Source organism: Chondromyces crocatus (assembly GCF_001189295.1).
GTDB lineage: Bacteria > Myxococcota_A > Polyangia > Polyangiales > Polyangiaceae > Chondromyces > Chondromyces crocatus.
On the sequence record NZ_CP012159.1, the window covers coordinates 9388117 to 9445787 of the forward strand.

General features: G+C 69.4%; 43 protein-coding genes (2 of these 43 only partly in view). 19 read left to right on the plus strand and 24 right to left on the minus strand.

Translation table 11 applies throughout. From position 1 onward, the window contains the following. The 3 genes from CMC5_RS33920 to CMC5_RS33930 all read left to right on the plus strand — a co-directional run. On the plus strand, positions 1 to 746 hold the 3' portion of the coding sequence (locus tag CMC5_RS33920; RefSeq protein WP_050434281.1) for a sigma-54-dependent Fis family transcriptional regulator. The gene continues 586 nt to the left of window position 1, outside the view; 746 of the gene's 1332 nt are visible here — the last part of the coding sequence; its start codon lies off the left edge, out of view; it ends in the stop codon at positions 744 to 746. Between the two features lie 43 nt (positions 747 to 789). Next, positions 790 to 3831, plus strand: a complete 3042-nt coding sequence (locus CMC5_RS33925; RefSeq protein WP_050434282.1) for a carboxypeptidase regulatory-like domain-containing protein — start codon at positions 790 to 792, stop codon at positions 3829 to 3831. 72 nt (positions 3832 to 3903) lie between these two features. Then, positions 3904 to 6900, plus strand: coding sequence for a carboxypeptidase regulatory-like domain-containing protein (locus tag CMC5_RS33930; protein WP_050434283.1), 2997 nt, complete (start codon positions 3904 to 3906; stop codon positions 6898 to 6900). A gap of 36 nt (positions 6901 to 6936) precedes the next feature. Here CMC5_RS33930 and CMC5_RS33935 read toward each other — a convergent pair whose 3' ends face one another. The 4 genes from CMC5_RS33935 to CMC5_RS33950 form a co-directional block, all read right to left on the minus strand. Then, a complete protein-coding gene (locus tag CMC5_RS33935) occupies positions 6937 to 7695 on the minus strand; it encodes an alpha/beta fold hydrolase (RefSeq protein ID WP_050434284.1) in 759 nt (252 codons plus the stop codon). Positions 7696 to 7722: 27 nt separating this feature from the next. Continuing rightward, entirely contained in the window at positions 7723 to 9102 is a 1380-nt protein-coding gene (locus tag CMC5_RS33940) for an MFS transporter (RefSeq protein ID WP_082363036.1), read from the minus strand. Between the two features lie 114 nt (positions 9103 to 9216). Beyond that, a complete protein-coding gene (locus CMC5_RS33945; protein ID WP_156339063.1) occupies positions 9217 to 10581 on the minus strand; it encodes a sensor histidine kinase in 1365 nt (454 codons plus the stop codon). After that, positions 10556 to 11212 carry a response regulator transcription factor gene (locus tag CMC5_RS33950; RefSeq protein WP_050434286.1) on the minus strand — a complete coding sequence of 219 codons (657 nt, stop codon included), beginning with the start codon at positions 11210 to 11212 and terminating at the stop codon, positions 10556 to 10558. Before CMC5_RS33950 ends, CMC5_RS33945 begins: the two co-directional genes overlap by 26 nt. A 90-nt stretch (positions 11213 to 11302) precedes the next feature. On the opposite strand from CMC5_RS33950, the gene CMC5_RS33960 reads away from it, so the two are divergent. The 3 genes from CMC5_RS33960 to CMC5_RS33970 are packed head-to-tail and all read left to right on the plus strand — an operon-like array spanning position 11303 to position 17035. Then, positions 11303 to 12784 carry a TolC family protein gene (locus CMC5_RS33960; protein WP_156339064.1) on the plus strand — a complete coding sequence of 494 codons (1482 nt, stop codon included), beginning with the start codon at positions 11303 to 11305 and terminating at the stop codon, positions 12782 to 12784. Then, the gene (locus CMC5_RS33965) at positions 12774 to 13958 is read left to right on the plus strand and encodes an efflux RND transporter periplasmic adaptor subunit (protein ID WP_050434289.1); all 1185 of its coding nucleotides are present in this window, start codon (positions 12774 to 12776) and stop codon (positions 13956 to 13958) included. Before CMC5_RS33960 ends, CMC5_RS33965 begins: the two co-directional genes overlap by 11 nt. Next, positions 13955 to 17035, plus strand: a complete 3081-nt coding sequence (locus tag CMC5_RS33970) for an efflux RND transporter permease subunit (RefSeq protein WP_218920123.1) — start codon at positions 13955 to 13957, stop codon at positions 17033 to 17035. The genes CMC5_RS33965 and CMC5_RS33970 overlap by 4 nt, the downstream gene beginning before the upstream one ends. A gap of 31 nt (positions 17036 to 17066) precedes the next feature. Here CMC5_RS33970 and CMC5_RS33975 read toward each other — a convergent pair whose 3' ends face one another. Beyond that, positions 17067 to 17816 carry a ferritin-like domain-containing protein gene (locus CMC5_RS33975; RefSeq protein WP_169796739.1) on the minus strand — a complete coding sequence of 250 codons (750 nt, stop codon included), beginning with the start codon at positions 17814 to 17816 and terminating at the stop codon, positions 17067 to 17069. Between the two features lie 349 nt (positions 17817 to 18165). Between CMC5_RS33975 and CMC5_RS46700 the strand changes: the two genes are divergently transcribed. The 7 genes from CMC5_RS46700 to CMC5_RS34010 all read left to right on the plus strand — a co-directional run bounded on the left by CMC5_RS46700 (position 18166) and on the right by CMC5_RS34010 (position 26344). Beyond that, positions 18166 to 18978: a hypothetical protein gene (locus CMC5_RS46700; RefSeq protein ID WP_218920125.1), complete on the plus strand. Its 813-nt coding sequence runs from the start codon at positions 18166 to 18168 to the stop codon at positions 18976 to 18978. A 180-nt stretch (positions 18979 to 19158) separates the two neighbouring features. Next, positions 19159 to 20037 carry a hypothetical protein gene (locus tag CMC5_RS33985; RefSeq protein ID WP_156339065.1) on the plus strand — a complete coding sequence of 293 codons (879 nt, stop codon included), beginning with the start codon at positions 19159 to 19161 and terminating at the stop codon, positions 20035 to 20037. 290 nt (positions 20038 to 20327) lie between these two features. After that, on the plus strand, positions 20328 to 22667 hold the full coding sequence (locus CMC5_RS33990; RefSeq protein ID WP_050434294.1) for a type VI secretion system Vgr family protein: 2340 nt from the start codon (positions 20328 to 20330) through the stop codon (positions 22665 to 22667). 88 nt (positions 22668 to 22755) lie between these two features. Next, entirely contained in the window at positions 22756 to 23247 is a 492-nt protein-coding gene (locus CMC5_RS33995) for a hypothetical protein (protein ID WP_050434295.1), read from the plus strand. Between the two features lie 7 nt (positions 23248 to 23254). Continuing rightward, positions 23255 to 24214: a DUF2169 family type VI secretion system accessory protein gene (locus CMC5_RS34000; protein WP_050434296.1), complete on the plus strand. Its 960-nt coding sequence runs from the start codon at positions 23255 to 23257 to the stop codon at positions 24212 to 24214. Between the two features lie 22 nt (positions 24215 to 24236). Next, positions 24237 to 25133, plus strand: coding sequence for a hypothetical protein (locus CMC5_RS34005; protein WP_050434297.1), 897 nt, complete (start codon positions 24237 to 24239; stop codon positions 25131 to 25133). A 56-nt stretch (positions 25134 to 25189) separates the two neighbouring features. After that, positions 25190 to 26344, plus strand: a complete 1155-nt coding sequence (locus CMC5_RS34010; protein ID WP_050434298.1) for a DUF2169 family type VI secretion system accessory protein — start codon at positions 25190 to 25192, stop codon at positions 26342 to 26344. 159 nt (positions 26345 to 26503) lie between these two features. On the opposite strand, the gene CMC5_RS34015 is transcribed toward CMC5_RS34010, so the two are convergent. After that, on the minus strand, positions 26504 to 28114 hold the full coding sequence (locus CMC5_RS34015; protein ID WP_156339066.1) for a hypothetical protein: 1611 nt from the start codon (positions 28112 to 28114) through the stop codon (positions 26504 to 26506). Further along, on the minus strand, positions 28114 to 29826 hold the full coding sequence (locus tag CMC5_RS34020; RefSeq protein ID WP_063796704.1) for a potassium channel family protein: 1713 nt from the start codon (positions 29824 to 29826) through the stop codon (positions 28114 to 28116). Before CMC5_RS34020 ends, CMC5_RS34015 begins: the two co-directional genes overlap by 1 nt. Positions 29827 to 30032: 206 nt before the next feature. Between CMC5_RS34020 and CMC5_RS34025 the strand changes: the two genes are divergently transcribed. After that, a complete protein-coding gene (locus CMC5_RS34025; protein ID WP_050434301.1) occupies positions 30033 to 30992 on the plus strand; it encodes an AraC family transcriptional regulator in 960 nt (319 codons plus the stop codon). Next, a complete protein-coding gene (locus CMC5_RS34030; protein ID WP_050434302.1) occupies positions 30989 to 32410 on the plus strand; it encodes an aldehyde dehydrogenase family protein in 1422 nt (473 codons plus the stop codon). Before CMC5_RS34025 ends, CMC5_RS34030 begins: the two co-directional genes overlap by 4 nt. Before the next feature lie 63 nt (positions 32411 to 32473). On the opposite strand, the gene CMC5_RS34035 is transcribed toward CMC5_RS34030, so the two are convergent. The 9 genes from CMC5_RS34035 to CMC5_RS34075 form a co-directional block, all read right to left on the minus strand. Further along, positions 32474 to 33079, minus strand: coding sequence for a hypothetical protein (locus tag CMC5_RS34035; RefSeq protein WP_156339067.1), 606 nt, complete (start codon positions 33077 to 33079; stop codon positions 32474 to 32476). 181 nt (positions 33080 to 33260) lie between these two features. Further along, positions 33261 to 33899: a hypothetical protein gene (locus CMC5_RS34040; protein ID WP_050434304.1), complete on the minus strand. Its 639-nt coding sequence runs from the start codon at positions 33897 to 33899 to the stop codon at positions 33261 to 33263. 79 nt (positions 33900 to 33978) lie between these two features. Further along, the gene (locus CMC5_RS34045) at positions 33979 to 34620 is read right to left on the minus strand and encodes a hypothetical protein (RefSeq protein ID WP_050434305.1); all 642 of its coding nucleotides are present in this window, start codon (positions 34618 to 34620) and stop codon (positions 33979 to 33981) included. Positions 34621 to 34797: 177 nt separating this feature from the next. Beyond that, the gene (locus CMC5_RS34050; protein WP_245677982.1) at positions 34798 to 35625 is read right to left on the minus strand and encodes a methyltransferase domain-containing protein; all 828 of its coding nucleotides are present in this window, start codon (positions 35623 to 35625) and stop codon (positions 34798 to 34800) included. Positions 35626 to 35818: 193 nt separating this feature from the next. Beyond that, the gene (locus CMC5_RS34055; protein ID WP_050434306.1) at positions 35819 to 36169 is read right to left on the minus strand and encodes a hypothetical protein; all 351 of its coding nucleotides are present in this window, start codon (positions 36167 to 36169) and stop codon (positions 35819 to 35821) included. Between the two features lie 63 nt (positions 36170 to 36232). Beyond that, the gene (locus CMC5_RS34060; protein ID WP_169796740.1) at positions 36233 to 36496 is read right to left on the minus strand and encodes a hypothetical protein; all 264 of its coding nucleotides are present in this window, start codon (positions 36494 to 36496) and stop codon (positions 36233 to 36235) included. A gap of 11 nt (positions 36497 to 36507) precedes the next feature. After that, the gene (locus CMC5_RS34065; RefSeq protein WP_169796741.1) at positions 36508 to 37293 is read right to left on the minus strand and encodes an RHS repeat domain-containing protein; all 786 of its coding nucleotides are present in this window, start codon (positions 37291 to 37293) and stop codon (positions 36508 to 36510) included. Between the two features lie 74 nt (positions 37294 to 37367). Beyond that, a complete protein-coding gene (locus tag CMC5_RS34070) occupies positions 37368 to 37886 on the minus strand; it encodes a hypothetical protein (protein ID WP_156339069.1) in 519 nt (172 codons plus the stop codon). A 6-nt stretch (positions 37887 to 37892) separates the two neighbouring features. Beyond that, positions 37893 to 44561 (minus strand): FG-GAP-like repeat-containing protein, encoded by a 6669-nt coding sequence (locus CMC5_RS34075; protein ID WP_082363044.1) that lies wholly within the window; start codon positions 44559 to 44561, stop codon positions 37893 to 37895. Between the two features lie 946 nt (positions 44562 to 45507). Here CMC5_RS34075 and CMC5_RS34080 point away from each other — a divergent pair. Together CMC5_RS34080 and CMC5_RS34085 are read left to right on the plus strand one after the other, a co-directional pair. Further along, entirely contained in the window at positions 45508 to 46218 is a 711-nt protein-coding gene (locus CMC5_RS34080; protein WP_050434311.1) for a hypothetical protein, read from the plus strand. A 328-nt stretch (positions 46219 to 46546) separates the two neighbouring features. Then, positions 46547 to 47746, plus strand: a complete 1200-nt coding sequence (locus CMC5_RS34085; RefSeq protein WP_050434312.1) for an alpha/beta hydrolase — start codon at positions 46547 to 46549, stop codon at positions 47744 to 47746. Between the two features lie 188 nt (positions 47747 to 47934). Here CMC5_RS34085 and CMC5_RS34090 read toward each other — a convergent pair whose 3' ends face one another. The 5 genes from CMC5_RS34090 to CMC5_RS34110 form a co-directional block, all read right to left on the minus strand. Next, entirely contained in the window at positions 47935 to 48564 is a 630-nt protein-coding gene (locus CMC5_RS34090) for a class I SAM-dependent DNA methyltransferase (RefSeq protein ID WP_082363046.1), read from the minus strand. Positions 48565 to 48642: 78 nt separating this feature from the next. Then, the gene (locus tag CMC5_RS34095) at positions 48643 to 49296 is read right to left on the minus strand and encodes a hypothetical protein (protein ID WP_156339070.1); all 654 of its coding nucleotides are present in this window, start codon (positions 49294 to 49296) and stop codon (positions 48643 to 48645) included. 103 nt (positions 49297 to 49399) lie between these two features. Continuing rightward, the gene (locus CMC5_RS45310) at positions 49400 to 50095 is read right to left on the minus strand and encodes a hypothetical protein (RefSeq protein WP_050434314.1); all 696 of its coding nucleotides are present in this window, start codon (positions 50093 to 50095) and stop codon (positions 49400 to 49402) included. Between the two features lie 160 nt (positions 50096 to 50255). Continuing rightward, complete coding sequence (locus CMC5_RS45315) at positions 50256 to 50729, minus strand: STAS/SEC14 domain-containing protein (RefSeq protein ID WP_050434315.1); 474 nt, start codon at positions 50727 to 50729, stop codon at positions 50256 to 50258. Between the two features lie 320 nt (positions 50730 to 51049). Continuing rightward, positions 51050 to 53362 carry an alpha-amylase family glycosyl hydrolase gene (locus tag CMC5_RS34110; protein ID WP_050434316.1) on the minus strand — a complete coding sequence of 771 codons (2313 nt, stop codon included), beginning with the start codon at positions 53360 to 53362 and terminating at the stop codon, positions 51050 to 51052. Positions 53363 to 53464: 102 nt separating this feature from the next. Between CMC5_RS34110 and CMC5_RS34115 the strand changes: the two genes are divergently transcribed. After that, complete coding sequence (locus tag CMC5_RS34115; RefSeq protein ID WP_156339071.1) at positions 53465 to 54304, plus strand: hypothetical protein; 840 nt, start codon at positions 53465 to 53467, stop codon at positions 54302 to 54304. Positions 54305 to 54490: 186 nt separating this feature from the next. On the opposite strand, the gene CMC5_RS34120 is transcribed toward CMC5_RS34115, so the two are convergent. From CMC5_RS34120 to CMC5_RS46215, 3 genes are all read right to left on the minus strand, one after another. Beyond that, positions 54491 to 56071 carry a hypothetical protein gene (locus CMC5_RS34120; protein ID WP_050434318.1) on the minus strand — a complete coding sequence of 527 codons (1581 nt, stop codon included), beginning with the start codon at positions 56069 to 56071 and terminating at the stop codon, positions 54491 to 54493. Between the two features lie 184 nt (positions 56072 to 56255). Then, entirely contained in the window at positions 56256 to 56723 is a 468-nt protein-coding gene (locus CMC5_RS45320) for a hypothetical protein (RefSeq protein ID WP_050434319.1), read from the minus strand. A gap of 216 nt (positions 56724 to 56939) precedes the next feature. Beyond that, entirely contained in the window at positions 56940 to 57176 is a 237-nt protein-coding gene (locus CMC5_RS46215) for a hypothetical protein (RefSeq protein ID WP_169796407.1), read from the minus strand. Here CMC5_RS46215 and CMC5_RS34130 point away from each other — a divergent pair. Beyond that, positions 57166 to 57671: the 5' end (the start) of a glycosyltransferase gene (locus CMC5_RS34130; RefSeq protein ID WP_050436295.1), read on the plus strand. Its footprint extends 1678 nt past the window's final position; 506 of the gene's 2184 nt are visible here — the first part of the coding sequence; it begins with the start codon at positions 57166 to 57168; its stop codon lies off the right edge, out of view. The genes CMC5_RS46215 and CMC5_RS34130 overlap by 11 nt on opposite strands.

Consider the following 57671-nt stretch of genomic DNA (forward strand, 5'->3'; position numbering starts at 1 on the left):
CAGGTCTGGTCGAGGCGGAGCTGTTCGGGCACGCCAAGGGCGCGTTCACCGGCGCCCACGCCACGCGGGCGGGCCTGCTGGAGCAAGCAGAGGGGGGGACGCTGCTCCTCGACGAGATCGGGGAGCTGCCGCTGGATCTCCAGCCCAAGCTCCTGCGCGCGCTGGAGTCACGGCAGTTCCGGCGGCTCGGCAGCGGCGGCTACAAGTCGTTCGACGCGCGGGTGATCGCGGCGACCCACCGCGATCTCGCGCGACGGGTGGCCGACGGCTCGTTCCGCGAGGACCTCTATTACCGGCTCGCCGTCGTCCAGGTGAACGTGCCGCCGCTCCGCGAGCGGAGGGAGGACATCCCCTTGCTCGTGGAGCGCTTCCTCGCTGGGCAGTCCCCCAGGAGGACGCTCGGGGAGCTCCCGCCCGGCGCGCTGGAGATGCTCCGCTCGCACCACTGGCCCGGCAACGTGCGCGAGCTACGGAACACGGTGGCGCGCCTGGTGCTCTTCCCCGATCTCGGCGAGCAGGCCATCCTGAGGGCGCCCGCTCGGGAAGGCGAGGCGCCGCACTCCCTCACCCGGCTGCCTCTGCGTGAAGCGCGCGAGCTGGTCGTCGAGCAGTTCGAGCGGACCTACCTCACCGAGCAGCTCCGGGAACACGGGGGCAACGTCGCGCAGGCCGCAGAGACCATGGGAGTCTCGCGCCAGCTCGTGTACAGGCTGATGGAACGCTTCGGGCTCCCGCGCGGGAATTGAGCCGAGGCCAGCCGCCACGGCGGACCTGGAGTATGGGTCACCCATGACCAAGCGGTCCGTGGCCGTGACCCTCGCCGGAGTCTTCCTGGCCCTCCTGGTGGGGTTCCTCTGGTTCCGCGCGCAGCGTCCCGAGGTCGATCCCGCCGCCTCTCCCTCGGAAGCGACCTCGGCGCCCTCCACCGCACGCCATCGACTCCGCACCCCACGCACCATGGCCCAAGGGAGCATCGCTGGGCGGGTCACCACGCCCTCGGGTGCGCCCATCCATGGGGCACACGTCTGCGCCCGCGTGGAGCGCGAGCCCTTGCACGCCATCGCCTCGATGCCGACCTGCGTCACCACGTCGGAGGACGGCCAGTACCGCATCGCTCCCCTCTACCCCGCCCGCTGGTCGCTCTTCGCCTCGGCCGAGAAGCACCGGCCGCGCCGTTACATCCCCCCCGAGCCTGCGCCGGACCTGGAACACGGCATCGCACTCGGCCCGGGCGAGATGCGCACTGGCGTCGACATCGCGCTCCCCGAGGGCGGTGTCGCGCTGCGCGGCCAGGTGCGGGATGTCGGCGGCGGCGGCATCTCCGGCGCACTCGTCACCTGCACCGATGCCTTCGGGACAGGCACGAGCAGCATCGCGGCCACCCGCTCCGATGCCCAGGGAGCCTTCGTCGCCTGGGTCGATCCAGGGCCCTACATGGTCAAGGCGAGCGTCGACGGCTACGCCGACGCCTGGAACCACACCGAGGCGCCCGGCCCCCCGGTCGAGATCGTCATGATGCCTGCCGCCACGATCGCCGGCCAGGTCATCGACGCCGAGAGCGGTGCCCCCCTCACGGACGCCCTCGTCGACGCCGGGGCCGAGATGGGCATCGCGGCCGTCGAGCGCGTGTCGACCGACCAGGAGGGGCGCTTCCGCCTGTCGAGGCTCTCTCCCGGACGCTACAAGCCGTCGGCGCGTACCGACGGTCGGTACGGCCAGGTTCAGACCAGCATCCAGCTCGGGCTCGGCCAGAGCGTGAGCGACCTGGTCATCCAGGTGCACGCCGCCAGCAACCTGGCAGGGCGGGTCGTCATCCAGCCGGACAAGGAGCCCTGCTCACAAGGCTTCGTCACCCTGATCGGCCCCTCGCAGGAGACCCATCAAGGCCGCCTCGATGCCGAAGGATGGGTGCGCTTCGAGGGCATGCTCCCTGGAACGTACCGGCCCCTGCTGTCCTGCGAGGGCTTCGCAGGGATGAACGACCAGCCCACCTTCGAGCTGGGCGCAGAGAACCGCGACGATCTCGAGTGGACCTTGCAAGCCGGGCGAACGCTGAAGGGACGCGTCGTCGACGAAGAGGATCGACCCGTGCGCGCTACGGTCCACGCCATGACCACCGCGCCGCTCACCGCCATGCCCCCGAGCGGCTTCGGGCAGACCGACGCGGAAGGTCGCTTCGTCTTCCGGGGGCTCATCCCCGGGAAGTACGAGGTCTCGGCCCAGGCCATCGCACAGGACATGCAGAAGCAGACGGAGGTCGATCTCGCCGACCGCGACGCCTCCGACGTGACGCTGGTCCTCGCGGGCGGCAGCAGCATCATCGAGGGCATCATCGTCGACGAGCATCAGAAACCCGTGGTGAACGTCCAGATCGTGGCCGAGGATCAGGCCTCCCACCGCAGCACGATGGCCCGCTCCGATCAGGATGGCAGCTTCGCCTTGAGGAACCTCAAGGCCGGCGAGTTCCGCGTCTACGCGACGAGAGAAGGCGCCATGCTCCGGACGCCACGTCCGAAGCTGGCTCAGTCGCCCACGCAGACGGCGAGCGCGACGTCCGAGCCCGATGGCCTCATGGCCGAGCGGGGCGTGACGGCACGGGTGAAGGGGGGAGAGACCACGCGGGTGCGGCTCGTCGTCGAGGCGCAGGACGGAGAGATCCATGGCCGCGTACTGAACGACGACGGCGAGCCCGTGACGGACGCCTTCATCCATGCGGAACGCGAGTCTGCCGGCGCGCCTTCGGGAGCGGCAGCAGCAGCGCTCCTGGGGCGCTGGTCATTCACGCCGGTCGTCACCGATCCCGAGGGCGAGTTCACGCTCGGCAACCTGAGCCCGGGCCGCTACACGCTGCACGCTTACCGCAAGGGAGGCGGCGACGCCTCCGTCGAGCACATCGACGTGGGCCAGACGGTCACTCTCACGATCCGCAAGACGGCCTCTCTCTCGGGCACCCTCACGGCGCAAGGCGGCTCGCCGCCCGCACAGTTCACGATCAGCGCGACCCTCGGCGGCTTGCCCGTCCGGACCGAGTCGTTCTTCCAGACGGGCGGAGCATGGTCGCTCGATGATCTGTCGGAGGGCGCGTACGACCTGCGCGCCACGGCGGACGAAGGAACGGCGTGGACGCAGGTCTCTCTGGCCTCGGGAGAAGAACGGAACGGCGTCCGCATCGTCCTCGCCCCGCGCACCACCGTGAAGGGTCGGCTCGTCGAGCTCGACAGCGGCGCCCCCATCGCGGGCGTCGCGCTCAGCCTCCACGCGAACGGCCCTGGCGCGATGGGAATGGCGGCCATGGAGCCACAGCGCAGTGATGCATCGGGCCACTTCGAGATCACCAAGGTGGAAGCGGGCAAGGCCGTCATGATGGCCATGCCTCCCCCGGGTCCCACCCCGATCCACGACGCGATCTGGTTGCCGATCGAGGTCCAGGCCGGCACGGTCCTCGATCTGGGCCAGGTCGCCATGGCGAAGCGCAGGGTCATGCCGATGGCAGCTCCGGGAGACCTCGGCTACACCCTGCCCATCCCGGATCCCGGCGCGATGTTCTCGTCGCCCCCCCTCACGGTCGCCTCGGTCCGACCCGACGGCCCTGCCGCCACGGCGGGGCTCGCCACAGGTGACGTCATCGCCACCGTCGACGGGCACGACGTCACCGGCAGGCGGAGCTACCTCTACCGCTCGCTGACCACCGTCCCCGAAGGGACCACGGTGACCCTCGGTCTCGCCGGCGGTGGCCGTATCCAGGTCACTGCCGAGAAGTCGGGCTTCGCGATGCCCGGCCCTGGCGGGTTCCCGGTCGGGGGCGTTCCCCCCGCGGCGGTGCTCCACTGATTCACACGGCACGACGGCGTCCTCTGAGGCACCGCCCGGGCGCGAAGCCGCGGGGTATGCTCCCGGGTGCCCATGGCCAAGCGCTCTCTCGCCGTCGTGGCCAGCCTGCACCTGGCGCTCACCGTGGGGGGCTGCGGCTGGTTCCGCGCACAGAGCGCGGATGCCGAGCGCTCGCCTCCTCCCTCGCGCGCCACGTCGACGCCTGGAGCGCCCCTGCCTGGTCCCAGGGAGCGTCCCCTCCCTTCCGGCAGCATCTCGGGTCGGATCACCACGCGAACCGGAGCGCCACTCCCGGGAGCGCTCGTCTGCGCCCGCGTGGATGCCTCGCCCCTGGACCCTCATCGACGCTCCCCCCTCTGTGCCACCGCCACGGACGACGGTCGGTACACCCTCGCCTCGCTCCCTCCCGATCGCTGGCTCGTCTTCGCCTCTGCGGAGGGGCACCACGCGCGCTTCGAGGACCGACGCGCCCTCCAGCTCGACGGCGGCGAGGCCCGCACCGGCGTGGATCTCTCGCTCGTCGAGGGTGGGCGCGTGCTGCGCGGTCGACTGAAGAGCGCGGAAGGACGCGGCATCGCCGACGCCCTCGTCACGGTCGGTGACACCAGCGCTTCAGGTCAGGGTGCAACAGCGGCCACGCGCTCCGACGCGCAAGGAGCGTTCGCCGTGGGGGTCGAGGAGGGATGGCACCTGCTCCAGATCCGCGCCGACGGGTATGCCGACGCCCTGAGCTACGCCGAGGCGCCAGGTCCCCTGGTCGAGGTCCTGATGGCTCCCGGCGCCAGGATCTCAGGGCGTGTGGTGGACGCGACGAGCGGCGCACCGCTCGCCGGCGCACGCGTCGACCCCGGACCCATGCACGTGTCGGGCGTTTTTCCGGACGAGGCCGTGACGACCGACGCTCAGGGCCGCTTCCAGATGGAGCGGCTCGCCCCAGGCCGCTACGGCCCCTCGGCACGTGCCTCAGGGAGGTTCGGACAGGCTCGGCACAGCCTGCTCCTCGGACTCGGACAGGCGTTCAGCGATCTGGTGATCGAGGCCCATCCGGCCAGCGACGTGGCTGGACGCGTGCTCGTCGAGCCCGGCAAGAGGCCTTGCACGAGCGGGTTCGTCTCGCTGACCAGTCCATCGCAGCCAGGGCAGACCGCGCCCCTTGGAAGGGATGGCTGGGCGCGCTTCGAGGGGTTGCTCCCGGCCCTCTATCGAGCCCTCGTGGTGTGCGAGAACCAGGTCCTCCCAGGGGAATCGCCCTCATTCGAGCTGGGCACGAAGAACCGTGCGGATCTCACATGGGTCTTTCCGGCAGGGCTGACGCTCCGAGGGCGGGTCGTCGACCCGAAGGGCCACCCATTGCGCGTCCCCGTCCACGCATCACCCCTGTCACCGCAGACGACCTCGGCGCCGAACGGCTACGGCCAGACGGACGAGGAAGGGCGCTTCGTCCTCCGGGGTCTTGCTGCCGGAGCGCATCGGGTCTCGGCGGTGCTGGGACACCCCGAGCCACGAACTCATGCTGACGTCGATCTCGTCGCCGAAGGCACGCCCGAGCGGACACTCGTCATGCCGACCGCCGGCCGCGCAGATGCTGGACAGACGCGGAGGGACGGCCCGGCGGACGCGAACGCTGGCAACACGATCGAGGGCCTGATCACCGATGCGCAGCAGAACCCCCTCCAGCTCGTCGAGATCGGGCTCGGCAACGTGGCCACGGGTCGCACGTTCACCACCATGTCAGGCATGGACGGGCGCTTCGCGCTGACGCACCTCATGCCGGGCGCCTACCGCATCCGCGCCTCGCTGGGGGGCGCTCCCCTCCCCGCCCCGATGCCCCACACGCAGCGCGAGCCCGCTGGTGCCACCGGCACGACGCCGAACAGCACCAGCGCCCGCCCCCCGGCGACGGTGCTCGCCCAGGTGCAGCAGGGAAAGACGACCAGCGTACGGCTCATCGTCGAAAGCCAGCAGGGGGTGATCCAGGGCCGCGTGCTCGACGGCGCAGGCCAGCCCGTGAGCGATGCCCTCGTCTACGTCCAGCGCGACATGGGCGGCTCGCTCCCGGACGGGCTCGCGTCGACCTGGGGCAGCTTGGTGCTCACGCCGGTCACCCCCGATCCCGCGGGACGGTTCACGCTGCAACCCCTCCAGAGCCAGGGCATCTACACGGTCCACGCCCAGCGAAAGGACGGAGGAGCGGCCGTCGTCGAGAACGTCCGCGTGGGTCAGACGCTCTCGCTGACGATCCGCAAGCGGGCCACGCTGTCGGGCACCGTCTCCTTGCCCGAGGGACCACCACCCCAGTTCGTGCTCACCGCGCGCCGAGATGGCGTCCCCATCCAGCTCGAAACCTTCTTTCAAACAGGCGGAGCCTGGACGCTCGACGACTTGCAAGAGGGCTCGTACGAGATCCAGATCACGGCGCCCGAGGGAACCGGGACGAGCACGGTACGCCTGGCCGCCGGAGAAGAGAGAGGCCAGGTGCGCATCGCGCTGACCCGACGCGCGACGTTGAAGGGCAAGCTCGTCACGCTCGAAGACGGCGCACCGCTCTCGAGCATCCACGTCTCCATCCAGACGAAAAGCACGCAGCCCGTCATCTACGCCAGCGAGCACGTGGTCAGCGACGCCTCAGGGCAGTTCCAGCTCGACAAAGTCGAAGCCGGCCAGGCCACCCTGATGGCCACGCCCGCGACCGGCCCTGACAGCCTGCGCGAGATCCTCGTGATGCCCATCGAGGTGCCCCCTGGAGGCATCGTCGATCTGGGTGCACTCCCCCTGGCGAAGCGCCGGCTCGCCCCCTCGAAGCGCGCTGGAGATCTCGGCTTCACCGTGCGGAGCACGGTCTCCGCCGTGCGTCACGAGCCGAACGAACTCCAGGTCGAAACGGTCCGGGCAGGCAGCTCCGCGGCGAGAGCGGGCCTCGTCGCAGGTGACGTGATCACGTCGGTGGATGGCCACGATGTCACCTCCAGACGGGGCTACCTCTACCGCCAGTTGACCACCGTCCCAGCGGGCACCACCATCACGCTCGGCCTCGCTCGCGGGGCACGTGTGGCAATCGTCGCCGAATGACCCCCTGGGGCGAGCAGGTGCCTCAGGGCCGCGGCCTCATGCGAACGAACGCTTCACCTCGTCACAGATCCACGCCGCATCCGAGATCACCTCGAAGTGCGAGAGCCCGGCGCGCTCGACGTAGCGGCTCCCCGCGATCGACGTCACGGCCTCCTTCACCACCTCCCGCCCGAAGCAGCGCTCTCCTGCATAGAGCAAGCACGGCGCCGTGAGGGTCGCGGGGATCCCGGCCAAGCTCTCCCACTGCCCCTCCGCCTCTCGCAGCGCGCTCAGCGCCTCGGTGTTCACCTGCGCGAGCCGCGCGGCCATGGCCGGCGGTGTCGCCATCACCTGCCCCCACAGCGCTCGCCACGCCTCCCCTCCCTTGCGCAGCGTCGCCAGGACCAGATCGTCCTCGCGCCGAACCTCCGAAGCGAATTCGAACCCACCGAGCACGAGCCCTGCCAACCGGTCTGGATGCCGGCTGGCCAGCGCCAGCACGATCTTCGCCCCCAGCGAGTACCCCCACACGACGGCCTTCTCGACCCCCATGTGATCCATCACCGCAGTCACGTCGGAAGCCATGCGCTTTGGGTCGTAGTCCTCGGCGTGGTTCGGCGCTCCGCTCTCTCCGTGACCGCGTGGCTCGACCGCGATGACCCGGAACGCTCCTTCCAGCCGAGCGACGTACCCGAGATCCACCCAGTCCCACAGGCTCATCCCGAAACCGAACACCAGCACCAGGGGCGGCAGGCGCTCATCCCCACCGAGGACCTCATGGTGGATCCGCAGCGCGCCATTCGATGCAAAAGCCATGAAGGAGACCTCTCCCAGCGCACCAGCTCAGGGTACGAGCGGGGCCGCGTCCGTGTCGGCATTGATCTGGCTGTGCTTCCGCGTGTCCCGCATGAGCATGTAGACCACGAGGGAGCACAGGATGGCGAGGCTCACGTACCAGAAGAACCAGCGCTCCCGCCCCGCAAGCTTGAGCCACATCCCCACGTACTCCGCCGTGCCCCCGAAGATCGAGACGGTCAGCGCGTAGGGCAGCCCCACCCCCAGGGCGCGGATGCGCGCCGGAAACAGCTCGGCCTTTACCACGGCGTTGACCGAGGTGTACCCGGACAGGATCAGCAATGCCGCCATCAGCAGCAGGAAGGCGGTGAGCGCGTCACGCGCCTGCGTCATCGCCGTCAGCAGGGGCACGGTGCAGAGCGTCCCCATGACCCCGAACCACATGAGCACGGGCTTGCGACCGACACGATCCGAGATCAGCCCGAAGACGGGCTGGAGCAGCATGTACAGGAACAGCGACGAGGCCGAGACCAGCGTCGCCTCGTCACGGGTCAGCCCCACCGAGTGGACCAGGAACTTCTGCATGTAGACGGTGTATGTGTAGAACGCGAGCGTACCACCCAGGGTCAGCCCGACGACGATGGCGATCTCTCGCGGGTGCCGCAGCAAGTCCCGCATCGGCCGGCGCCGCGCGTGCTTCTCGGCCTCGGCCCGGAAGGCCTCCGTCTCCACCATGTTACGGCGCATGTAGAAGCCGAAGATGGCCAGCAGGGCGCCGATCACGAAGGGGATGCGCCAGCCCCAGGCGGAGAGCTGCGCCGGGGTCAGGATGAGGCGCTGGAGCACGAGCAGCGTCAACGTCGCGAGGAGCTGGCCCATGATCAGCGTCACGTACTGAAACGAGCTGTAGAAGCCGCGGTGCTTGGAGCTGGCCACCTCGCTGAGGTAGGTGGCGCTGGTGCCGTACTCTCCGCCGAGCGAAAGCCCCTGGAGGAGCCGCGCGAGCAGCAGCACCACGGGCGCGGCCACGCCGATCGTCGGGTAGGTCGGGCACACGGCGATGACGAAGGAGCCGAAGCACATCAGCGACACGGACAGGGTGAGCGCCGACCTTCGCCCCCGCAGATCGGCGTAGAGGCCCATCAACCAGCCGCCCACGGGCCGGATCAAGAAGCCCAGCGCGAACACGGCGGCGGTGTTGAGCTGCTCCACGAGCGGATCGGCGTCCGGAAAGAAGGCCTTCGCGAAGTACAGCGAGAAGGCCGAGTAGACGTAGAAGTCGTACCACTCGATCAGGTTGCCGACCGAACCGCCGAAGATGGACCGCAGCCGCGCCTTCACGCTGAGCTCCGGCACGGCGGCGACCGCGGGAGCTGTCGAAGGGTCGGTGGAGGTCGAGGGACTCTCGGCGTTCGGTCGGTCTTCCACGGGGTATCGGCGCCGATGCTACGACGTCTTCGCGACGCCGTCGTCCACCGCCGATGCACAGCGACCGAGGGGCTGCCCACGCTCTCGCCCGCGTGGTCCCCTTGGTGTTCCTGTTCAGCGCGGCGTTGGCTCCGAGACTGGCGCAGGAGCCCTGGGCGCCCAGCACGGTAGGGTCACACGCACGTGGGTACCACGAGCCGACGCCACGAAGGAGGCTTCACCCCCGTGCGCTCGCGCGATCTGCGCCACCAGCGCGAGGCCGAGCCCCTCTCCGGGGACAGCCGAAACGCCCCGCTGAAAGGGCTCGAAGAGGCGCGAGCGCTCAGCCATGGGGATGCCAGGGCCTTCGTCGACGACATCGAACACCACGCGGCCAGAGGTCTCAACAAGAGCGACGCACACCAGACCCGACGGTGCGTAATGAAAGGCGTTCTGCACGAGGTTCTCGCAGAGCACGGTGAGCAGCGATTCGTCCCCACGCACCGTCGACGCCGAACCGAGTGTGAATCGCCACCGCAGCCGCTCCTCGTCGGAAAGACGGCTCTCGATGCCCTCGATCACCTCGCTCAGCTCGACGGCATCGTGGCGCATCGCCACCGACGCGCCGACGCGCGCAAGCACCAGCAGGCGCTCCACCAGCTTCCCGATGCGCGCCGTGACGGCACGCAGACCAGCGATCCGTGTGAGTGCGGCTTCCGGTAGGGGTTCTTCGGCAAGCAGCTCCAGCTCACCAGAGAGGCTGGTCAGCGGCGTCCTCAGCTCGTGGGCCGCGCCGGCGGCGAAAAGGCGCGCAGCCCGGAGCGCCTCGGCGCGCCGGTCGAGCAGTGCGCGCAGGGTCCTGCGCAAGGCGTCGATCTCGCGGACGCCCTCGTCGACCCCCAGCTCGACCGCCTCGTCCATCGGGGCGTCACCCAGCCGGTCCTCGAGGCGCATCAGAGGCCCGACCGCCCAGCCAGCCAGCCACCGGCTCGCCAAGGCGCCGATCAGGGCGGCGATCACCACGGCGCCGAGGACGATCGCCCCCATCATCCCGAGGCCGAGGGTCGGCAGCTCGTCCGCTGCCACCACGCACGACCAGCGCCCCTGGGTGGCCACGCAGGCCCGCATGGCGTGAGGCCCTCGCTGGGTCGAGCACCCCACCTCGAAGATCGGTAGCTGCGGGTCCCCACCCATGAACGCGCCGTCGCGGTGAACCGAGAAGCGGATCCCCGCCGGCTCCAGCTCCTGTCGCTCCTCCTCCACGAGCGCCACCAGCGCCGCCCCCTCCAGCCCCTGGATCTCCGCTGCGATCTCCGCGGCCTCGTCCCCCAGCCGCCGATCCTCCGCCCGCCACACCTCGATCTCGGCGAGCGCCACTGCCACCAGCGCCGCGCACAACCCCCCCACGACGGCGGCGAGCACGGCCACGCCCGCCACGCGGCCGACCAGCGTCCCCGGGAGCGGCTTCGTCGCCTCAGTCGATCGTGAGCGCATAGCCATGCCCTCGCATCGTGCGCAGCACGCCCTCGCCGAGCTTGCGCCGGATCCGCGCCACCAGCACCTCCAGGCTGGCGGTCGCCTCGACTTCACCTCCCCAGACCAGCTCCAGGATCTCCGTGCGCGCGACGAACCGCCCGGCCCGCGCGGCGAGCAGCTCGAGGAGTGACCACTCCCGCGCGGTGAGCGGCACCTCCATCCCCGCCCGCTCGGCGCACCGCGCACGAAAATCGAGCCGCGCCTCCCCTGACCTCACCTCCATCGGCCTCAGCTCGGGTCCTCGGCGCCCGAGCGCGCGCACCCGCGCCCGCAGCTCCGACACTGCGAACGGCTTGCCCAGAAAATCGTCGGCCCCTGCATCGAGCCCGGCCACCCGTTCGGACACCGCAGCGTGCGCCGTCAGAAGCAACACGGGTGTGCTGTCGCCTCCCTGCCGGAGTTCCCGGCACAGCGCGATCCCCGACCCATCGGGCAGCGCCACATCGAGCACGATCACCCCCACGGCTCCCTCTGCGAGCCGCACGCGGGCCTCCTCGGCCGTCGCAGCCGCGGCGACTTCGTGCCCGTCCCGCCGCAAGCTGCGCACGAGCAGGTCGCGCACCTCTTCGTGGTCGTCGACGATCAGCACCCACATGGGTGCTGGATAGCACGCGCATCGAGGGCCAGATCGCCTGCGTTTTCTCCGTTCAGGTGGCGTTCAGGCGCACCTGGTTTGCTCCCGTCCATGCCCTCCGCGCCCGCAGCCTCGGCTGCGCTCGCCTCCGATGCTGCATCCACGGCGCCCACGCGCTCCACGACACCGCTGCGCTCCCCCGAGCCCGCGCGCGCCCCCGTGACGCCCAGGCAGCCCACGCCCCTCGCCAGGCCAGGAGGCGCCGCCATGGCCTTCGCGTGCCTCGTCGTGCTGGGCCCCCTGCTCCTCGGCTGCACTGCGACCTCGCCGTACGATCGCGACTGGATCGCCGCCGAACTCCAGCGCACGACACGACATGCCCTGGGCGATGCCACACGCCCCCCTTCACTCCCGCCCGGAGTGAAGCAGGCCAGCGCGATCGGCGAGGACGACGCGGTCGCCATCGCCCTCTGGAACAGCGCCGCCTTCGGCGCCGAGCTCGCTCAGCTCGGCGCCTCGCAGGCCGATCTCGCCGAGGCGGGCGCGCTGCCCAACCCGACCCTCTCGGTCCTGTTCCCCATCGGCCCCCGCCAGCTCGAGCTGACCTTGCTCGCGCCGATCTCGGCGCTCATCCAGCGCCCCTACCGCGTCGACGCCGCACGGCTCGACGTCGAGCGCGTCGCCCGGGGGCTGGTGCAGCGCGGCCTCGACCTGGCGCGAGACGCACGGCTCGCCTGGATCGACGTCGAGGCCGCCCGAGGCCGCGCCGAAGCCCGCAGGCAGCTCGCCGGCACGTGGAAGGAGGTCGCCCGCATCACCCACTCCCGCCTCGATGCGGGAGATGCGCCCGAGTTCGAGTCCACGACCGCCGAGGCCGACGCGGTCGACGCCTTCGATCAGAGCGAGCGGGCCGGGACCGAACTCTCGGCGGCTCTCGAACGGCTCCGCCTCACGCTCGGCCTCGCCGACACGGCCCTCGGCCAGCACCTCGGGACACGCGCTGCCCCCGTGGACGAGACCCCGCCCGCCGAAGAGACCTCGCTCCTCACGTCCGCCGCCGCAGCGAGGCCCGACGTCCGCGCCGCCGAGCTGCGCATCGAGGCCGCCGGCGAGCGCCTCGGGTGGGAGAAATCGAAGATCTTCAACCTCCTCGGCCGGCTCGACGTGAAGCCCGTCGGCACGCTGGGTGGCCCACCGCTCGTGCCCCTCCCAGGCGGACAGATCGATCTGCCCATCTTCAACTGGAACCCTGGCGGCCGTGGCCGTGCCGAGGCGGAGATCGAGACCGCGGCGCTCCAGTACCAGCTCCTCCGCCAGAGCGTGGCGACCGACATCCGCCTCGCCCGCCTCCAGCTCGTGCAGGCCCTCGCCTCGCTCCACCGCTTCCGCGAGACGATCCTCCCGCTCCTGGAGAGGGCCGCCGACATCGCCCTGCAGAGCTTCGAGAACGGCGCCGAGTCGTACCTCGTCGTCCTCGACGCGACGCGACGCCTCGGCGACGGGCGGGTCCGCCTCGTCGACTTCGAGGCCGACGTCCGCCGCGCCCGCGCCCACCTCGAACGTCACCTTGGAAGGAAACAGCATGCGCGTTGATCGACGATGGCGAGCGCTCGCGCTCGGGACGCTGGCGCTCCTCACCGGCTGCGAGAAGCAGCATGCGCCGCCGCCTCCACCCCCGGTGAAAGCCATCCCTCAGCCGAGCGAGACAGCGCTCTCGACCCTCACCCTCACGCCCGAAGCCGAGGGGCGCCTCGGCATCGAGACCACCGCCGTCGAGCAGCGCGATCTGCCCGAGCCCCTCTCCGTCGCTGGCGAGGTCATCGTCCCCACGGATGGTGCCGTGGTGCTCGCTGCCCCCTTCTCGGCAACCGTCTCTGCGCTCCCCGGCGGCCCGCCCCGCCCCGGCGCGCGCATCCGGCGGGGTGACCCGTTGGTCCGCCTCGCGCCCTTCGCGCCGCTCGATCGGGACGTCCTCGCCCAGGCCGAGCGCGCCGTGTCCGTCGCCGCGGCCAACCTCGACGCCCTCGACGCCCGCGTCCAGCGGCTGGAAAAACTGCTCACCGAGGGAGGCGCCAGCACACGGCAGATCGAGGAAGCCCGCGCCGAGCGCGCCGCCCTGAAGGCCGAACTCACCGCGGGAGAGAAGCGCCTCGCCTCCATCCGCCGGGCCCCCCTCGAAGCCGACGTCTCCATCCCGCTGCGCGCACCGAGGGATGGCCTGATCCGCAGCGTCACCGTCGCCCCGGGCCAGCTCGTCGCCGCAGGCGCCCCGCTGTTCGAGATCCTCGGCGCCCCTACCCTCTGGGTCCGTGCCGCCGTCTACGCAGGTGCGGCAGCCCGCCTCGCGCAGGACACCCCCGCCCTCGTCAGCTCCCTCCGCGCGCGCGCCGACGCCGATCCCTCGATCCTCGCCCAGCCCGTCCAGGCTCCGCCCTCGGCCGACCCGCTCAGCGCCACCGTGGACCTCTTCTACGAACTCCCGGAAGGCTCCTCGCGTCGCCCTGGCGAGCGCGTGACCGTCACCCTCGAGACGACCCGCTCCACCGAGGTTCGCGTCGTCCCCTGGTCCTCCGTGGTCTTCGACGCCGTCGGAGGCGCCTGGGTTTACCTCCAGACCGCGCCCCACGCCTACGAGCGCTCCCGCATCGATCTCCTGCGCGTCGAGAACGACCACGCCCTCTTCACCCGCGGCCCGGCGAAGGACGCACGCGTCGTCCACGTCGGTGCCGCCGAGCTGTTCGGCGTCGAGTTCGGAGTCGGCAAATGATGCGTGCCCTCGTCGCGGCGTGCCTCCACCAGCGCGCCATCGTCCTCTGCCTCGCCCTCGTGCTCGTCGTCCTCGGCGTCCAGCGCGTGCGCAACATCCCCGTCGACGTCTTCCCCGAGTTCGCGCCACCTCGCGTCGAGGTGCAGACCGAGGCGCCAGGCCTCTCCAGCCAGGAGGTCGAGGCCCTCGTCACCGACCCCATCGAGCGCGCCCTCCAGGGCGTCCCCTTCGTCGAGGCCCTCCGCTCCAAGTCCGTCGCTGGCCTCTCGTCCGTCGTCCTCCTGTTCGCGCAGGACGCCGACGTGCTCCAGGTGCGCCAGCTCGTCCAGGAGCGGCTCGCCAGGACGGCGCCGCAGCTCCCCGCCGTGGCGCTCGCCCCCGTCATGATGGCCCCGGTCTCCTCGACCAGCCGCATCATGAAGATCGGCCTCACCTCGCCGACCAAGGACCAGGTGGACCTTACGGACCTCGCCCGCTGGGTGGTCCGTCCCCGCCTCCTCTCCATCCCGGGCGTCGCCAACGTCGCCATCTGGGGCGAGCGCCCCCGCCAGCTCCAGGTCGTCGTCGACCCCGCCACCTTGCGCACCGCCGGCGTGCGCCTCGATGACGTCCTCCAGGTCGCGCGCGCCACCGTCGTCCCGGCGAGCGGCGGCTTCATCGACACCCCTCAGCAGCGCCTCGGCGTCGCCGTCCATCCCGCCGCCGTGACCCCCGAGCAGCTCGGCGCCGCCGCCATCCCGCGCCAGCGCCTCTCCACCATCCCGCTCGACGAGATCGCCGAGGTCCGCGAGGGCTTCCCGCCGCCCATCGGCGACGCCGTGGTGAACGACCAGCCGGGCCTCCTGCTCATCGTGGAGAAGCAGCCCTGGGGCAACACCCTCGAGGTCACCCGCAACGTCGAAGCCGCCCTCGAAGCCCTCCGCCCCGGCCTGCCGGACGTGGAGATCGACCCCGCCATCTTCCGACCAGCGAGCTTCGTCGAGCGCGCCCTCGGCAACCTCGGCGAGGCCCTGCTCCTCGGCTGCATCCTGGTCATCCTCGTCCTCGGCGCCTTCCTCTACGACCTCCGCACCGCCTTCATCAGCGTCGTCGCCATCCCCGCCTCCCTGCTCGCCGCGGCGGTGATCATGAACGCCCTGCTGGGCACCATCGACACCATGACCCTCGCCGGCCTCGCCGTCGCGCTCGGCGAGGTCGTCGACGACGCCATCATCGACGTGGAGAACGTCCTCCGGCGCCTGGCCCTCGAGAAGAAATCCCCCAACCCCAGACCTGCCCTCGTCGTCGTCCTCGAAGCCTCCCTCGAAGTCCGCAGCGCCGTCGTCCACGCCACCGCCATCGTCATCCTCGTCTTCCTCCCCGTCTTCTTCCTCGACGGCCTCGCCGGCGCCTTCTTCCGCCCCCTGGCAGGCGCCTACGTCCTCGCGATCCTCGCCTCCCTCGTCGTCGCCCTCACCGTCACCCCTGCCCTCTGCTTGCTCCTGCTTCCCCAGGCGATCGGCAAGCACCGCACCTCCCCGGTGGCCCTCGCCCTCCAGACCGCCTTGATGCCCGTCATCACCCGCGTCGTGCGACACCCCCGCGCCGCGCTCGGAGCGACCTTCGTCGCCCTCCTCGGCGCGGGCACCGCCGTCCCCTTGCTCGGCGAGTCCTTCTTGCCCGATTTCCGCGAGAACGACTTCCTGATGCACTGGGTCGCCAAGCCCGGCACCTCCCTCGACGAGCTGCGCCGCACCTCCATCCGCGCCAGCAAGGAGCTTCGCTCCATCGACGGCATACGCCACTTCGGCGCCCACCTCGGCCGCGCCGAGGCCGCCGACGAGGTCGTCGGCGCCAACTTCGCGGAGCTGTGGATCAGCGTCGACCCCGCCGTCGACCTCGACACCACCACCGCCGCCGTCCAGCGCGTCGTCGACGGCTACCCTGGCCTCCAGCGCGACGTGCAGACCTACCTCCACGAGCGCATGAAGGAGGTCCTGAGCGGCGGCAGCGGCTCCATCGTCGTCCGCATCCAGGGCCAGGAGCTCGACCTCCTCCGCGAAGAGGCCGCCGCCGTCGCCCAGGTGCTGAAGGCCGTCGAGGGCACCACCAACGTCAAGATCGAGCCCCAGGTGCTCGTCCCCCAGATCGACGTCCACCTCCGCCCCGACGCCCTGGCGCGCGCCGGCCTGAGCGCGCTCGACGTGCAGACCCTGCTGCGCACCGTCCTCCAGGGCACCCGCGTCGGCGAGGTGACCGTCTCCGGCATGCTCCGCGAGGTCGTCGTCGTCGGCGAGCCCCGCTTGCGCACCGACGTCGCCGCCCTCCAGGCCCTGGTCCTCGTCGCCCCGTCAGGCGCCGAGACGCGGCTCGGCGACGTCGCCGAGATCACCCTCGGCAACGCCCCCAACGTCGTGCAGCACGAAGGAGGCCGACGCCGCATCGACGTCTCTTGCGACGCTGCCGGCCACGACCTCGGCGACGTCGCCCGGAAGGTACAGACCGCCGTCGAAGGCGTCACCATGGCCCCTGGCCACCACGCCGAGATCCTCGGCGAGTACGAGGCCCGCAACGCTGCCCAGAGCCGCCTCGCCCTCCTCTCGGGCGTGGCCTTGCTCGGCATCCTCCTCGTGCTGCACCTCGAGTTCCAGACCCTCCGCCTCACCCTGATGGTCTTCTCCACACTCCCGCTCGCCCTCGTCGGCGGCGTCGTCGCGGTGCTGACGACCGGCGGCGTCATCTCCCTCGGCTCTCTGGTCGGGTTCGTCACCGTCCTCGGGATCGCCGCCCGCAACGGCGTCATGCTGGTCAGCCATTTCCTCCATCTCGAGCGCGAAGAGGGCATGCCCTTCGGCGTCCCCCTGATCCTCCGCGGCGTCCGCGAGCGCCTCACCCCCATCGCCATGACCGCGCTCGCCACCGGCCTCGCCCTCGTCCCCCTCGTCGCCGGCGGCGCTCAGCCAGGCCAGGAGCTGGAGCACCCCATGGCCGTGGTCATCCTCGGAGGCCTGGTCAGCTCCACCCTCCTGAACCTCTTCGCCGTCCCCTGCGCCTACCTGCTCCTCGCGCGGTCCCCTCCCCCGCGAACGCCAGGCTGACGGCGACGACCTCGTGCGATCGCGCGGCCGGTCAGCCCTCGAGCCCCAGCCGCACGAGCGTCGGTGACAGCCGCTCTCGGTACGTCTGCTGGCAGAGCAGCGCGAGCCGCACCTCACCCAGAAGCCCCAGCGTCGCCCGCTCCGACTCTGGCCAGCGCGAGAGCACGCGCTCCGACTCCGGCACCCGCGAAAGCACCTTCTCCGCCCGCTCCAGGTGCGCCCGCACCAGCCTCCCCGCGAACGCCCGCCACGCGGCCCGCTTCCCTTCTGGAAGCCCTCGCAGCTTCCGCTCCAGAAGCTCTGGCCCGAACGCCTCGTGCTCCGCCTCGTCGCCGACGATCGCCTGCAGCACCACCTTCGTCACCGGATGCGACGCGCGCTCTTCCAGGTCCCGCAGGTAGCCGACCGAGAACGTCTCGGCGATCAGGAACAGCGAGATCGCGCTCGCCATCACCCGCTCCTCCACGGGCACCTCGTGCAGATCATCGAGCGGGGCCGCCACCTCCCTGGGCTCCGGCACCCGCCCCCCGAGCGCCGCGCACATCCGCCCGCACAGCTCCGCGTGCGAGATCTCCTCGTCGATGGTCTCCGCGACCTGACGGGTGACCGAAAGCGGCTCGCCCGCCGCGAGCGCCTCGATCAGAAACCGCCCCACGATCTGGATCGACTGGTACTCGGTGCGCACGCGATCGGCCCACACGAGCCGCGCCTGCTCGACCAGCACGGGCGGCAATTCGCCGAGATCGAGCGACGAGAAATCCACGGAGAGGACAGAGGACATGGGATCCTTGGGCTCGTACGAGAGGTATGACATCGACGCCGCGGCAACCAGCGCTTCAGGTCCTGCCGCCCTCCAGCACCGTTCGCGCGACCGCCAGAGACCAGCAAGCACGAGACCAGCGAGACCGCATCCCCTCCCTCGACCCATCGAGACGCGGACCAGGCGCGAGCGTGCCTGGAGATACCTTTCCGCTCGCGCCAGCATCGAGTCCACTCGCGCCAGCATCGAGCCGAGGTCGCGCGAGTTGCGCAAGACTGGCGCGACACGTCCCACCAGCAGCCAGCTCACCGTGAATCCCCTCCGGAGCGAGAAGGTCATCCCTGGCATGCCCCCTGCTAACTGGCCCACCATGAATCATCGAACGAACTTGCCTATCTTCGCAGCACTCACGGCCTTGCTCCTCGCCCTCCCCGCTTGCAGTGACGGAGGCGATGGCGGCGACGGCGGAGGTGGAAACGGTGGCGCGGGAGGAGGCACCGGCGGCGATGGCGGCGGCGACACCGCGGTCACCTGCGAGGCCCGCGCTTCCCTCGTCAACACCTGCATCACCCCCAATCCTCCCCCCGCCGACCTGAGAGACCCCGAGCCCCTCGCCAGGACCGCCACGGTGAACGCCGTGCGTATCCCTGCCGCGAGCGAGCCCTGCGAAGCCGAGGAGCTGCACGGCTACCGCATCAACGACGGCCGCCCCGAAGTCATGCTCGACCTCACCGATACCGACGACAACGACTTCACCATCGGCATCGGCGTCCCCGGCTTCACCGCGACCTCCGTGGCGGTGGGCGACATCCTGGAGGTCGACTACCAGGTCGAGAAGGTCGCCTTCAGCAGCCCGCGCGCACGCCTCCGCATCGAGCGCGATGGCGCGCTCGTCGTCGTCGCCAGCATGGACCTGGATCCTGGATTCACCCTCGGCGACAGCGGCGCACCGACCTGCGAGAAAGAGTACAGCGCCCACTGCGGCTGGAACGAGTTCGACGCCACCGTCACGGTCCAGGACACCCCGGCCGTCACCCTTCCGAACGGCGAGACCGCGGACATCGGCGGCCTGACCATCACCAACGATCGCACCTACGAGATCACCGACACCAGCGGCGTGTGCGACGCCGGGAAGGGTGTCCACTTCATCGTCGGTGCCGTGCCCTCACCCCCCCAGGATTGAGCGTCACCGCGACCCCACCTCGCTGAACCCACCCCTTGCTCCCCCGACCTGGGCGCGGAGCCGCTCGGCCTCCTCGCGACGCCGAAGCAGGTCACCCGCGCCAAGATGGCTCGTCCCCCCGATGGGACCCACGGAGCGCGCCGCTACCCATGCGGCATGCTCCATGCTTTCAATTCCTCCATGCGCCATAGAACGAGCTTGCCAGTCCTCTCGGGTCTCCTGACCTTGCTCCTCGCCTTCCCCGCCTGCAGCAGCAGCAGCGACGACGGAGACGGGGGCGGAGGCAACGGAGGCAACGGAGGCAACGGAGGCAGCGGAGGCAGCGGTGCCAGCACCTCCTCGGGTGGAGGCACGAACAATGCGGGTGGTGGCGGAGAAGGCGGTGGGGACGGTGGAAGCGGTCCCGTGGCGGAGTGCCAGCTGCGCCCCTACCGCGTCAGCGCTTGCGTCCTCCCCAGCCCGCTACCTCCCAACCTCAACAACCCCCAGCCCTTCTCCGCGACCGCCACGGTGACGGCAGTCCGCGTGCCTTCTGCCAACGAGCCCTGCGAGGCCGAGGAGCTGTACTGGTACCGCGTCAACCACGGCCGTTCCGAGGTGATGCTCGACCTCACCGACACCGACGGCAACGACTTCACCGTCGGCGTCGCGGTCCCGGGCTTCACCGCGGCCGACGTCGCGGTGGGGGACGTCCTGGAGATCGACTTCCAATCCGATAGCGTCCCCTTCGGCGGACGCCAGAGCAGCCTCCGCATCGAGCGCGACGGCGCCCTGCTCGTCGCTGCGGCAGAGAACCGGGATCTCGGCTTCGGCATCAGCGACGACGACGCACCGACCTGCGTACGCGAGGGCGATCTCTGTACCTACAGAGAGTTCGACGCGACCGTCGAGGTCCCAGGCGAGCCCGCCGTCTCCATCCCGAGCGGTGAGACGACCGAGATCGGGGACCTGACGATCACCAACGACCGCTACTTCAAGAACTACGACAGCAGCGGTGGCTGCAACTTCGGCCTCTCGATCGAGTACGTCATCGGCGCCGTCCCCACCTCGTCGCCCTGAGCCATACGGTGGGGGCACGCGCCTCCGCCGCCTCGCCGACTCCGGCATCCTCGTCAATTTCCAGCCTCTCGTCGGCGTCTCTCGTCACCAGCGCGCCCCTTCATGGCCTGATGCCGCCGTCGGAGCGCGCACGCCCCTGGATGCCAGCATCCCGCGCCATCACTTCTCGTTCCCTCACGACACGTTCGCCGTTACCCTCCGCCGCGTGATGGACCTCGGAAGGGGACGCAGAGGCGAGGCTCACGCACCACCTCGCTCTTTCCCTTCTTTGCCAGGGGGAGACCGGTGAGATGAAGGACGTTTTCACGATCAGCTCGAGCGTGCTGCCGCTCAGCACCCGCGTCATGGGCTTCCGTGGCACCGAGGCGCTGTCGACCCCGTACCAGCTCGACATCCTGCTCATGACCACGCACGACGCGGGCAGCGAGCTGGACCTCGCGGACGCGATCGGCGCGAAGGCGACGCTCACCCTCGATCACGAGGACGGACGGCCCCCGTTCACCTTCTGCGGCGTCTTCTCGGCGATGGAACTCGTGCAAGAGGTCGGCGGGCGCGCCGTCTTCCGCGCGACGCTCGTCCCCCAGCTCTGGCAGCTCGGCCTCACCTACCACAGCCGCATCTTCACCAAGCTGAGCATCCCCGACATCATCCGCGCCATCTTCGATGACAACGGCCTCAGCGGGAGCGACTACGAGCTGCGCCTGATCGGCCAGTATCCCCCCGAGGAGCACGTCTGCCAGTACCGCGAGAGCGACCTCGATTTCGTCTCCCGGTGGATGGAGCGCGAGGGGATGTACTACTTCTTCGAACACGGCGAGGACGGCGAGAAGCTCGTCATCACCGACCACAAATCCTTCCACGCCCCGCTCGCGCAGAAGCCCATCCGCTTCCATCCCCAGAGCGGCGCCGACGTCACCGCGGGCGAGTCGTTCCGCGCCTTCACCTGCCGGCACACCTCGCTCCCCGCCAGCGTGCGCCTCCGGGACTACGACTACGGCAAGCCGGCGCTCGAGGTCGCGGGCACCGCCGCCGTCTCACCGACGGGCTTCGGCGACGTCAGCGTCTACGGCATGCGCTTCTTCACCCCCGCCGACGGCAAGCGCCTGGCGACCTTGCGCGCCGAGGAGCTGCTCGCCCGGCAGACCATCGCCCAGGGCATGGGCGCCGCCTGGTATCTCCGCTCGGGCTACACCTTCGAGCTCGAAGACCACCCCCGCCCCAGCCTGAACCGGCACTACCTCGCCACCTCCCTGGAGCACTTCGGCAACCAGACCCACGGCTCCCCCGAGCTGAAGGAATTGCTCGGTCACGATGTGGAAGACGTCTACCGCGTCGCCGTCGCCGCCGTCGCCACGGACGTCCAGTTCCGGGCCGAGCGCCGCACCGTCTGGCCTCGCATCGACGGCTTCGAGAACGCCATCGTCGACGGCCCCACGAACAGCGAGTACGCGCAGATCGACGAGCACGGGCGCTACGCCCTCAAGCTCCAGTTCGACGAGAGCGCCAACGACCGCGGCAAGGCCACCACCTGGGTGCGCATGCTCCAGCCCCACGGCGGTTCCGTCGAGGGCTGGCACTTCCCCCTCCGGAACGGCACCGAGGTCGTCTGCATCTTCCTCGGCGGCGATCCCGATCGCCCCGTCATCGCCGGCGTCGCGCCGAACGCCACCACCCCGAGCCCGGTCACCTCGGGCAACAACACCCAGAACGTCATCCAGACCGGCGGCAGCAACCGCATCCAGATGGAGGACCGGGCCGGCTCCCAGCAGATCATCACCACCACGCCGACCCAGAACACCCAGCTCAGCATGGGCGCGCCGCACAAGGGCCACAACGTCGCCCTCATGACCGACGGCAGCAGCTTCCACCACTCGGGCCAGCACCTCAACGTCGAGGTCGGCGACTACAAGACCGAGGTCGTCCAGGGCGCGGTCACCGAGGTCTACAACGACACCGTCACCGAGGTGTTCCAGGGCCCCTACGGGACGACGGTCACCCTCGACGTCACCGAGACCTACCTCGCCAACAAGACCGAGTCGGTCCCGAGCGGCCACGTCGAGGAGTTCTACCAGTCGCAGACCACGACCGTCACCAACCTGCGCAAATCCGAGTACGGCACGCAGGACACCCATGTGAAGGGCACCGTCGACGAGGTCTACGACGGCACGCACACCACCACCGTCACCGCGGGCGGACGTACGGAGACCGTCACCGGCCTCTACTCGGTCACCGCGAACGACGGCATGGAGGTCACCGTGAGCGGCGGCCTCACCAACCACACGCTCAATGATGGCCTCGAGGTCAACGTCACCGGCAACGCCGTGCAGACCGCGGACGACACCTGGACGGTGCGTGGCTCGAACGCGACGCGCATCGAGGGCACGAAGGCGGTGGTGATCACCGGCTCGGACACGGTGACCATCGGCGAGAAGGCGATCACCGTGAACGGCTCGGAGGTCATCAGCCTCAACAGCGCGAAGATCGAGATCCTGGGAGGCGACATCACCATCTCGGGTGGCGCGGTGACCATCACCGGCAGCGCAGCGACCAAGGTCGAAGGAGCCCCCGTCGACATCACCGCGCAAGGCAACGTCACCGTCACCGGCGGCCTGGTGAAGCTGAACTGCTGATGCCACGGGTTCCACCGCCTTTCCGAGCGCCATCGCGCGTGAAGGGCGACCCGGAGCCTACCGACCGACACGAGCACGAAGCACCGCGATGACCGAACCGAACGATCCTACGTCCCCGCCCGGCGCAGCCGACCCCGCCACATCGCCCGAGCTGGTCTCGCCCGACGACGCTCGTGCTGACGCCCCCAGCGACGCGCCCAGCAGCACCCTCCAGCTCGCCGGTGGGCACGCCCTGGAGGTCCGGCGCGGCCCTGGCAACGACACCCTGCAGCTCCTCCAGCCCGACGGCCAGGCCTCCATCTCCATCCACGTCACGCCGCAGGGCATCACCCTCAGCGTCCAGGGCGCGGCCTTGACCCTCCACGCGACCGGCGCCCTCGCCATCGACGCCGAGACGCTCGCCCTCCGCGGCCGGAGCGGCGTGGCCATCGAGAGCGGCGGCGACGCCCACATCGACCTCGAAGGCGACCTCCACGCCCGGGCGCGGCAGCAGCACCTCACCGCCACCCTGGGCAACGTCAACATCAAGGCCAACGACGACGTGAAGCTCGATGGCGAGCGGATCAAGCTGAACTCCTGAGCCGCGCATGGATTTCGTCAACCACACGAAGTTCCCCGCCAGCGTCTTTCGCATGGCCTTCGGCGAGGACAAGGTGGCTGCCTCGCTGCTCACCCGGGTGACCTACGGCCTCGACGGCACCAAGTTCATCCCCAGCGCCGAGCAGCCCTGGATCGTGTCCTCCGCCCCCTGGCGCGGCCCCCAGGGCCCCATGGACAGCGATCTCGTCTTCATCAAGGGCGGCGTCGACCTCTTCGTCTTCGGCCACGCCTACGCCCTGCGCGGCAAGCCGACCCCGCAGATGGACGTCGAGGTCGCCGTCGACGACTGGAAGAGCACGGTGAAGGTCTTCGGCGAGCGCGTCTGGTGGAAACCCATGGGCACCCTCGTGCCCACGAACCCCATCCCCTTCACCATCATGCCCCTCCAGCCCGCCTACGCCTTCGGCGGCAAGGACACCTGGGACGAGCGCGAGATCGCCTGGCCCGACAACCCCGAGGGCAAGGGCTTCTACCTGGAGGCCGCGAGCGCCGTCGACCGACCGCTCCCCAACCTGGAGAACCCTGACGAGCGCATCCAGCGCTGGGACGACCGCCCCGAGCCCGCCGGAACGACCCCGATTGCCATCACCACGAGCATGCGCATGAAGCGCGGCGCCTCGTTCGACGAGCGAGGCCAGGTCACCGAACTCCGCCCGGTGCTCTACAACGCTGCCTACCCACGCCTGGTCGCGCCCCGCCTGAAGCCTGGCCAGACCGTGCGCCTCACCGGCGTGCACCCCTCGGGCCCCTTGAGCTTCCAGCTCCCCGACGCGCGCCTCTTCGCGCGCGTCCGCTTCGGCGACGACGTCCGCGAGGTCCCGCTGGCCATCGACCAGATCGGCTTCGAACTCGAAGCGAAGCGCGCCTTCATCGCCTACCGCTACCCGTTCCGTTACACGATCCACGCCCTGCAACGCAGAGCCTGCGAACTCTTCGAGAGGCCCTGAGCCACTCCCCGGGAGGACCACGATGGATTGCTGCTTGCTGGTCAACTACCATGCGATGTTGGGCGTGGACTTCCACGACAGCTTCCCCATGTTCGTCTCGCCCCCCATTCCACGGGGCCCTCACATGGTGGGAGCGCTGCTGAAGTGGGGCCCCTGGTTCGGCGGCAACAACAGCGAGAAGGTCGACTGCATCGGTGGCGATCCGATGGGCCAGGGGACGGACATCGGCATGCTGATCCCCCACATCCCCCTGGTGCCGAACGTCTACTTCTGGCTGTACACCCTGGCCAGCAGCTCCCAGTCCCACTTCGGCGTCTCCAGCGTCCGGACCGACGCGGGCCCCGTCGCCGTTGCGGTCCTCGTCATCGTCAATTTCAATCTGGACTGCGAGGGACCGCTCACCTGCCCACCCTTGCCCACGGGCCTGGTCCTCGCTCCGAACACCGTCCTCGCCGGCATGACCCTCGGCGACTTCCTGGCCTCGCTCGTGACCATGATCCTGACCGCGGCCATCCAGTACGTGATCAACCTGATCTTCGGCAAGCTCCCCATCTTCAGCTGGATCGGCAAGATCTTCGCGCGCCTGGGCAAGGGCCTGTTCAACCTGATCGGCAACCTGGCGATCCGCATCCTGCCTCCCCGGGTCATGCTCCCGACCGTGCTCACCGGCGCGATCCTCGGCACGAAGGTGAAGCAGGTCGCCGCATCGAACCCTGCCGTGGGCGCCATCGCCACCAACGTGCGCGATCTGCTGTTCGGCTGGGGCGTCGGTTCCCCCATGGGCTACGCCTACACCAACCCCTCCGACTCCTCCCAGCAGTGGAACATCTACGGCCAGATCACCGGCTCCACGGGAAGAGACCCTGCCTGGGTGGGACGCCAGGTCTACGAAGCCCCCGACGTCGACGAGTACCCCTGACGACGACTGCGGACGCCCCCTCCATGCACCCCGAGCCCGGCTAGCCAGGCGATGCCATGACCACGATCACCTCCCCGTCGCCGACCACGCTCCAGATCTCCGCCACCGACCCTGAAGGTCGCTGGATCCTCTCGGTCCTCACCAAGCGCACGTACACCATCGAGCCCAGCGGCCGGTGCGTGCTCGCCGACGAGCAGCTCCCCCTCCAGGGCGACATCGAGACCCACGCCGACGACACCAACCTGCTCGCGCACGACACCGACCTCTACCCCATCAAGCCCCTCACCGACGTCGTCGTCCTCGGCCGCGCCCACGCCGCGCGACCGCAGACCCAGCTCGACGTCCGCGTCCGCGTCGGTCGCGCCCTCAAGACCATCCTCGTCGTCGGCGACCGCCGCTGCACCCTCTCCCCCACCGGCCAGCTCGTCTTCTCCGACCCCCTCCCCTTCGAGACCATGCCCCTGCGCTTCGACCGCGCCTACGGCGGCCGGGATCGCGGCGCCGAAGCCCTCCATGGCAACCCGTTCACCCTCCTCGCCCCGTACGTGAACGGCGGCTTCAGCACCGACAACCAGAGCCCCTACCTCTACCCCAAGAACCCGTGCGGCCGTGGCTACCTCATCGAAGCCACCCCGGCCGCCGTCGAGCTGGTCGAGCTACCCAACCTCGAAGACCCCCTCGACCGCCTCTCCCCCGACCGCCTCCTCGTCGGCAACGACGCCCACTGGCCCTGGATGCCCATGCCCCAGGCCCTCGGCTGGGTCAGTCTCGGCTGGTTCCCTCGCTTCGCCTTCAGCGGCATCCGCCAGGACTTCGAACCGCGCCCCGAGCCCATCCCCGAGATCGCACGCGGCCTCGTCCCCGCCACCCTCCTCGACCCGGGCTCCCAGCAAGAGAAGGCCAGCCACCGCTTCGCCAACGGCGCCCCCCTCGGACTCCAGCTCCCCTTCCTGAAGGCCGACGAGGAGATCGAGCTCCATCACCTCCACCCCCAGCACGCCACCTGGAAGATCAAGCTCCCGAACGAGCGCCCCCGCATCGCGACCGACGGCCGCAAAGGCAAGTTCAACGAGACCACCCCCGTGATCCACACGGTGCTCATCGAGCCGGAGCTGTCACGCCTCAGCGTCGTCTGGCGCGGCGCTGCCCCGGCACTCCGCCCCTACATGGAAGACGAACTCGGTTCCATGCCCCTGCGCGTCGTCTGGTGACCGGAAGCGACCTCCCTCCGCCACCACCTCGATGGCCTCCTTCACGCCCTCGCCTTCTTCACACGCCGGCCTCCTTCAGGCGCTGCCCTTCGACGTCGCTCGCTTCAGGTACGGCTCACTTCAGGCACGGCTCGCTCTCGCCGCTGCTCCTTCTCCCCTTCACTCGCCTCCAGCGTCGTTCGCCTTCGGCTTCAGCGGAATCACCCGGATCGGCTGCGGCGCGTAGCACAGCAGCTCGGGCTTCTCCCCCTTCATGGTCGCTGCCGCGTGCGCGATCAGCGCCTCTCCCTGCGCCTTGCTGCTCACCTGGATGCCTAGCCGCCGCGCGCCTCCTGCTTGAAACTCCACCAGGCTGAGCGACGCCGCCCCGGCGAAGCGCGACAGCGCCTGTCTCGACTCGGCGAAGGAGAAAAACTCCGGGTCATGGTGCATCGCGACGTGCAGCGGAACGAACAGGGTTCGACATCCCTCCCGGTACGCGACGCTCTCCCCCTTGCGAAACGCGTGAACCTCGCCGCCCATGGCCCCCCAGATCCTCCCCTTGTCCATGGCCAGCGCGTCGAAGGCCGTGGGCCAGGCGAGCTGCGCGACGGGTGACCACCCGTTCTCGCTGGTACGAAGGATCGTCCGACCATCGCTCACGTGGAGCTTCCCCTCCTGCGAGACGAACGCTTTCTGGACCGGCTTCTCGGGCAGAGGCAGCGCCGAGAACGTCCCATCCAGGTAGTGCAGGATCGGACGCTCCGGCCCGGAGAACAGCCACAGCTCGTCACCGCGCCCCCTCAGGATCTCGAGCCGCCTCTCGAACCGACCCACCAGAGGACCGAGGTCGACGATCCGGGACGTACCCGGCTCGTCCCAGACCTCGGCCACCGGCCCCTTCTGATGACAGAGGTTTCCGAACGCGATCAGCGTCCCCTGCTGTGTCGCTCCGAACGCGATCGGCACGACCGCGGCCGAAAGGTGCCGGGCCCCGAGCGCCTCGCTCATGTCGCAGCCTGCCTCCTCGGGGCTCCTGGATCGGAGGCGCACCTCCGGCCCGCGCACCGTCTCGAACCGGGCCGTCATCTGCGGCGACACGTCCCAGGCGACCAGCAGGGTCGACGACCCGCGCCGCGCGACCCCCACGATCTGACCGAGGCCTCCCATCGAGCCGACGCGGAGCGACCTCCCCCCTTCCGTCACCGGTGACAGCGTGGGAACCGGGACGCGGCTCCGGAAGGAGGTATGGACGACATCGACGGCGTCCGGCCACGCACCGTGGACCGAGACGATGGTGCGCCCTTCGATGTCTGCACCCACCTCGCGTGGCATGCCGAGCCAGGCGATCTCCTCGCCCACGATCCTCCCCACGCGCAGGCCCTGCGTGACCAGAACGGCGCCATCGAAGGGGAACACGGACTCCGGATGGCTCCCCCCGGGGGCGAACTTCTCCAGGTCGAACGTGGGCACGGCGCGCTCTGCCTCACCGCCCCCCGGAGCGCCTGGACGCATGCCTGCCCCCTGTACCGCCGCCGCGTGCGCGTCCCCCTCCGCGCCCGACGCTGCGCTCGCCCTGACCAGCGGCGCGCCCGACGTCTCGTCCGTCACCAAGGGTGTCGTGCGGCACGCGCTCACCAGCGCAGCCATCCCCAGCCAGGCAGCCACCCCCAGACGGCCGGCGCCCCCCCTCGAACGCGCCAGCGCAGCGCGCACCTCGCTGGAACGCTCCTCCGTGGTGAGCCCGTCGCCAGCTCCCCCGCCCTCGCCGCTTCCCCTCGGTGAACGCATCAGTGCCCCTTCCGGTCCGGATAGCGCTCCGAGAGCGCACTCCGCTGCGCAGGCGATCCTATCACCAGCAGCACGTCCCCTGGGTTCAGCACCGTCTTCGGTGCCGGATTGGCCTCGATTTCCTCTCCCCGCTGGATCGCGATCACGTTCAGCCCCGTCTGCGCCCCGATGTCGCTCTGCGCCAGGCTCTGCCCCAGCAGCGCCCGCGGCACCGGCAGCGCGTGCAGATCGATCCCCTCCCCGAGCAGCACCAGCTCCCGCCCTTGCAGCACCGAGAACATCATCTCCTTGCCCAGCGACGCGTAGCTCAGCACGAAGTCCGCCCCGGCCCGCAGGATCGCCTCGTGGTTCCGCTCGTGCGTGATCCGACTGACCAGCCGCACGTCCGGCCGCAGACGCCGCACGTAGATGCTCAGGTACACGTTCATCGCGTCGTCGTTCGTCGTCACGATCACCGCGCTCGCCTCCACGAGCCCGGCCCGCTCCAGCACCGTGCGGTCTGCCGCTTCCCCCACCACCACCGCGTGCGCCACCCCCTCGCACCGCGACGCTGCCGCCGACTCGTGCTCCACCAGATGCACCGTCGCCCCCCGCTCCACCAGCGCCCGTGCCGCTGCCCGACCCACCGTCCCCCCGCCGATGATCAGCACCGTCGTCGGGCTCGGCTCCCCGACCGGCACCTCCGCTTGCAGCGCCTCGAACTGCGCCTCGCTCCCCACCAGCACCGGCACCGACGCCGCCGTCAGCGGCTCGTCCCCCCGCGCCGGCACGAGCCGCCCCCGCTCCCACACCCCCACCACGTTCACCCCCGTCCGCTGCCTGAGCCCCAGCTCCCGCAACGTCCGCCCCACGAGCGGCGTCCCCAGCGCGGGCAGCTCCGCCATCTGCACGTCACGGAACCGACCGATCACGTGCAGCTCCCCCGAGCGCAGGCTGATCCGGCTCGCGAGCTGCTGCCCCAGCCGCTGCTTCAGCGGCATCGCGTGCGTCGCCCCGGCGAGCAGCAGCAGATCCTGCGACTCCATCTGCTCCACCGTCGCCAGGATCGGCACCTCCGCCGACACCTCCCGCACCGTCAGCGTCACGTTCGTGTTCTGCGCGTCCCCCAGGTTCGCCACCACCGCCCGCGCGTCCGCCGCGTGCACCGCCTCGTACGTCGCCTTCGCGTCCAGCTCCCCCGTCACCACCCGCACCCCGTCCGACATCATCTGCACGGCCACCACCGGATCGGGCACCACCACCACGTACGGCACCCCCACCTCCCCCAGCTTCCGCGACAGCCCCTGCGTCACCGCGTCCCACGCACAGAACACCACGTGCCCCTTCGCCCCCTCCGGCAGCGCCCGCGGCGCCCGCAGCTTGAGCTGCGCCTCCAGCCACGGCGCATACAGGAACCGGATGAACGCGAACGGCAGCAAGATCAGCAGGAAGACGTTCCCCGACAGCAGCACCACCGTGCTGAACAGCCGCCCCAGGTCCGACTTGAAGGTGATGTCGCCGAACCCCAGCGTCGTCATCGTCGTCAGCGTCCAGTAGAGCCCCGTGAACCACGAGTGCTCCTGCCCCTCCATCTCCATCAGCGCGTGGAAGAGCACCGTGAACACCAGCACCAGCACCCCCACCACGGCGAGGAGCTGCCCGAGCGCCAACAGGTTTCGCTTGGTCTGGGACTGACGAAGGAAGAACGCGAGCTGTATTCCGAGGTATCTCATGATCCTGCCGGCCCGTGCGGCGCGCTGGAGCATCCCATGCAGAGCCCCTCCCTGGCCAACCCGCTCGCCCCCCACGCGCGCCCCACCGCCTCGCGCGCTCGTCGGACGCGCCTCTTGCAGGATCAGGCAATCCTCTTGCGCAATCCGGCAACCGGGCTCTCCCCCCGGCAATTACCTTCCACGCAGGCACCGACGAGGCGAGCCCCATGACCCCCGAACGCGCCCAGCCTGGCCCCACAGCGGGCATCCACGACGAGATCCTCCACCGGGCCTCGCGCCTCACGGCCACCGACGGCTTCACCACCACCGCCATCCCGTTCCTGTCGCTCATCCGCTCGTCCCGCACGACGACCACCAGCCACGGCATCCTCGATCCCTCCCTCTGCCTCGTCGTGCAGGGAGAGAAGCGGCTCCACATCGCCACACGCACCTTCGACTACGGCCCCGGCAGCTACGTCGTCTCCGTGATGGACTTCCCGACCTCCGGGCAGATCACCCGCGCCTCGAGACCCGCCCCCTACATCGGCCTCCGCATCACCCTCACGCCCAAAGAACTCGCTGCCATCATCGTCGAGGCCAGGCTGCAACTCCTCGACGAGACGCTGGTACCGGGCCCCTCCGTGTTCATCGGCGACGCCGACGCGGCCCTGCAGCGCAGCGTGCTCCGCCTCCTCCAGCTCCTCGACGACCCGCAGGACACCGACTTCCTCGCTGCCAGCGCCAAGCGGGAGGTCCTCTACCGCCTCCTCCGCGGCCCCCTCGGCCCGACCCTCGTCCGCTGCATCCTCCAGAAGGACCTGCGCATCGAGCGCGCCATCGCCTGGCTCAAGGACCACTTCGACGAGCCACTGCGCATCGAGGCCCTCGCCCGCGCGAGCCACATGAGCGTCTCCAGCCTCCAGCACAAGTTCAAGGCCGCCACCACCATGGGCCCCTTGCAGTTCCAGAAGCAGCTCCGCCTGCACGAAGCGCGGCGCCTGCTCCTGATGGGCGGCGTCGACGCCGGCGGCGCGGCCTACCGCGTCGGGTACGAGAGCCCCTCGCAGTTCAGCCGCGAGTACCGACGCCTGTTCGGCTCCCCGCCCCTCCAGGACGTCAAGCGCCAGCGAAGCCGCCCCGATCCCGAGAAGTTCCACGCCACACGCGAAGAAAGGACAGAGCCATGAAGCGAATTCATCAGATCTACGTGAATGGCAGGTTCGTCGATCCTCACGGCACCGAGACGATGCAGCTCGTCAACCCCTCCACCAGGGAGGTCCTCGGCGTCGTCACCCTGGGCGACGAGCACGACACCCGCGACGCCATCGCCGCCGCCAAGACCGCCTACGCCACCTACGACCGCTCGACCCTGGAAGAGCGCGCCACCTACCTGAAGCGCCTGCACGACGCCGTGCGCGCCCGCTCCCGCGATCTCGTCGAGGTGATGATCGAGGAGTTCGGCGGCACCCGCTTCTTCTGCGAGGACATCATCCGCCGCGCCATCGACGCCTTCCCCCACGCCACCGAGGTGATGCAGTCGTTCCAGTTCGTCCGCCCCGCGGGCAAAGCGACGGTGCACATGGATCCCCTCGGCGTCGTCGGCATCATCACGCCCTGGAACGCCAGCGCCGCCTTCGTGTGCAGCAAGCTCGCCATGGCCCTCGCCGCGGGCAGCACCGCCGTCATCAAGCCGAGTGAGCTGAGCGCCTGCCAGACCCAGATCCTGACCGAGTGCTTCCACGCCGCCGAGCTGCCCCCGGGCCTGTTCAACATCGTGAACGGCCGCGGCGACGTCGTCGGCACCGAACTCACCCGCCACCCCGACATCGGCAAGATCTCCTTCACCGGCTCCACCGCCGTCGGCAAGACCATCGCCCGCGGCGCCGCCGAGACCATGAAGCGCGTCACCCTGGAACTCGGTGGCAAGTCCCCGAACGTGCTCCTCGACGACGCCGACTTCGCGCAGGCCATCCCCCTCGCCGTGATGAGCGCCTTCATGAACAGCGGCCAGGCCTGCCTCGCCGGCACCCGCCTCCTCGTCCCCGAGGGCCGCCTCGACGAGGCCAAGCGCCTCCTCGTCCAGGCCGTCTCCGCCGTCCGCGTCGGCCCCCCTGGCGACGCCGCGACCCAGATCGGCCCCCTGGTCACCCAGAAGCAGTACGAGCGCGTGCAGGGCTACATCCGCCTCGGCATCGAGGAGGGCGCCGAGCTGCTCATCGGCGGCGAGGGCCCGCCCCCTGGCCTCGAAGCCGGCTACTTCCCCCGACCCACCGTGTTCACCGGCGTCACGAACGACATGCGCATCGCCCGCGAAGAGATCTTCGGCCCGGTCCTCTCCGTGCTGACCTTCAAGGACGACGAGGACGCCATCCGCATCGCCAACGACACCGACTACGGCCTCCAGGCCTACGTCAGCGGTGGTGACCCCGAGCGCGCCCACCGCGTCGCCCAGCGCCTCGTCGCCGGCCGCGTCTTCATCAACGGCCTCTTCGACGAGCCGCACGCGCCCTTCGGCGGCTTCAAGCAGTCCGGCCTGGGGCGCGAGTTCGGCACCTACGGCCTGGAGGCCTACCTGGAGCCGAAGGCCGTGATGGCCCCCGGCTGAGAGCGACGACGCACGACGCGGTCACCCCTGACGCAAACGGAGGGCGAAAGGGGTCGAGGCGGCTCAGGGAGCCACCGGTACGCTCAGCCACCCGCCGATCAACGGCAGGGTGAAATCGGCCGAGACCCACCTCGGCGAGAGACCCGCAAAGGCGTCGTGCTCCGACATGTAAACGGGGACGCGAAACCGATAGCGGCCGCCGGGGAAGGTGAGCGGCTTGTAGCAGGGACAACCGCTCGGTCGCTCGGAGGCGTGGTAGTGAATCCCACCCCAGAAGAGCAACCTCGGCCTTCCTGGCGTGATTTCACTCACGCTGCCGATGCACCTCTGGCACGAGCCACAGACATCGACGGGCTCGAAGGCGCAGTCCACCCTGCACCCCTCGTGAACCTCGAGGGGCTTGGTGTAGCCATCGGCGCACGAGGTGATCTCGTACCGGCCGAGGCAATCCATGAACATGTACACAGGCGTGTCGGAGGCGTTCTCCAGCCGGATCTCGATCCCGCGCTTCGGGTCCTGCTCCTCGGGCAGCCTGCATTCCGGCGGCATCTCGTCGACCGGGATTTCCCCGCCCCCACTGCTGGCTCCGCCACTTTCCGTTCCTGCACTGCCGTCCGGCATCTCCTCGGCGTCCGCGCAGGCCGCGCCACTCAGCGCCGCACATAACACGGCGACGATCGACAGCAGCGTGACGGAAAGTGTGGGCTCGTCTCGTCGTGAATGCATGGACATCCCTCCCGGAAGGCTGAGTTCCAGGCGAGCTTATCCCGGACGACGAGATTATTTCACCCCTCCAGCACCGCAGCAGAGCTGAGACCTTTCGGGACGCGGGGTGAGGGTGCCAGCCCCGTCAGGGCGCGAGCGGCACGAGGATCACCGCGGCGGTCATGCGCAGCTCGAAATCGACCGAGACCCAGCGGGGCGAGACGTTCGCCTCGGCGTCGGCTGCCGAGGCATGGACGGGGACGCGGAGGCGATAGCGTGCAGAAGGGGCGGCGATCGTGTTGTGGCAGGAGCAGCCCGTGGCGTCGTTGCCGAAGGTGAAGTGCTTGCCGCTCCATGCCACCCGCACTTCCTTGTGGGGCGCGATCATCTCCGCGCTCTGCGAGCACGGAGCGCACGCGCGACACCCCTGGGGGGAACCGCTCGCGCACTCCTGAGTGCAGGTGGCGTGCACGAACAGAGGCTTGGTGTAGCCGTCGGCGCACGCCGAGATCTCGTACTGGAGTTCGCAGCTCTTCGACAGGTACACGGGCGTATCCCCGGCGTTGTCGAAGCTGAACGTCACGCCGGAGCCGTAGGGTCCCTCCGCCTCGATCCTGCAAGCAGGCGGGACCTCGCCGCCTTGCCCTCCGGCCCCTCCGGCCCCTCCAGCACCACCGCTGCCACCCACGACGCCGCCGGTCTCCACGGCGGCCCCGCAGGCCGTCACCGCGAAGAGCGTGGTCGACAGAGCCAGGGACGACAGGGGCCCAGACGAGAAGATCACCGTGGATCGCCGCCTTGAATGCATGGAGGTTCCCTTTCCTGAGCAAGCTTGCGAAGCCCTCGAGAGCCTGGCGCAGGCGTCACGGCGCGAGCGGCACGGGGACCACGACGTTTCTCGTGCCCAGCTCGAAATCGACCGAGACCCAGCGGGGCGAGACGTTCGCCTCGGCATCTTCCGCCGACGCAAAGACGGGGATGCGCAGGCGGTAGCGCGCTGCGGGAGCCGTGAACGTGTCGTGGCAGGAACAACCTGCAGAGCTGGTGCCGAACCGGAAGTGCTTCCCACTCCAGCCCACGGGCACGGTCTCCTGAGGTTGGACCACCTCCGCGCTCTGCAAGCACGGAGCACACGCGATGCAGCCCTGAGAGGGGGCGTTGGTGCACTCCAGACTGCACGAAGCATGCACGGCGAGCGGCTCGCTGTACCCGTCGGCGCACGCCGAGATCTCGTAGCGGAGGTTGCAGTCCTCCCACAGGTAGACGGGCGAGTCCCCACCATTCTCGAAGTTGAACGTCACCCCGTAGGTGAGGCCGGGCTCCGCCTCGACCCGGCACTCGGGCGGAATCTCCTCCCCTGGGCCGCCAGCTCCCCCTCCTTCCCCGTCGCCGTCCCCGGGATTCACGGACGAACCGCACCCTGCCGCCGCGAGGAGCGAGATGGGCAGGGCAGCAAGTGCAAGGGATGCGAGAAAGAGCGGATTGCGACGTCGCGGTGAATGCATGGGGGTTTCCTCGTCAAGCAAGTTCAAGAACGACAGGAAGCCTATCGCGTCTCAGCACCTGCGTCTTCACCCACGCCCCCCCGGTCGAGACGAGACCGACGACCCCACCGCGACGAGCTCCAGGTGTCAGCGATGAATCGCGGGTGGCGGCCCCCAGCGGCGCCCCCGTGGGCGTGGCTACGAGGATGCAGCCTCGGCCTTTCGTCCCCAGACCTGGAAGAACAGGTGCGAGATGACGAGCACGTCTTCGCGCGCCAGGTGGGCCACGACCGTCGCGAGCAGCGCGTCCAGCTCCTTTGCCTCGATCCTGCCCCCCTCGATCAGCGCAGGGCGCACGTTCTCGATGAAGCGAACGAAGATGTCGCGACGTGAGTGACCCGGGGGATACACGTGCACGAGCGGCCGGACCTGGATGTCGGTCAGCCCCGCCTCGCGGAACATGCGGTGGGTGCGGCGACCCAGGAATGGGTCGATGCCGCCATCACGCGAGTTCTCCTGGTAAACGTCGAGGAGCCGGTCCCACGCTTCGCACGGCGGGTCACAGCGATGCGACGAGTAGTCGGCTTCATGGCTGGCGACCATCCCGCCCGGACGCGCCAGCGCGACCATCTCACGGACGATCTCCTCGGGTCGCGGCACATTGACCAGCACGAGACGCGCGTGGACGAGATCGAACGAGCCATGCGGCAGCCCCGTCGCTCGGGCGTCCCCCTCGACCAGCGTGACGTTGTGCAGGCCGCGTTCGGCCATGAAGGCGCGCGCCAGCGCGACCGTGTCGCCACTGCGTTCGAGCCCCACCACCGTGCCCGCTGAGCCCACACGGGCAGAGAGATCCTCCAGCACGCCGCTCGGGCCACACCCCAGGTCGATCACGCGAGCCCCCGCAGGAATGTCGAGCTGATCGAAGAGCCAGCTCGCCTCCGCCGAGAGCTCCTGCGTCTGTCGCCTCAGACGCTGCTCCTCCGTGGCGCTGTGACCGAGCAAGTACGCGGTTTCCTTCATCATCCTTCCTTGGTCCATCCGTGGACCGTCTGGCAACGAGGATCGTGCGTGGCCACGACGTCGAAGAACGAGGGGAAACTTCGCGGTTCGTGGTCGTGGATTGATGCGACCACAGCCAGTGCACGCCCATCTGCGCTCCTGCTGCTGCCTCCGAACGAGCCTGGGCACGGGTTCGCACTCTGGCCATTCCGCTCTGTCATTGATTACGCTTTCTTTTGCCCATGAAGATCTCGATGTCGCTCAGAGCATTCTCCACATAATCAGCCGTCCTCGGGTCTTTGCTCAACTCTTCGAGGCGTGGAAGAACCCTTGCGAGGTCCAGCGTGCGATGAATTCGAGCCAGATGGCCAAAGCAGACCGCCGACATGGCTCGCACCGCCCACTCCGGGTGGCGTGAGCACTGGAAGCACTTCTCCTGCACCCATCTCCAGTCCTCACCACTCAACGTGATGGCGACGAGCGTCTCCTCGATCTGCTCCACCGAGCCATGCTGAAGCAGCTCTTCGGCTCGCTCCCGCTCCACGGGCTCTGGATTGACATACTTCATGTGAGACTCGGTTCTCCTCGATGTCTCTCGACGAACCTCGGGTTCGAGACACGGCATTGCACTTCAGTACCCGATCCCTCTGGCAGCTTCCTTCAAGCTCCTCTCCAGCAACGCTCGATCCTCGCTGGATAGCGTGAGGCGCTTGAAGCCGATCCATCCAGGGATATCCCTGAGAGCATTGCGCCAGACATCTTGAAAGTAGACAGGATCGAGTTCCCATCGCTCAGGTGGGATGCCTCTGTGGATGTAGCCACGGACGATCCAAAGATCGATGAGCAGCTTGTACCCTTCTTTGCCGATGTGAACATGTGCCTCGTCCAACCACACGAGGCATGATCTCATGATGTCGAACGACGGCGTGCACGTCGGATCAGCGACGAGCTGTTCGAGAATCTGCCGATCACCTTCGCTGAAGCGCATCTCCATTTCATCACTCCGAGATGGGGAAACCGCACACACCAGCGCGCCCCTTCAGCCTCCAGCCCGCGCTCCCGAGGCGCCTCCCTCCCATCATCGCTCCCACCCAGCCCCCCCGCTCGTGAATCGCTCGAGAATCGCGCAGCAGGGCGTGACGGGCAGGGTGACTTCCCGGCCCCCCGCAGACCATCCGCGCGCGCAGCAACGTTGCACGCACCACCGCGGAACTTACGGCGACCGTGCAGCAACGCTGCCGGCACCACCGCGGCAGCTTCCTCCAGGGTCCCCTCGACGACCTTGGGCGGCTCGGGTGGTTTCGGCTCGCGGGGAGGACCGAAGACCCAGATGGTGCAGCCTTGCGAGCAGCCACCTTCCGTTGCAGGTGGCTGCTCCTGAAACCGACTCGGATCGACCAGCGACAGCGGGCTGTTGAGCACGTACGAGTAGCCGTTCCAGCTCTGCCCGAAGCAAGGCCGCGGCACGAGCGGATCTGGCGTGAGGAACCGTCCGAGCTTCGGGTCGTAGATGCGCCCCTTCATGTTCACGAGGCCGAGGTCGAGGTCGGCCACATGCCCGGTGAAGCCCAAGGAGGACAGCTCGTGGGGTGATGGCGGCTGGCCCGAGCCCCAGTCGGGATGGCGCGGCGCGCCGAAGGCGTCGTAGCTGCGGCGCTCGGCGACGCTGCCGGTCACGTCGTCCGTTGTCACCACGTATCGTCGAACCGACGATCTGGGGTCTCTACGTCCAGGTAAGCCTGAAATACGCGACGGCTGTGCGATCTTCACCGTCCAGTGCGCAGGCGCACCGGAGACTGCTCGAATGGGCGCAGGGGTGTGCCGGATGCCGCCAACGTCGCGGCTCCGTTGGTATAGCGAAGCGATCGGTACTCCGCGGTCGCACCACTCTGCTCATTTACACCCACCATGCCGGCCTCGGTGTTTTTCTTGATGTCAGCCGCGATTTTGCGCCAGCGGGCTGTCGATTGAGACGTTTTGAGATGGCTCTCGGTCAGACCGAAAGGTCCCAGGCGGCCAATGTCGAGCACCAGTACTCCCTCGTTCTTGTCGAGCAACTGCGTGTTGCTCGACGCCGAGCAATCGATGGGTCGCTCAGCAAAGACCAACCGCCGACCCCCCTCACACTGCACGCCTTCGTCTGCGGCTTCTCGTGCGATCGGCAGCACAGCAAACGGATGATATTCGATCGCTGCTGCATGCAGCCCTTCGCTTTCCATCCACCTTCTTACGAAGTCGTTGTTCTCATCAGGCATTGCGTAGAACTGAATAGAAATCGATGACATCGGATCCTATCGATCATATGGGACGAAGTCCGTGGGCAGCCCGCCTGGGCCGTTCAGATCGTCAAGCGCCTCGATCTCACGTCTGACGGGAGTTCCATCCGTTCTTGTTCGTCCCACATTGCGCCCACGTAGCGCACCGTCGGGCGTCTCGTAGAGAATGTCTGGTCGACGCCCTGACTTATGGCCTCCCGGAGTCAAGATCAACCGTTCCTTTTCGCGGCCTCCCCCCGCCACCACTTTGTTGCCAGTAGCCTCAAGGGCGTCCGCTTCCGCACGAATCCTGGCGTTATGCGGCGCGGCGGAGTCGATTTTGGGGCCGCGTTTCGCTCCGCCCGCCACCCTCCCCGTCCTGCCCGCCGCTTTCGCCGTCGACCCGACGGTGGCCGTGACGGCGCCCCCGACGCCAACAGCCGTCGCCAGGATCGACATCCCGATCGAGCCCGCCTTGAACAAGCTGGCGCCCGCGGACTCCCAATCCTCGGCGGCGGCGGCTTCGTAAGCCTCCACGCCGGCTTCGACCATCTGGCTGGCGGGATTGACGGCATCGAGGGCGCCAGGGATCCCACTCTCTTTATAGCCATTCCAGGCGGCGGTGAGGGTGGTGTAGGCGACGTAGACGCGGCTGGTACCACCCAGGATGCCGAGCTTGGCGGACTCCAGCAGCATCCTGGTCATCCCGAGGCGGACGCCATCCATGATGCGCCTAGCGATGGCGTCGCCACGGGCTAGCGTCTGCAGTGTGGCTGGGAGCTGCGGACTCCACCCGCTACGGACCCCGGAGGTCCCGACGTCGACCGGCGCCTGCGTCGAACCGGCGCCCGCGGCTTCCTCCAGGTTGCCCTCGACGACCTTGGGCGGCGCGGGTGGCTTCGGCTCGCGCGGGGGACCGAATACCCAGACGGTGCAGCCCTGCGAGCAGCCGTCCTCTGTCGCAGGTGGCTGTTCTTGGAACCCGCTCGGATCGACCAGCGACAGCGGGCTGTTGAGCACGTACGAATAGCTATTCCAGCTCTGCCCGAAGAGGGGCCGCGGCACGAGTGGATCTGGCGTGAGGAACCGTCCGAGCTTCGGGTCGTAGATCCTCCCCTTCATGTTCACGAGGCCGAGGTCGAGGTCGGCCTCGTGCCCGGTGAAGCCAAGCGAGGACAGCTCGTGGGGTGACGGTGGCTGACCCGAGCCCCAGTCGGGATGGCGCGGCGCCCCGAAGGCATCGTAGCTGCGCTGCTCGGCGACGCTCCCGGTCACGCCATCGGTGAGCACATCGATCGACCCGAGGTGGTCGACATGGACATGCAGCGTGCGGGTGCCTTGCGCGATCGAGCGTCGCACCAGCGTGACGACGCGCTCGTCGTTGCGCACGTGGTAGCGATGCTCGACGGCTCCCGTGACGACATCGGTCACGCGCTCGTACAGCTCGCCGAAGGAGACGATCTCCTGCGTCGCCGTGGTCTTGCGCACCCGCTGCTGGAGGCCGTCGTACGCGAAGTCGACGGTGTCGCCGCTGGTGAGCGTGATCCGCTTCGGCAGATCGAATGCGGAGTACGCGATCGTCGCGCCCGGTCGTGACGTCTGGTTGCCGACGGCGTCGTAGCCGTAGAAAGCGCTACCAGCTCGGACGACAGCGTGGGGCTGCGCGGGGTCGTACTCGTAGGCACCGACGCCGGGCTTCTGGAGCAGGTTACCGTCGGGTCCGTAGGTGAACGGTCGCTCGCAGAGGGCAGCATTGATCAGCCCGAACTGCGCGCACGTCAGCCGGTCCAGCAGGTCGTAACGAAAGCGCTCGACGTTGGCGTGGAGGCCATCGGAGCGCTCGACGAGCTTGCGGCGATCGTTCCAGAGGTACGAGAGCTCCTGGACATGCCCCCCCGCCGCCTGCGTCTCGATCCGACTCACCCGCTCCCGTGCCGCGTCGAACGTGCGGAGCGTGGTGGCGGTCCCCCCACCGAAGCGCTCCCCCGTGATGCGATTCCCCGCATCGATCGCGGTGGCTCGCCAGAACTCCGCCCCCGACCCCGCATCCTTCAGCGCCCGCAGCCGCCCGTGAGGATCGTACTCCCGCTCGACGGCGAAGCTGCCGATCCCCGGCGCGCTCGGGTACTCGATCCGCTTGAGCCGGCCGCTCAGATCATAAGACAGCCGGCTGGTGAAGCTTTCCCCTCCGATCTCCAGCGTCGTCGTCATTGGTCGCCCGAGGTGGTCAAAGCCGTAGCGCAGCCGATGCCCATCGGGGCTGACCACCAGCGCGAGCTGACCCACTCCATGCTGCGCGTCATCCCAACGGAACTCGGTGACGCCGTCTTCGTCGACCTGCCTGAAAATCCGACCCAGCGTGTCGTAGCGGGTCGTGACCGCGCGTCCTGCCGCGTCGAGCGATGAGATCTTCTGCCCATAACCATCGTAGTGCGCAGTAGAGACTCCCCGGTCCGGGCTCACCTGCCGTCGCACGCGGCCAAATGCATCCCGCTCGGTCAGCGTCACGGCACCAGCGGGTGTGGTCACCTCGCGCAGCCCCCCGAAGGGACCGTAGGTGTACCGGGTGACGCCACCTTCGGGATCACCCACTGCCGTGGGCCTCCCGAGCGGATCGGTGGCGATGCGGGTGACCGCTTGCCCAGGCGCGGTGATGACCTCGTCCCGCCCGATGTACTCGTGCGTCGTCTCCGCCCCCCATGGCGTGACGTGCCGGAGCACTCGGCCCATCCCGTCGTACTGCCACCTCTCTCGCACCTGCACCGAGCCTGGTGGCGCGGGCTCCGCGATCGGCAGCGAGCGCCAGGCGAGGTGCTCGCCCCGCGCATCGAAGGCGACCTCCTGCATCATCCGCGGCGCTTGCTCTTCCCCCACGTCGAGCGCTTGCCACCACCAGCGCACTTCACGCCCGAGACCATCGAACTGCGCGGTCTCGTCCTGGCCTCCCACCGAGGAGGTACGGACCTTCAGGTTCCAGGCGTTACCAGCCGCTCCTCCGTCCTTCATCCAGGTGCGCCGGATGATCGTGGGCATGCGTCCGGGGAGGCTCTCCAGCGTCACCCGCCCGAAGCCATCGTAGGCCCAGCGGCTCACCAGGCCGTTGGGATCCACCGACGCCCGCAGCACGCCCAGCGCTGGGTCGTAGCGTGTGTAGCTCTGGTGGCCCTCCAGGTTACGGTGCGCATAGGGCGTCAACCCCAGCGCGTCGTAGCTGGTGCACGTCGCCCGTACCTGTCCTGTGCCGTCACGCGACCGGGTGCTGTGGATGTTGCCCAGCGCGTCGCGGGAGAACCAGACATCCAGCTGCATCTCGGGGTCGAAGGGCTCTCCTCCGACGCGCTCCAGGCGGACATGGCCGCGCCCGTCATAGCTCCGGTGCATCACCCGGCACTGCGTCTCACCGCCCGCTTTGCTGCACGTCGTCTCTCGCGTCTGCTCGCCGAGACGCCAGGACAGCGGGTCGTTGTCGAAGCTGCGCGTCACCGAGAGTTCGAGGTCGACGCCGTCGATCTGCGTCTGCTCGGCGAGGATGTTCCCGTAGAGATCGAAGTCGCTGACGGTGCGGAGCGTGTCGCTCATCCGCGAGGCGAGATCTCCTTCCAGAGCGCCCACGGCTTCTTCGAGCGTCTTTCCACTCCCCGGCGAGAACGTGCCTTGATGACGGCTCTTGCCCTCCAGGAGCGAGAGCGTGAAGTACGTCCCCGTCTGCGTAGGGATTACCACCGGATAGCTGCGGGTAGTCAGCAGCTCGACCGACACTGGCTCTGCGCTGTGCGCGTCCAGCGGCAAGCTCGGGCTCCAGCGCCACGAGCGCTGCACCTGCCCTCGGAAGGGAAAGGCCTGGAACGCCCCATCGAACGTGACGTTGTCGTAGACCTCCGCCGTGCCCGCGCCGGTGTCGAGGTCACGCACGATCCTCGTCCCGAACCCCAGAAATCCTCGGCCCAGGCGATGGTGGCGCCCGTTGCGGTAGACCACCTGGAACGTGCGCGGCCGATCCGCGCCATTGTTGAGCACATAGCCGCTCACCACCCGCCGATGGCCGACCACGCACCGCACCGGATAGCGGCACTGGTCCTCATCGCTGTGCTCCAGGGTTCGGTAAGTCCGCTGCTCGGGTGACGGGATTCCCGTCGTGTCCTCGAAGCCCGCCGTCGTCCGCGCGCGATCGATCAGGTGGTCGTACCGGATCTGCACGTTGGGCAGGTACTCGGCGTCCTCCGGGTCATGCGCGTTCATGCCGTCGGTCACGGCCGCGAGCAGGTCCTCCTGACCGAGCACGCTCTCGAACACATGGACCTGGTTGTTGAACGCATAGAGCAGATCCTGCGCCCCATCCCCGTTCACATCGGTGACCCGTGGTGTGAGCGGATGGTCGGGCGTGGGCAGCTCGTCCTGCTGGAGCACGATCCCCATCGGTAGCCCGGGATGGACGATCTCGAATGTCCCCGGTCCGACCTCCCCCGTCGCTTGAAGCACCTTCCACGCGGGCAGCGATTCCGAGCCTCCGTCGCCCATGGCCAGCAGCAGGTCTTGCCGCCCATCGGCGTTGTGATCGAGCACCGACGCGAAGCGAACGAACCTCGCGGCCCCGAGCGTTGGCGTCGCCAGACTTGGCACCGGCGCCGCGAAGCTCGTGCCGGTATTCATCGACGTGTACAGCTGCTCATCGTCCCGGCTGCTCTGCACCGCATCGGGCAGCCCATCGCCATTGACGTCGAGGAAGAACACCCGGTCCCCCGGTGGCGTCAGCCGCAGCCCCGTCAGCGTGTGCGTCCACGATCCATCGAACAGCTCGTACGAGAAGGCGACGTACTGCGACCCCGCCCGCACCTGGCTGCCGACGAGGACCAGCTCCTGCATCAGCAGGTCCACCCGCCCGTCGGCGTCGACGTCGACGGCGTGCAGCTCGGCGTGGCACGGGTACGGCGTCAGCGCATGCACCCGATCTCCATGCGGCGCGAAGCCCTCCGCCGCTGCCGTCCAGCGGTGCAAGTACCAGAGCTGTTCGTGCGCGCTCCTGTGGCACTGGAGCAGGTCCACCATCCCATCGCCGTCGACATCCACCAGGTGCGCCGACGCATCCGCGCTGCGCAATCCCGCCGGCGTCATGCCCATCGTGAACGGTCGAGGGATGCCCGTATCCCGCCGCGTGAACGTCCCATCCCCGTCCGACAGCAACACCTCCCACGTCAGCGCCTGCCCGTACACATCGTGCAGGAACAGGTCCATCCGGCCATCGTGGTCGTAGTCCAGCGGCGTCCCCAGCTCCGGCTGGTACGGCGGCTCTGCGTCGATGAAGTGCGGCTGCTCCTGCCCCGTGACGGCTGCCTCGAAGAACGCCGGCGTCAGCTCCTGGCTCCGGTTGAGCGCCACCGACCAGCGGGTGATCGGCTGCTCCGCGCCGGCCTCCACCACCATGTCGGACGTCACCACGTCATCGAGGCCATCGCCGCTGACGTCCATCGTCATCAGCGTCCCACGCTCCGACAGCGGCATCCCCACGGGCGTCTGCTGCTGCCTGTACCCAGCCGCTCCGGCCGTGTGCCAGGTGAACCGCGTCGGCGGCTTGCACGTCCCGTCCCCTGCGCACTCCCGGACCGCCTCCAGCCGCAAGCGACCCGTCGCCGGCCCATGCCCATACGCCAAGCGCAGCTCCCTCGCGAGCACCTGCCCCGGCCCGAACATCTGGATCGAGCGCAAGCTCAGCGAGCGGCGCAGCTCCATCCCGCGGGCATAGAGCACGCGCACGTCCGCCGACTCCAGCGGCCCATACGTGAACTCCACCGTGCGCGACGCCGGCACGCTCGGGTGCCCGGTGTACGTGATCCGCTGCGGCGCGTGCTCGACCGTGTAGCCCTTCGGGTGGAGATCATTCCGGTAGACCACCTCCATCGTGTTGCCATCCCGGTCGCTGAGCCGCGTCAGCAGCCACGACCGCACCACCTCCTGCGCGAGCACCCGGCCCGACGATTCTCCACCGTATTCGTAGATCAGCCCCGCTTTACTATGCGCCCGCAGCCGCTTCGGCCCACGCTCCGCTGGCCAGCCTTCGCTCTCGGCAAAGTCGGCCTCGACCCGCGTGAAGCTGTCCGGGAACGTGCGGTACTCCCGCGCCACGCGCCCTGGCTGCGGGTCCACGGGGACGAGCCGTTGCCCATCGAGGCACAAGGCGTCGTCCTCGGCATCCCGGACCGACGCAATGTGACCATCCTGCGCCACATTCCTCGGACATCGCTCGACCGACGGGAGGCCCTGCAAGTGGAAGCCGATCCCGAGCAGTCCTTCCCCCTGCGCACTGTCGTAGGTGATCGCCAGCGAAGGCTCGATGCCCGCGCGTCCAGGCAGCGTGGGAACCGGGATCGTGTACGTCGCCTCGCCCGTGCTCGTGACCGAGAAGCTCCCTGGGAGGGTCCCCGCCGCGGTGGTGGTCCCCTGCGCGAGGTCAGGCGGGAAGGGAGTGGGACCCTCGTCGGGGCCGAGGCACAGGAGCGGATGGATGGGCGGAATCGGCGAGGCCTCCCAGAGAGCCTGGGGGGTGCTGGTCCAGACCAGGGGGGAGCCAGCGTCGCTGCACGCGCCGACGAGGAGCACGGCGATGAGGAGGAGCAACGCTGGAGGGAGGGGACGGCGTCGTTGCGAGGGGAAAGAACAACCCGATACGGAGGGCAAGGCGTGCTGAGTGCGTGAGGCCGGTGTCGGCATGGGCGCGCGATCTCCTGGCAGGCCGATGAAGCCCGGTAAGACGTGCCTCGCAACCTACTCGATCGACGTGTCCCGCCTCGTCACGATGCGGCTCCCTCGATACGGAGATCCAAGAGTCACTTGGCTATCGCTGCGCGACAGATTTCATTCCGAGGCGGGAATGCAATGGATGAAGGTTTCCATGTGACATGCAATCGCTTCGGAGCTCGACAAGCAGCGTGGACCCGGCGAGGTAAGGGTCGCGCCCGAAGCGGAACGAGCCCCACAACCGTGCCCATGACCCCGCAGACCATCCGCGTGTGCGCAGCAACGTTGCGCGCACCACAGCGGAACTTCCGGCGACCGGACAGCAACGTTGCGCGCACCACAGCGGAACTTCCGGCGACCGGGCGGCAACGTTGCGCGCACCACCGCGGAACTCCCGGCGACCGGGCAGCAACGCTGCGCGCACCACCGCGGAACTCCCGGCGACCGAGCAGCAACGCTTCCGACACCACCGCGGAACTCCCGGCGACCGGGCAGCAACGCTGCGCGCACCACCGCGGAACTCCCGCGAGGGCATCGGAAACGTTGCGCGCCGCTCGCGGACACCTCGCGGGGGGTCAGGACAGGGGATGGTCTGGCAGGAATTCCAGCGTCACCGTTCGAGCGCGCCGCTTGCTCGACCCCCGCGCGCCGGCATCCTTCGGCTTCGGTGGCCCAGGCGCCCCCCCGTAGCACCTCGTCAACGGCCGAAATCACGCCTGTGATGCGCGACCGCCCCACGAACTGGCCCTCCACCACGAGAACAGCGCGAAGGTGGTCAGGCTGGAAGAATCTCCCTTGACACGGCTCAGTCCGCTCCGTTCAGATTGAAGCCGCCCCCACCCTTCTGGTCGGGGCGCTGGAGTCACGAGGCACGGCCCACCCTCTGTGGGCGTCATGTTCGGCAAGGAGAGATCTCCCCATGTCACTTCCCGATCGAAAGACGAGGATCGACCGGGGCGAGCTGAAGAGCTTGCACACGCAGGCAATGATCCGGAAATTCACGCACATCGCTCCGCTCAATGGCTTAGCCGATAACCTCGACGCGGCGACGACGAACCTGATGGGGCGTCAGGTCGTCTACAGCGACAAGGTCAAGACGATGGTCATGCTGCGGGTGGAGGTCAAATACACCGACCTCATCGCCGATCAAGCCGTGCGCATGGGGCTCCGGGCGGCGGAGCTGGCCGATGGCAAGCCGGGTGGGCGCATCGCGAAGACGCTGTTCCCTGATGGGACGACGCCGATCATCAAGCCGGTGGGCGGCACGCAAGTGAAAGAGATGCGCGCGCTGGAGGGGCGCTACAAGGAGGTCGAGGCGATCTTCCCCGCGGCCGTCGACGAGCGGCACAAGGTCAACGTGCTGCGGACGCGCTACGAGTCGGCATTGCAAGGGCGGCTGACGGGGCTGGAAGAGAGCGCGCAGGCGCGCGCGGCGCGCAACCTGGCCAAAGAGGAGTTCCTCGACGTGTACTCCGAGGTCGCGAACCGGATCCGCGCGGCATTCCCGCGCGACAAGAAGACGCAGGCGCTGTTCTTCCTGCGCGACAGGACGGCCGCGTCGGTCGAGGAAGGCGACGACGACGACGACGACATCGACGACGGCGAAGACGGCGCTTCGAGCGAGGAGTAGCCAGCCGCCGACGACGCTGGCGTAGCGCGCGGGGTCCTCGCATCGCCAGCGTTCCTCACCCCCAGGCGTCCACCACGGCGCGCACCGGGCAGCAGCCAGGAGCCGCGAGGAGAGCTCGCACCATCGGCTCTCAGTGCATCTTGCCGCTCTCATCCTCATGGCATGCGCACCAGCTCGCTTCGCCAGGCAGCAGCGGGTGAGCCGAGTTGTCGCCGCGGGACGATGCCAGTAGCCTCCTGCATGCGCGCGGCGCGCTCGCGGCATCGTGTGCGTACCGGGCGCCAGCAACGTCGAGCTTCCTTCGATCACGGCTCGGGAAAGGTCCACCATGCGCATCTTCTTTCGATCGCTTCCGCTCGTCCTCGTCCTCGGCCTGGGGCCGCTGGCTGCCTGCGGAGGCTCGGACACCGACGGCAGTGGGGGCAGCGGCGCGTCGACCAGCTCGCAATCGTCCAGCGGCGGGGCTGGCGGTACGGGAGGCGACGGGGGGAGCGCCGGCACGGGCGGTGACGGTGGCAGCGGGGGGAACGGCGGCGATGGCGGCAGTGGTGGCGGCAGCGCAGAGGTGCCGCCCGAGCTGACGTTCACCGACCCGCCCGTCGACAACCTGGCGGATGGGGTGAAGTTCGCCGAGGCGGTCCCGTATGGCGACGATCCGCGGCAGGTGATGGACGTGTTCCTGCCCGAGTCCAGCGCGCCGACGGGCGCGATCTTCTTCTTCCACGGGGGCGGCTTCGTGGGCGGGAGCCGCACGTCGGCCTACTCGGGGAACGCGAGCGCGCTGCGGCGCGTGACGAGTGAGGGGGTGGCGTTCATCACGGTGGATTACCGGCTGCTCCAGGCGGCCGGCGTGGAGACGGAGGGGGTGATCAAGAGCCTGCGGGATGCGCAGCGGTCGCTGCAGTTCGTGCGGCGCTGGGCGGGCGTGTTCAACGTCGACCCGGCCCGGGTCGCGGTGTACGGCAGCTCGGCGGGCGCCGGGACCAGCTTGTGGCTCGCGTACCACGACGACATGGCCGTCGCGGGGGGCGCGGATCGGATCGCGCAGGAGAGCAGCCGCCCGCGCGCCGCCGCGGCCCTGGCGACGCAGTCGACGTACGACGTCATGCGCTGGGCGCCGGACGTCTTCGCCAGCACGTACCCCTATGTGTCCAACGAACTTCTGCTCGGGCAGGCGGCGCTCCGGCAGATGGTGGTCCAGTTCTACGGTCTCGACGGCGCGCTGGTCGACAACGCGAACGCCCTCCGGGCCGCACTCGAGACGCCCGAGCTGGTCGCCTACCGCGCCGATGTCGACATGCTCGACCTGCTGTCCGCCGACGATCCGGGCACGTTCGTGAACAACACGGGCGCCAACAACGCGCCGGTCGACCCGGGCTTCGATCTCTTGCACCACCCGCTCCACGCCCGGACGCTCCTGGAGCGCGCCGGCGCAGTGGGCGCCGACTTCGACGCCGACATCCCTGCATTCAACGTGGATTCGCCGACCACCGCCATGGACTTCCTGCTGGACCAGGTCGCGCAATGAGCAGAAGGGGCGTCACGCATTCTGCGCGCTGACGCCCGCCCTGGCAGAAGCAGGGCGAGACCGCATCGAAGAGGGCGCCACCCATGACGGGTCGTGGCGCCTTTTCATCGAAGAGGGCGCCACCCATGACGGGTCGTGGCGCTTTTTCATTTCGACACTCGAGCCAGTCCAACCATCGCACCGCCTCGTCAGACCGCGGCTGACGAGGGTCCACGTGAACGGCATGTGTCGAAGTAGTGGTTCTCGCCTTCATCGTCGTGCTCGCTCATCAACATGAGGCCAGCGTCCGAGAGGACGGCCTTGTACTCCTCGGCCCCCAGGGAGAGCGATTGACGGCCCGTCAGCACGTCGGTCCAGGCGCACTTCTGCGCCGGGGAGGTGAACAGAAACCTGCCGCCGGCATTCAATGCCAACCCGACCTTGTGAAGGGTGGCGCGTTGCACGTCGGCGGGCAGCAGGAACATCAAGCCCACCGCGATCACGCCGTCGAATGTTCGCTCGAAAAAACGGGAGTGCTCGATGGCTTCGCAGGCGAGAGGCGCATGAGGGAACCGACGACGAAATGCCGCAGCCAGCGTCGGCGAGCCATCGATTCCATGAACTGCGAATCCTTCGTCGATCAGTGCCTCCGCAATGGGCACGCCGGCTCCGCAGCCGAGGTCGAGGATTGCCCCACCTCGGGGGAGCGTTCGAGCCCACGTTCGGACCGTGGCGACACCGATGCTCGATGACGCTCGCCGCCGTACGAACTCCGGGGCGACGGCCTCGTAGCCGCTGGATGGGTCGCCGATGCCCGGTTCCTTCCTCGCTGTGCTCACGGTGTTCTTTCCGCGGGCCAACGTGGCGGAAGGGTTGCGCAAGGGCAAGGCGCAGGGCGTGAGGGCCGAGGCGCGCGGCTAGGGCGTGAGCGGGATGGCGATCGGACCATCGAGCGTGGGGAGTTCGAAGTCGACCGAGACCCAGCGGGGGGAGACGTCTTCCTCGGCGTCGGCCGCCGTGGCGTAGACGGGGACGCGGAGGCGGTAGCGGGCCGCAGGAGCGGTCGAGGTGTCGACGCAAAAACACCCGGCGGCGTTGGTATCGGTGCGATGGAGCTGGCCTTTCCACACCCGCGTGAGCTGGCCTCGAGGCGGGAGTTCCTCGGCCGCCATCAAGCAGGGAATGCAGGAAATGCAGTCCTGCGAAGGCTCGGCGGAGCAGGCGATGGCGCACGGGGGGTGCACGGGGAGGCGCTGGGTGTAGCCGTCGGCGCAACCGAGGATGTCGTAGCGGAGGTGGCACTCTTCCCGCAGGTAGAGCGGGGTGTCGCCAGGGTTCGTCAGCGTGAAGGTGACGCCGAGGGTGGGGTCGCCGCCCGTGTCGCCGAGGCATTCGGGCGGGAGCTGGCCACCTTGGCCGCCGCTGCCGCCGACGCCGGTGGTGCTGGGGCCGTTGCCGCCGCTGCCCGTGAGTCCGCCGCCCTGGCCATCGACGTCCACGGAGCCGTCGCAGGCCGTGGCGAGCAGGAGGAGTGTCACCACGCCGGAGACCGCTTGTCGCAAGCTCTTCATGTCCATCCTCCTGCCCGAGCGCACATCACGCCTCCGGGAGGCTACCGCGCCCAGCAGGGGTGCCGTGTGATTTCCGGGTCGGCAGAACGGGCGTGGGCGCAGGTCAGGGGGTCGCTCGAGGGGTGAGCGAGAGGGTGATCGAGCCGCCAACCTGGGGCAGCTCGAAGTCGCCCGAGACCCAGCGGGGAGCGACGTCCTGCTCGGCGTCGGCCGCGGTGGCATAGACGGGGACGCGGAGGAGGTAGCGGGCGGCGGGCGCCTGGAGGGTGTTGTGGCAGGTGCAGTTCTCGGCGTCGGCGCCGAAGGTGAAATACGTTCCCTTCCACGTCACGGCGTGCTCCGTCTGGGGGCCGATCTCGGCCGCGGTCGGCGCACAGGGTTCGCACTGGGTGCAGCCGGGATAGGGGTCGGCGGAACACTCCGCGCTGCACGAGGCGAACAGGGACAGCGTCCGGGGCTCGCCGTCGGGGCACGCGTCGATGCGGAGGAGGCCGCGCTCGCAGTCGTTCCGGAGGTAGACGGGGGTGTCGCCGCCGTTCTCCAGATGGAAGATGACGCCGAGGGTGGTGTCGGCGCCCGAGTTGCTCCGGCACGCGAGCGGGATCTGTCCGTCATCGCCGCCTGCGCCGCCTGCGCCGCCTGCGCCTCCGCTGCCTCCAGGCCCCGCGGTGGTGGGCGACTCGCCGCCGGTGGGCTCGACGTTCACGTCACCGCCGCACGCCGCGATGACAAGGCTGCACGCCGCGAGGGCGAGGAGAAGGGTCGCTGCGATGGGTGTCGCTCGCTGGCGGGTGCTCATGTCCGTTCACCTTCCAAGGCCGCTCGCTCGAAGGATACCTGCCGGAGGTCGTTGCGACCATCGTCCGGGTGGCGACTTCGATCGTCGGGGCGTCGGGGTGCACGACGCGGAGGGCGCAGTCATCAGGGCTCCCTCAGCGCTTCGCTCGCCGTGCGGCCCCTCAGCGCTTCGCTCGCTGCGCGGCCACCCAGGCGCGGGCGTCGCGCTCGCGGTCGACGCAGACCGGCTTCGGTTTGCCCAGGGCGCGACCACGCAGGAGCCAGCCGGCCATCGTCGCGAGCTTGGCCACGAGCTGTTGCTCGAAGGTGCCGCCGAAGAGGGTGAGGCCGGCGTACTGCGGGGGGAGCTGGCGCATGCCGCTCAGACGCCGAGCGCCGGGGGTGATGCGTCCGATGGTGGCCAGGTCGATGAGCAGGTAGGCGCGCTCCCGGGTGATGGCGAAGGCTTCAAAGGCGTCGAGGATGAGGGCAACGTCGCGCTCGTCGAGGTCGCCACCGAAGCGCACGGTGCAGGTGTCGGGGTCTTCGAGCTCGACGTGGTGCGCGCCGAGCTGGAGGGTCCTCGCCGGTCGAGCCGTCGACGGGGGCGCGTCGCCCGGATCGAGGCCGCGCGGCTCCCTCCTGCCCATCGTCATGGGCGACCAGCGCGCTGGGGCTCGACATCCATGGGCTCAGAAAAGCACGGCGCGCCATGTCATGCGCAAGAAGGTGCGGAGGCCGTGGGGGGGACAACGGGGATGGGTCTTCGGCTCGCCGGGTCGCCAGGAGCATGGCAGGTCGCAAACGCGAAGGGTGGAAGCGCGAGAGCGAGCACGACGCTTCGAGGCGAGCGACGTGCTTCCAGGCGAGCGACGTGCTTCCAGGCGAGCGACGTGTTGCCAGGTGAGCGACGTGTTGCCAGGCGAGCGACGTGTTGCCAGGTGAGCGACGTGCTTCCAGGCGAGCGACGCACGGGTCAGGGGGCGAGGATCTTGGCGCTGCGGGCAGGGACGGCGACGTCGATGGTGCCGTTGGCCTGGACGGTGACGCTGGCACCACCGAGAGCGTCGTGGAGGACGGTGCCCGGGGTGAAGCCGAGGGTCCCCTGGACGGGAGCGCTCAGGGTCTCGCCGCCGGCAGCGCTGGTGAGGGCGACGATGGCGGCCTGGCCAGGGGCCATGCGGCGGCCGAAGATGAGGGTGTCCTCCGTGGCGGCGAGGGAGACGTAGTCACCGCGGCGGAGGGGGAGGAGGTTCTTGCGGGCGGTGCCGAGCTTGCGGACGAAGGCGAGGGTCTCGGCTTCGCGGGCGTCGAGCTGGTCGTCGGTGCGCCACATGAGGCGGTTGTTGGGGTCGGCGCCGCCCCACTGGCCGTACTCGTCGCCGTAGTAGAGCAGCGGGGCGCCCGGGAGGTTCAGCACCCAGGCGAGGCCGATGCGGGTGCGCCAGTAGGGCTCGTCGTCGGTGGGGGCCTCGGCGGTGTTGCTCCACTGGTTGCCAGGGATGCCGCGCTCTCCCTCGGCACGGTAGCTGGCGTAGGTAGTGAAGCGTGGCGTGTCGTGGCTGCCGATGTACGGGGTCATGATCGCGTCAGGGCCCCATCGGTCGAGGACTTGTTCCGTCCAGTATTCGGCGTGGAGCATGCCGCGCTGTCCCCACGCGAAGGTCTGGTAGGCGACGCCGTGGTAGAGGACGAAGTCGAACTGGCCATCGAGGCCGTGGGGGCCGACGTACTTCGCGATGGTGTCGTAGTTCTGGTCGTTGCAGGGGTCGGCGCAGTCGTTCCAGCCCATGGCGGTCTCGCCCATGAGGAAGTAGCGGGTGCCGCCGGGCTCGAACTTCTCGCGGACGGCGGCGGCGAGGTTCCGGGTGGAGACCTCTTCGACGTGCTTCACGGCGTCGACGCGGAGGCCGTCGAGATCGAACTCGTCGAGCCACCAGAGGGCGTCGTCGATGAAGGCGGCGGCGGACTCGGAGTTCGAGAAGTTGATGTCGGGCATGTAGTCGGCGAAGCGGCACTCGAGGGCCTTCTCCGTCCAGTCACAGCCGTCGGTGCCGCAGATGCAGCCCTCGCGGAACCACTCGGGGTGCGAGGTCACGTACTCGTGCTCGGCGTGGACGTGGTTGATGACGTAGTCCTGGAGGATGCGGATGCCGTGCGCGTGGGCGGTGCGGACGAGGTCGTGGAGGGCCTGGGCACCGCCGAGGCGGGGGTCGACTTCGCGGGCGCTGATGGGCCAGTAGCCGTGGTAGCCGGTGACGTAGTGCACGCCGTCGGCGGCCATGAAGGCGCCGTCGGGGTTGGTCTGGAAGGGGGTGAGCCAGATGGCGCGGATGCCCAGCGCGTCGAGCTTTCCTTCGGCGATGGAGCGGGTGAGGCCGATGAGGTCGCCGCCCATCCAGTCGCCGCGTGGATCGGCGAGGGGGGTGACGGGGGCGTTGTTGCTGGTGTCGCCGTCGCGGTAGCGGTCGGTGAGGACCATGTAGACGAGGGCGTCCTTCCAGGAGAACGCCTCTTCCTCGATCCAGAAGACGAGAAGCAGGGGCTCGCCCTGGCAGCCAGTGCGGGTGCGGGGGTGGAGGACGACGCGGTACTTGCCGTCGTCGAGGCCAGCGATCTGGATGGCGACGTTGCCGCTCTCGTCGATGGTGATCTCGGAGGCGTCGAGGGCGCGGGCTTCGCCGTCGTGCTCCAGGGTGGCCTCGAAGCCTTCGGGCGAGGGGCCGGCGCCTTCGCTGCCGTCGACGTAGGCGAGCTTCGCGGTGTACGTGCCCTGTCCCGGCGCCGTGCGCGCGGGCGTGCTGGTGTCGACGGCCAGGGTGGGGGCGCGGCAGTCGCGCACCTGGACGGCGGAGTTCTCGATGCCATCGACGTACTTGCGCCGTCCCTGGGCCGGGTCGAGCTCCCAGTGGGTCTGCCCACCCTTGTCGTAGATGACCTTGTAGGCGTGTAGTCCGGGTGGCAGTTCGAGGTCGGCCGTGTAGGTGCCGCTGCCGGTGACGGTGAGCGGGGTCGCCGTCTCCAGCTCCCAGCCGTTCCACTCGCCCGCGATGCGCGGGTTGGTGGCGCCGAGCGGGAGCCTGGTTTCGACGTGGATCTTGCACTCGGACGACCCGCCACACGCGCTCGCGCCGCCCTGCCCGCCATCCCCTCCGGTCCCCGGTGTTCCGGTGGAGGTCGTGGTCGGACCCGCGCCGCTCCCGCCCCCGCCATCGTCGTCGCCACAGGAGGCGGCGACCCCCGTGAGAAAAAGGGGAAGGAGGAACAGCGCGGTGAAAGGGCGACGCATGGGTGCGGAAGGCTAGCCCACGCGACAGGGTCATGTCAGCCTCGCGCCATGCGAGCGCCCCTCTGGGGAGGGCAGGAGGACGCTCCGCTTCAGGAGAATGGCATGAAGGTTTATGGCGTGATCGGGCTTTTGCTTGGGGCGATGTCGCTGTTCGTGGGCTGCAGCTCCGACGACGATGGGGGTGCGGGAGGCAACACGGGAGAGGGCGGCAGCGGCGGCGAGGGCGGCGGCACCGTGGAGTGCTCGCCGGATCCGGACACGAGCGTGACGGATGTGAGCGGGACCTGGGCTCTCCTCCAGGTGGGCTCCATGCAGGTGCAGGCGCAGGGCTTCGCGGAGCCGTTCACCAACCGGATCGTCGATCTGCTGCTCGTCGTGCAGACCCAGAGCGGCGACAAGGTGACGATGAACGCGCAGTACTGCGATCACTTCACCGAGGACCCGGACTCGGTGGTGAAGGCGACGATCCCCGAGGCGTACCGGAACTCGCTGATGCCGGTGGTCCGGGTCGGGACGTTCGTGGACGGGCGCTTCGAGATGCCGGAGCTGGTCGAGGTGGTCGGCGCGGGCCTGAGCAGCTCGTCCGAGGCCCTCCCGACCACGCCGGACGATCCGCGGGTGCTCGATCAGGACGCGGACCAGAAGCCCGGTGTGACGATCCTGCTGAGCGGCTTCGTGGACGGCGAGGTCCACGTGGTGGAGCGGAAGAAGACGACGCTCGCGGGTGTCGCGCTGGCCGCGGATCAGATCGAGGGGACGACGGCGTTCTCGTCGGAGCAGAGCGTGGTGGACGCCATCCCGCAGAGCCTGATGGCCCAGGTGTCGTCGTCGGAGCAGTCGTCGGATCCCGAGGTCTGCAACAGCTACTTCAAGATGGTGCGCGTCGAGGCCTCGACGGACTGTGCCACCTTGCGCGCGCAGCGCGACACGCTGTTCGACTGATCCTCCCACCCGCGCCGCCGCGCTCCGCGGCGGCGCCACGCTCTCACCGACACGCCGCACTCACGCCTCACGCGCACACCTCATGCGCACGCACGAGCGCCGTAGCTCACGAGCGCCGTGGCTCAGGAGCGCCGTAGCTCACGAGCGCCGTAGCTCACGAGCGCGCAAAGGCGTCCCCCCCTGCCCTCACTGCGGGAGCCGCAGCGCGAAGCCCGCGCCAGCGAACCAGCCGCTGCTCGAAAACCCGGGGTAGCCAGGGTTGTTCGTCTGCAAGCCGGCCGCTCCTTCGAGCGGAGCGCCCGTCTGCCGATGAACGGCGTTGTCCGGAAGCTCGTCGATGACGGGATACCGGGCGTCGTCGCGCTTCTGCACGTCACGCGAGAGCATGAGCTGGCCCTGGAGGAAGGCGGCGAGGCCGAAGTCGGCGCCGAGCAGGTTCACGGGGGTCTCGAGCGAGAGGGTGGTGCCGACGCGCGCGTTGTCGACGTAGTTCGTGCGGCCCGTCTGGTCGGGGACGGGGGTGGGGGTGTACGCGAGGTCGGCCGAGACGCGGCGCCTTCCGAGGACCATGGCGCCGCCCACGCCCACGGAGAGGGTGCTGGACCAGGGGTCGAGGGGACGCTCGCTCTGGCGGTCGCGGTACTGGGCCCACTGGGTGATGACGGCGCGCACGCCGAGCTCCCAGCCGGGTGGCAAGGGGCGGGCGGTGGGGCGCTCGGGGTGCGCTCCGGTGGGGCCGGTGGCGTAGCGAGGGCGCTCGGGATCGTCGGGGCGGCCTTCGCGCGGGGGCTCGCGCTTCAGGGCCATGGGGGGGCCGAGTACGGCGACGCCGAAGCCGATGCGCGTGGGCTCGTAGCCGAGCGTGGTCTGGTAGGTCTGGCGGATGTACGGCTCGCCTTCGGGGTAGGTGTAGTTCCAGAAGCGGATGCGGTTCTCGCCTTCGGTGGTCGACGACGAGGGCAAGTGCAGCGTGGAGGTGAGGCGGAGCCACGGTTTCGGCTTCGCCTCGATGGCGAAGTGGGGCGCGAAGGTGCTCTCGACCTTGATGTCGGGGCTGATGTAGACCTGGCTCTGATCGCTTGCGTCCGGCATGTGGACGGAGGTCTTCGCGACGGTCCCGATGGTGACGTCGGCGCCGACGCCGATGGAGAGCCACGAGGTGATGCGGCTGGCGAGGGCGACGGCGAAGGTGGTGTTCACCATGCGGTCGCCGAGCAGCTCGAACTGGAGCTGGTTGCCGAAGTACTGGGCGCGCTCGTCGACGAAGAAGTTCCTCTGCTCCTGGAAGCTGCGGATGGGGAGCAAGGCGTAGAAGCCGAGGACGAGGTACTGCTTGTAGAGGCGGCGAACGACGCCGATGGAGGCGTAGGCGAGGGCGTCGCGGTCCTGGGTGCCAGCACGCTGGTTGAGCAGGTTCGACGTGGGCATGGGGCGGAAGTCGAGCCGCCGGGTGGTGCCGTCGGGGTTCCGGAGCTGGGCGTCGTAGATGGAGTTCGGGACGTCGCTGCCCGGGGGGCGGTCGCCGAGGGTGATGTCGCCGCGGGTGATGAGCAGGAAGAAGCCCGCCTCGGTGGTGGGCGGGGCATCCGGGAGGAGCGCGGGGTTGAAGAAGGCTGCCTCGGGGCCGCGCGCGAGGACGCGGGAGGTGAGGGCGTTGGCGCTGGTGGGTGCGCCGATCGTCTCGAGAGGTCCCGCAGCGACGGCCTGGGAGGCGACGGTGGTGGCGGTGAGAGCGACGGCGAGCGCAGAGGTGATGCTTCGGATCATGAGACCTGGGCGTCGCGGTGGGTCGCGGCGCGGTGCCGGGTCCGGGTCGCGAGCGCGCAGTCTGCGCCCGCAATCCCGGAAGCTGATGGCGGGGTGGTGAGCATGTCCCCGGGAGGGTTGAAAAAGCAAGTTCCCGGGGAGTTTCGCGGACTTCCTGGGCTGAGGACGGCGCGCTGCGTCAGCATCAGAACAGGACGCCGACCCCGACAGAGAGACCGCGCTCACCGAGGGGAATGCCCTCGGCGCTGACGTTGAAACCGCCCGGGAGGAGCACGGAGGTGCCCAGGGCAAGCTGGTAGTGGTAGCGGTCGGTGCCCATCCTGTCCCGATCCTGGAAGCGCCAGAAGATGGGTCCGCCGAAGGCGCGCGCGGCAAGGTAAGGGCTGAGCGTGTCGTACAGGGTCCATCCGACGACGGCGCCGACGCGGACGTCGAAGGCGAGGTAACGCTCGGTGGTGGTGACGCCGAGGGCCTGGGTGCGCGCGCCCGAGGCGCCGAGGGTCGCCGTGAGGAGGACGAACGGCCGGAGGCCTTCGCCACGGACGACGCGGTACGAGCCGCCTGCGGTGGCCAGCCAGCCGGGGGTGAAGTCGTGGTGCACGCCCTCGACGAGGAGGCGCCCTCCGTGGCTGACACCGCCGCCGAACTGCAAGGTGAGGTCCTGGGAGGCACGCAGCTCGACGATGCCGGCAGCAGCGCGGCGTTCGATGGAACCGACGAGCTCGCCGAAGAGAATCTGCGAGCCGAAGGCGGCGTAGCTCAGCCGTGCGCCGAAGCGTCGGGTGGTCCACGGCGCAGGTTCACCGGGCGCCGCGTCGTGCTCGTCGCCGTAACAGATCCCCGCCGGACCGGCAGGGGGCGAGAAGCCTCAGGCGATGGCGTCGCGCGGCGCGAGCCAGGCCGAGGTGCCGCACGCGGCGGCGATCGAGAGGACGAACACGGGCCGAAGCATGGCGGCAATGTACCGGAACGAGGTGGTGGTGGGTATGCTCCCGCCGCCCATGCAGCGCCCTCCCGCCTCCTCGCCGGACCGGCTCGCACCTCCGTCCTCCTCGGCGTCGACCCCCGAGCCGACGGGGGACGAGGTCGTCGCGATGTCGGTCATCGTCCCCTGCTTCAACGAGGCGCTGAACCTGCGAGAGCTCACGGCGCGGATGCTGCGGGTGTTCGAGGTGGGTGGGCTGCGCGGGGAGTTGCTCCTCGTGGACGACGGGTCGAAGGACGATACGGCGGCGGTCATCCAGGCGCTGTCGGTGGAGCACCCCGGGGTCGTGGTGGGGTGTCTTCACCCGCAGAACCAGGGGATCGCGGCGGCCTGGCGCACGGGGGCGGTGGCGGCGCGCGGGGAGCTGTGCGCCATCATCGACGCCGATCTGCAGTACCAGCCCGAGGATCTGCTGCGGCTCCGCCGCGCGCTGTACGATCACAGCGTCGACGTGGTGCAGGGCTGGCGGAGCGCGGTGGGGCGCCAGCGCGATCAGCGCTACCACCTGAGCCGCGGCCTGAACCACCTGCTGAACGGCGTGTTCGGCATGGACCTGCACGACAACAAGAGCGGGTTCGTGGTCTGCGCGCGCGAGGTGCTGCTGGATCTGCTGAC

Bases quoted from the DNA above. Each gene is read 5' to 3' on its own strand.
- CMC5_RS34045 (WP_050434305.1), bottom strand. From the start codon at position 34,620: ATGCATTCACCGCGACGTCGCAATCCGCTCTTTCTCGCATCCCTTGCA.
- CMC5_RS33995 (WP_050434295.1), top strand. From the start codon at position 22,756: ATGACCGAACCGAACGATCCTACGTCCCCGCCCGGCGCAGCCGACCCC.
- CMC5_RS33965 (WP_050434289.1), top strand. From the start codon at position 12,774: ATGCGCGTTGATCGACGATGGCGAGCGCTCGCGCTCGGGACGCTGGCG.
- CMC5_RS34080 (WP_050434311.1), top strand. From the start codon at position 45,508: ATGTCACTTCCCGATCGAAAGACGAGGATCGACCGGGGCGAGCTGAAG.
- CMC5_RS34010 (WP_050434298.1), top strand. From the start codon at position 25,190: ATGACCACGATCACCTCCCCGTCGCCGACCACGCTCCAGATCTCCGCC.
- CMC5_RS33970 (WP_218920123.1), top strand. From the start codon at position 13,955: ATGATGCGTGCCCTCGTCGCGGCGTGCCTCCACCAGCGCGCCATCGTC.
- CMC5_RS33950 (WP_050434286.1), bottom strand. From the start codon at position 11,212: ATGTGGGTGCTGATCGTCGACGACCACGAAGAGGTGCGCGACCTGCTC.
- CMC5_RS33930 (WP_050434283.1), top strand. From the start codon at position 3,904: ATGGCCAAGCGCTCTCTCGCCGTCGTGGCCAGCCTGCACCTGGCGCTC.
- CMC5_RS34005 (WP_050434297.1), top strand. From the start codon at position 24,237: ATGGATTGCTGCTTGCTGGTCAACTACCATGCGATGTTGGGCGTGGAC.
- CMC5_RS34025 (WP_050434301.1), top strand. From the start codon at position 30,033: ATGACCCCCGAACGCGCCCAGCCTGGCCCCACAGCGGGCATCCACGAC.
- CMC5_RS34070 (WP_156339069.1), bottom strand. From the start codon at position 37,886: ATGTCATCGATTTCTATTCAGTTCTACGCAATGCCTGATGAGAACAAC.
- CMC5_RS33990 (WP_050434294.1), top strand. From the start codon at position 20,328: ATGAAGGACGTTTTCACGATCAGCTCGAGCGTGCTGCCGCTCAGCACC.
- CMC5_RS45315 (WP_050434315.1), bottom strand. From the start codon at position 50,729: ATGACGATGGGCAGGAGGGAGCCGCGCGGCCTCGATCCGGGCGACGCG.
- CMC5_RS34030 (WP_050434302.1), top strand. From the start codon at position 30,989: ATGAAGCGAATTCATCAGATCTACGTGAATGGCAGGTTCGTCGATCCT.
- CMC5_RS33960 (WP_156339064.1), top strand. From the start codon at position 11,303: ATGCCCTCCGCGCCCGCAGCCTCGGCTGCGCTCGCCTCCGATGCTGCA.
- CMC5_RS46700 (WP_218920125.1), top strand. From the start codon at position 18,166: ATGAATCATCGAACGAACTTGCCTATCTTCGCAGCACTCACGGCCTTG.
- CMC5_RS46215 (WP_169796407.1), bottom strand. From the start codon at position 57,176: ATGACCGACATCGCGACGACCTCGTCCCCCGTCGGCTCGGGGGTCGAC.
- CMC5_RS34120 (WP_050434318.1), bottom strand. From the start codon at position 56,071: ATGATCCGAAGCATCACCTCTGCGCTCGCCGTCGCTCTCACCGCCACC.
- CMC5_RS33975 (WP_169796739.1), bottom strand. From the start codon at position 17,816: ATGTCCTCTGTCCTCTCCGTGGATTTCTCGTCGCTCGATCTCGGCGAA.
- CMC5_RS45310 (WP_050434314.1), bottom strand. From the start codon at position 50,095: ATGAGCACCCGCCAGCGAGCGACACCCATCGCAGCGACCCTTCTCCTC.
- CMC5_RS33925 (WP_050434282.1), top strand. From the start codon at position 790: ATGACCAAGCGGTCCGTGGCCGTGACCCTCGCCGGAGTCTTCCTGGCC.
- CMC5_RS34085 (WP_050434312.1), top strand. From the start codon at position 46,547: ATGCGCATCTTCTTTCGATCGCTTCCGCTCGTCCTCGTCCTCGGCCTG.
- CMC5_RS33985 (WP_156339065.1), top strand. From the start codon at position 19,159: ATGCGCCATAGAACGAGCTTGCCAGTCCTCTCGGGTCTCCTGACCTTG.
- CMC5_RS34020 (WP_063796704.1), bottom strand. From the start codon at position 29,826: ATGAGATACCTCGGAATACAGCTCGCGTTCTTCCTTCGTCAGTCCCAG.
- CMC5_RS34055 (WP_050434306.1), bottom strand. From the start codon at position 36,169: ATGAAGTATGTCAATCCAGAGCCCGTGGAGCGGGAGCGAGCCGAAGAG.
- CMC5_RS34075 (WP_082363044.1), bottom strand. From the start codon at position 44,561: ATGCCGACACCGGCCTCACGCACTCAGCACGCCTTGCCCTCCGTATCG.
- CMC5_RS34015 (WP_156339066.1), bottom strand. From the start codon at position 28,114: ATGCGTTCACCGAGGGGAAGCGGCGAGGGCGGGGGAGCTGGCGACGGG.
- CMC5_RS34000 (WP_050434296.1), top strand. From the start codon at position 23,255: ATGGATTTCGTCAACCACACGAAGTTCCCCGCCAGCGTCTTTCGCATG.
- CMC5_RS33945 (WP_156339063.1), bottom strand. From the start codon at position 10,581: ATGGCTATGCGCTCACGATCGACTGAGGCGACGAAGCCGCTCCCGGGG.
- CMC5_RS34050 (WP_245677982.1), bottom strand. From the start codon at position 35,625: ATGATGAAGGAAACCGCGTACTTGCTCGGTCACAGCGCCACGGAGGAG.
- CMC5_RS34110 (WP_050434316.1), bottom strand. From the start codon at position 53,362: ATGCGTCGCCCTTTCACCGCGCTGTTCCTCCTTCCCCTTTTTCTCACG.
- CMC5_RS34115 (WP_156339071.1), top strand. From the start codon at position 53,465: ATGAAGGTTTATGGCGTGATCGGGCTTTTGCTTGGGGCGATGTCGCTG.
- CMC5_RS34095 (WP_156339070.1), bottom strand. From the start codon at position 49,296: ATGAAGAGCTTGCGACAAGCGGTCTCCGGCGTGGTGACACTCCTCCTG.
- CMC5_RS33935 (WP_050434284.1), bottom strand. From the start codon at position 7,695: ATGGCTTTTGCATCGAATGGCGCGCTGCGGATCCACCATGAGGTCCTC.